51 protein-coding genes and 1 other annotated feature (2 of these 52 only partly in view) are annotated in these 57,671 nt (G+C 30.3%); of the genes, 7 read left to right on the top strand and 44 right to left on the bottom strand.

Translation table 11 applies throughout. The features are described from left to right. The 12 genes from ACSVC9_RS15505 to ACSVC9_RS15450 all read right to left on the bottom strand — a co-directional run. Window positions 1-472, bottom strand: the 5' portion of a protein-coding gene (locus ACSVC9_RS15505; protein ID WP_446898301.1) for a glycosyltransferase family 4 protein. It extends 557 nt beyond the left edge of the window; the window shows 472 of its 1,029 coding nt (coding positions 1-472); it begins with the start codon at window positions 470-472; its stop codon lies beyond the left edge, outside the window. Window positions 473-501: 29 nt separating this feature from the next. After that, window positions 502-915, bottom strand: coding sequence for a deoxycytidylate deaminase (locus ACSVC9_RS15500; RefSeq protein ID WP_446898300.1), 414 nt, complete (start codon window positions 913-915; stop codon window positions 502-504). 123 nt (window positions 916-1,038) lie between these two features. Then, entirely contained in the window at window positions 1,039-1,668 is a 630-nt protein-coding gene (gene upp / locus ACSVC9_RS15495) for a uracil phosphoribosyltransferase (RefSeq protein WP_446898299.1), read from the bottom strand. A gap of 65 nt (window positions 1,669-1,733) precedes the next feature. After that, window positions 1,734-2,183 carry a ribose 5-phosphate isomerase B gene (gene rpiB, locus ACSVC9_RS15490; RefSeq protein WP_446898298.1) on the bottom strand — a complete coding sequence of 150 codons (450 nt, stop codon included), beginning with the start codon at window positions 2,181-2,183 and terminating at the stop codon, window positions 1,734-1,736. A 94-nt stretch (window positions 2,184-2,277) separates the two neighbouring features. Next, complete coding sequence (locus ACSVC9_RS15485; RefSeq protein WP_446898297.1) at window positions 2,278-2,688, bottom strand: arsenate reductase/protein-tyrosine-phosphatase family protein; 411 nt, start codon at window positions 2,686-2,688, stop codon at window positions 2,278-2,280. A gap of 92 nt (window positions 2,689-2,780) precedes the next feature. Continuing rightward, entirely contained in the window at window positions 2,781-3,833 is a 1,053-nt protein-coding gene (locus tag ACSVC9_RS15480) for an L-threonylcarbamoyladenylate synthase (protein ID WP_446898296.1), read from the bottom strand. A gap of 38 nt (window positions 3,834-3,871) precedes the next feature. Continuing rightward, complete coding sequence (locus tag ACSVC9_RS15475) at window positions 3,872-4,606, bottom strand: ZIP family metal transporter (RefSeq protein ID WP_446898295.1); 735 nt, start codon at window positions 4,604-4,606, stop codon at window positions 3,872-3,874. Window positions 4,607-4,653: 47 nt separating this feature from the next. Then, a complete protein-coding gene (locus ACSVC9_RS15470; protein ID WP_446898294.1) occupies window positions 4,654-5,280 on the bottom strand; it encodes a hypothetical protein in 627 nt (208 codons plus the stop codon). Between the two features lie 39 nt (window positions 5,281-5,319). Then, entirely contained in the window at window positions 5,320-6,390 is a 1,071-nt protein-coding gene (gene prfA / locus ACSVC9_RS15465) for a peptide chain release factor 1 (RefSeq protein WP_446898293.1), read from the bottom strand. Window positions 6,391-6,478: 88 nt separating this feature from the next. After that, the gene (gene prmC / locus ACSVC9_RS15460) at window positions 6,479-7,342 is read right to left on the bottom strand and encodes a peptide chain release factor N(5)-glutamine methyltransferase (protein WP_446898292.1); all 864 of its coding nucleotides are present in this window, start codon (window positions 7,340-7,342) and stop codon (window positions 6,479-6,481) included. A 29-nt stretch (window positions 7,343-7,371) separates the two neighbouring features. After that, complete coding sequence (locus ACSVC9_RS15455; RefSeq protein ID WP_446898291.1) at window positions 7,372-8,292, bottom strand: DUF1385 domain-containing protein; 921 nt, start codon at window positions 8,290-8,292, stop codon at window positions 7,372-7,374. Next, window positions 8,292-8,888, bottom strand: a complete 597-nt coding sequence (locus ACSVC9_RS15450; RefSeq protein WP_446898290.1) for a thymidine kinase — start codon at window positions 8,886-8,888, stop codon at window positions 8,292-8,294. The genes ACSVC9_RS15455 and ACSVC9_RS15450 overlap by 1 nt, the downstream gene beginning before the upstream one ends. 182 nt (window positions 8,889-9,070) lie before the next feature. Here ACSVC9_RS15450 and rpmE point away from each other — a divergent pair, with 182 nt between their 5' ends. Continuing rightward, window positions 9,071-9,283 (top strand): 50S ribosomal protein L31, encoded by a 213-nt coding sequence (rpmE, locus tag ACSVC9_RS15445; RefSeq protein WP_446898289.1) that lies wholly within the window; start codon window positions 9,071-9,073, stop codon window positions 9,281-9,283. Between the two features lie 75 nt (window positions 9,284-9,358). On the opposite strand, the gene rho is transcribed toward rpmE, so the two are convergent. The 5 genes from rho to ypeB form a co-directional block, all read right to left on the bottom strand. Continuing rightward, window positions 9,359-10,825, bottom strand: a complete 1,467-nt coding sequence (gene rho / locus ACSVC9_RS15440) for a transcription termination factor Rho (RefSeq protein ID WP_446899881.1) — start codon at window positions 10,823-10,825, stop codon at window positions 9,359-9,361. A 375-nt stretch (window positions 10,826-11,200) separates the two neighbouring features. Then, the gene (locus ACSVC9_RS15435; protein WP_446898288.1) at window positions 11,201-12,808 is read right to left on the bottom strand and encodes a CTP synthase; all 1,608 of its coding nucleotides are present in this window, start codon (window positions 12,806-12,808) and stop codon (window positions 11,201-11,203) included. Window positions 12,809-13,010: 202 nt separating this feature from the next. Continuing rightward, window positions 13,011-13,319 carry a ribose-5-phosphate isomerase gene (locus tag ACSVC9_RS15430; RefSeq protein ID WP_446898287.1) on the bottom strand — a complete coding sequence of 103 codons (309 nt, stop codon included), beginning with the start codon at window positions 13,317-13,319 and terminating at the stop codon, window positions 13,011-13,013. A 143-nt stretch (window positions 13,320-13,462) separates the two neighbouring features. Then, entirely contained in the window at window positions 13,463-13,879 is a 417-nt protein-coding gene (locus tag ACSVC9_RS15425; protein ID WP_446898286.1) for a DUF1934 domain-containing protein, read from the bottom strand. A gap of 73 nt (window positions 13,880-13,952) precedes the next feature. After that, window positions 13,953-15,323: a germination protein YpeB gene (gene ypeB, locus ACSVC9_RS15420; RefSeq protein ID WP_446899880.1), complete on the bottom strand. Its 1,371-nt coding sequence runs from the start codon at window positions 15,321-15,323 to the stop codon at window positions 13,953-13,955. A 335-nt stretch (window positions 15,324-15,658) separates the two neighbouring features. Here ypeB and ACSVC9_RS15415 point away from each other — a divergent pair, with 335 nt between their 5' ends. Beyond that, window positions 15,659-16,912 (top strand): MGDG synthase family glycosyltransferase, encoded by a 1,254-nt coding sequence (locus ACSVC9_RS15415; RefSeq protein ID WP_446898285.1) that lies wholly within the window; start codon window positions 15,659-15,661, stop codon window positions 16,910-16,912. Window positions 16,913-16,945: 33 nt separating this feature from the next. Here the strand turns inward: ACSVC9_RS15415 and spoIIR are convergent, their stop codons facing one another. The 10 genes from spoIIR to ACSVC9_RS15365 form a co-directional block, all read right to left on the bottom strand. Further along, window positions 16,946-17,626 carry a stage II sporulation protein R gene (gene spoIIR / locus ACSVC9_RS15410; protein WP_446898284.1) on the bottom strand — a complete coding sequence of 227 codons (681 nt, stop codon included), beginning with the start codon at window positions 17,624-17,626 and terminating at the stop codon, window positions 16,946-16,948. Between the two features lie 96 nt (window positions 17,627-17,722). Further along, window positions 17,723-19,975 carry a Ger(x)C family spore germination protein gene (locus ACSVC9_RS15405; RefSeq protein WP_446898283.1) on the bottom strand — a complete coding sequence of 751 codons (2,253 nt, stop codon included), beginning with the start codon at window positions 19,973-19,975 and terminating at the stop codon, window positions 17,723-17,725. 21 nt (window positions 19,976-19,996) lie between these two features. Beyond that, a complete protein-coding gene (locus tag ACSVC9_RS15400) occupies window positions 19,997-21,454 on the bottom strand; it encodes a spore germination protein (protein ID WP_446898282.1) in 1,458 nt (485 codons plus the stop codon). 166 nt (window positions 21,455-21,620) lie between these two features. Further along, on the bottom strand, window positions 21,621-22,463 hold the full coding sequence (ispE, locus tag ACSVC9_RS15395; protein ID WP_446898281.1) for a 4-(cytidine 5'-diphospho)-2-C-methyl-D-erythritol kinase: 843 nt from the start codon (window positions 22,461-22,463) through the stop codon (window positions 21,621-21,623). A gap of 144 nt (window positions 22,464-22,607) precedes the next feature. Next, window positions 22,608-25,238: a cyanophycin synthetase gene (gene cphA, locus ACSVC9_RS15390; RefSeq protein WP_446898280.1), complete on the bottom strand. Its 2,631-nt coding sequence runs from the start codon at window positions 25,236-25,238 to the stop codon at window positions 22,608-22,610. Between the two features lie 15 nt (window positions 25,239-25,253). Further along, complete coding sequence (locus ACSVC9_RS15385) at window positions 25,254-26,102, bottom strand: cyanophycinase (protein WP_446898279.1); 849 nt, start codon at window positions 26,100-26,102, stop codon at window positions 25,254-25,256. 63 nt (window positions 26,103-26,165) lie between these two features. Beyond that, entirely contained in the window at window positions 26,166-27,719 is a 1,554-nt protein-coding gene (locus ACSVC9_RS15380; RefSeq protein WP_446898278.1) for a DUF3794 and LysM peptidoglycan-binding domain-containing protein, read from the bottom strand. Between the two features lie 252 nt (window positions 27,720-27,971). Beyond that, window positions 27,972-28,208 (bottom strand): Veg family protein, encoded by a 237-nt coding sequence (locus ACSVC9_RS15375; RefSeq protein ID WP_446898277.1) that lies wholly within the window; start codon window positions 28,206-28,208, stop codon window positions 27,972-27,974. Between the two features lie 202 nt (window positions 28,209-28,410). Continuing rightward, window positions 28,411-29,307 (bottom strand): sporulation peptidase YabG, encoded by an 897-nt coding sequence (yabG, locus tag ACSVC9_RS15370; protein WP_446898276.1) that lies wholly within the window; start codon window positions 29,305-29,307, stop codon window positions 28,411-28,413. A gap of 130 nt (window positions 29,308-29,437) precedes the next feature. Then, window positions 29,438-30,445 (bottom strand): CotS family spore coat protein, encoded by a 1,008-nt coding sequence (locus ACSVC9_RS15365; protein WP_446898275.1) that lies wholly within the window; start codon window positions 30,443-30,445, stop codon window positions 29,438-29,440. Window positions 30,446-30,559: 114 nt separating this feature from the next. On the opposite strand from ACSVC9_RS15365, the gene ACSVC9_RS15360 reads away from it, so the two are divergent. Continuing rightward, window positions 30,560-31,687: a glycosyltransferase family 4 protein gene (locus ACSVC9_RS15360; protein ID WP_446898274.1), complete on the top strand. Its 1,128-nt coding sequence runs from the start codon at window positions 30,560-30,562 to the stop codon at window positions 31,685-31,687. A 57-nt stretch (window positions 31,688-31,744) separates the two neighbouring features. Here the strand turns inward: ACSVC9_RS15360 and ACSVC9_RS15355 are convergent, their stop codons facing one another. The 4 genes from ACSVC9_RS15355 to ACSVC9_RS15340 are packed head-to-tail and all read right to left on the bottom strand — an operon-like array spanning window position 31,745 to window position 34,818. After that, window positions 31,745-32,773 (bottom strand): CotS family spore coat protein, encoded by a 1,029-nt coding sequence (locus ACSVC9_RS15355; protein WP_446898273.1) that lies wholly within the window; start codon window positions 32,771-32,773, stop codon window positions 31,745-31,747. Between the two features lie 33 nt (window positions 32,774-32,806). Further along, window positions 32,807-33,553 carry a spore coat protein gene (locus ACSVC9_RS15350; protein ID WP_446898272.1) on the bottom strand — a complete coding sequence of 249 codons (747 nt, stop codon included), beginning with the start codon at window positions 33,551-33,553 and terminating at the stop codon, window positions 32,807-32,809. 41 nt (window positions 33,554-33,594) lie between these two features. Next, window positions 33,595-33,786, bottom strand: coding sequence for a hypothetical protein (locus tag ACSVC9_RS15345; protein WP_446898271.1), 192 nt, complete (start codon window positions 33,784-33,786; stop codon window positions 33,595-33,597). Between the two features lie 24 nt (window positions 33,787-33,810). Continuing rightward, on the bottom strand, window positions 33,811-34,818 hold the full coding sequence (locus tag ACSVC9_RS15340) for a CotS family spore coat protein (protein ID WP_446898270.1): 1,008 nt from the start codon (window positions 34,816-34,818) through the stop codon (window positions 33,811-33,813). 167 nt (window positions 34,819-34,985) lie between these two features. Between ACSVC9_RS15340 and ACSVC9_RS15335 the strand changes: the two genes are divergently transcribed. Further along, window positions 34,986-36,104 carry a glycosyltransferase family 4 protein gene (locus tag ACSVC9_RS15335; protein WP_446898269.1) on the top strand — a complete coding sequence of 373 codons (1,119 nt, stop codon included), beginning with the start codon at window positions 34,986-34,988 and terminating at the stop codon, window positions 36,102-36,104. Window positions 36,105-36,221: 117 nt separating this feature from the next. On the opposite strand, the gene ACSVC9_RS15330 is transcribed toward ACSVC9_RS15335, so the two are convergent. The 4 genes from ACSVC9_RS15330 to larC all read right to left on the bottom strand — a co-directional run bounded on the left by ACSVC9_RS15330 (window position 36,222) and on the right by larC (window position 41,261). Further along, window positions 36,222-37,463 (bottom strand): ABC transporter substrate-binding protein, encoded by a 1,242-nt coding sequence (locus ACSVC9_RS15330; RefSeq protein WP_446898268.1) that lies wholly within the window; start codon window positions 37,461-37,463, stop codon window positions 36,222-36,224. 89 nt (window positions 37,464-37,552) lie between these two features. Continuing rightward, window positions 37,553-38,941 carry a radical SAM protein gene (locus tag ACSVC9_RS15325; RefSeq protein ID WP_446898267.1) on the bottom strand — a complete coding sequence of 463 codons (1,389 nt, stop codon included), beginning with the start codon at window positions 38,939-38,941 and terminating at the stop codon, window positions 37,553-37,555. Between the two features lie 354 nt (window positions 38,942-39,295). After that, window positions 39,296-40,045 carry a nickel pincer cofactor biosynthesis protein LarB gene (larB, locus tag ACSVC9_RS15320; RefSeq protein ID WP_446898266.1) on the bottom strand — a complete coding sequence of 250 codons (750 nt, stop codon included), beginning with the start codon at window positions 40,043-40,045 and terminating at the stop codon, window positions 39,296-39,298. A 13-nt stretch (window positions 40,046-40,058) separates the two neighbouring features. Further along, a complete protein-coding gene (gene larC, locus ACSVC9_RS15315) occupies window positions 40,059-41,261 on the bottom strand; it encodes a nickel pincer cofactor biosynthesis protein LarC (RefSeq protein WP_446899879.1) in 1,203 nt (400 codons plus the stop codon). A 149-nt stretch (window positions 41,262-41,410) separates the two neighbouring features. Here larC and ACSVC9_RS15310 point away from each other — a divergent pair, with 149 nt between their 5' ends. Continuing rightward, the gene (locus ACSVC9_RS15310; protein WP_446898265.1) at window positions 41,411-42,037 is read left to right on the top strand and encodes a DNA-3-methyladenine glycosylase; all 627 of its coding nucleotides are present in this window, start codon (window positions 41,411-41,413) and stop codon (window positions 42,035-42,037) included. Between the two features lie 8 nt (window positions 42,038-42,045). Then, window positions 42,046-42,285 (top strand): GIY-YIG nuclease family protein, encoded by a 240-nt coding sequence (locus ACSVC9_RS15305; RefSeq protein WP_446898264.1) that lies wholly within the window; start codon window positions 42,046-42,048, stop codon window positions 42,283-42,285. 49 nt (window positions 42,286-42,334) lie between these two features. Here the strand turns inward: ACSVC9_RS15305 and ACSVC9_RS15300 are convergent, their stop codons facing one another. The 6 genes from ACSVC9_RS15300 to ACSVC9_RS15275 form a co-directional block, all read right to left on the bottom strand. Further along, a complete protein-coding gene (locus tag ACSVC9_RS15300; RefSeq protein ID WP_446898263.1) occupies window positions 42,335-43,402 on the bottom strand; it encodes a mannose-1-phosphate guanylyltransferase in 1,068 nt (355 codons plus the stop codon). Between the two features lie 117 nt (window positions 43,403-43,519). Continuing rightward, complete coding sequence (locus tag ACSVC9_RS15295; protein WP_446898262.1) at window positions 43,520-47,608, bottom strand: AAA domain-containing protein; 4,089 nt, start codon at window positions 47,606-47,608, stop codon at window positions 43,520-43,522. Window positions 47,609-47,820: 212 nt separating this feature from the next. Next, entirely contained in the window at window positions 47,821-48,426 is a 606-nt protein-coding gene (locus tag ACSVC9_RS15290; RefSeq protein WP_446898261.1) for a DedA family protein, read from the bottom strand. Window positions 48,427-48,488: 62 nt separating this feature from the next. Beyond that, window positions 48,489-49,487 (bottom strand): LacI family DNA-binding transcriptional regulator, encoded by a 999-nt coding sequence (locus ACSVC9_RS15285; RefSeq protein WP_446898260.1) that lies wholly within the window; start codon window positions 49,485-49,487, stop codon window positions 48,489-48,491. A gap of 189 nt (window positions 49,488-49,676) precedes the next feature. After that, window positions 49,677-52,781, bottom strand: coding sequence for an isoleucine--tRNA ligase (ileS, locus tag ACSVC9_RS15280; protein ID WP_446898259.1), 3,105 nt, complete (start codon window positions 52,779-52,781; stop codon window positions 49,677-49,679). A gap of 58 nt (window positions 52,782-52,839) precedes the next feature. Further along, window positions 52,840-53,071 (bottom strand) — a binding site (T-box leader). A gap of 64 nt (window positions 53,072-53,135) precedes the next feature. Further along, complete coding sequence (locus tag ACSVC9_RS15275) at window positions 53,136-54,734, bottom strand: N-acetylmuramoyl-L-alanine amidase (RefSeq protein WP_446898258.1); 1,599 nt, start codon at window positions 54,732-54,734, stop codon at window positions 53,136-53,138. Window positions 54,735-54,884: 150 nt separating this feature from the next. Between ACSVC9_RS15275 and ACSVC9_RS15270 the strand changes: the two genes are divergently transcribed. Further along, window positions 54,885-55,520 carry an MBL fold metallo-hydrolase gene (locus ACSVC9_RS15270; protein WP_446898257.1) on the top strand — a complete coding sequence of 212 codons (636 nt, stop codon included), beginning with the start codon at window positions 54,885-54,887 and terminating at the stop codon, window positions 55,518-55,520. 33 nt (window positions 55,521-55,553) lie between these two features. Here the strand turns inward: ACSVC9_RS15270 and ACSVC9_RS15265 are convergent, their stop codons facing one another. The 3 genes in view from ACSVC9_RS15265 to nrdD are tightly spaced (at most 24 nt apart) and all read right to left on the bottom strand, a layout consistent with a single transcriptional unit that may run on beyond the window. Beyond that, window positions 55,554-55,919, bottom strand: a complete 366-nt coding sequence (locus ACSVC9_RS15265) for an ArsR/SmtB family transcription factor (protein WP_446898256.1) — start codon at window positions 55,917-55,919, stop codon at window positions 55,554-55,556. A gap of 24 nt (window positions 55,920-55,943) precedes the next feature. Then, on the bottom strand, window positions 55,944-56,453 hold the full coding sequence (gene nrdG, locus ACSVC9_RS15260; protein WP_446898255.1) for an anaerobic ribonucleoside-triphosphate reductase activating protein: 510 nt from the start codon (window positions 56,451-56,453) through the stop codon (window positions 55,944-55,946). A 17-nt stretch (window positions 56,454-56,470) separates the two neighbouring features. Continuing rightward, a protein-coding gene (nrdD, locus tag ACSVC9_RS15255; protein ID WP_446898254.1) for an anaerobic ribonucleoside-triphosphate reductase crosses the window boundary here: on the bottom strand, window positions 56,471-57,671 show its 3' portion. 905 nt of this gene lie beyond the right edge of the window; 1,201 of the gene's 2,106 nt are visible here — the last part of the coding sequence; the start codon falls outside the window, past its right edge; its stop codon occupies window positions 56,471-56,473.

Genomic DNA, 57,671 nt, shown 5'->3' with positions numbered 1-57,671 from the left:
CATCAATAAGATTCATGGCATTCGTTATACCTACTACCCATATTATAGTAAGAGGAATATACATGTAACCTACATTTATAAATTGATAAACATCACTCATAGGGTTTGTTATAATTGTTATTCTTACTCCAAAGTATATCAAAACAAGTGCAGATGATATTTGAAATAACAACTTGCACCATGGCTTTATGTTGTATTTGTCATCTATAAATCCACCTATTACTATTATTGTTGCACCTAATATCAAACCAATTTCGGAATTAGTCAAATTTTCTTTATTTAATATAAGTGTTATTACAAAAGAAAAATATATGGCCAATCCGCCTAAAAGTGGCATTGGCTTGTTATGTACTCGTCTATTATCCTTTGGTATATCAACAATATTAAACTTCACTGCGAATTTTTTTACAAATGGCGTAAGTAGCGCTGAAATTGCTGCCGAAATTATTGCCAATATGTATATATTATCCATTAATTAACCTTCCTCATCACATCTTATGTTTATTCCCTTACTACTTTTTCCAATTTAATATATGGTGCATATTTAAACCAATTTATTTCTGGAGAGTAGTCCTCACAAAATACGACTCTGCTTATTCCACAAGTTATTATAAGTTTTTGACATTCCGGACATGGCATATGAGTAACATAAAGGGTAGATTCTTCCCTATCATCAGGCGATACTTCTAAAAGACAATTAACTTCTGCATGAATAGTTCTTATACAGTGATTATTTTTCATAAAACATCCTACATCGTCACAATGATCTAATCCTCTGGGGCTTCCATTGTATCCAGTTCCTTTAATTCTCTTATTTTTCACGAGAACAGCCCCTACGTGCAATCTTGGACAGGTACTCCTTTCTGCAACTTCAAATGCAATGTCCATAAAATAATTATCCCAATCTTTTCTCATAAAAATTATCTCCTCAGTTTAAGCACATATTAATTATAAACTATAAAGCTATTTTTTTAAAGAAATCCTAAAATCTTTAAAATTTTAAGACTCTCGAAACCATCAAGAGTCTTAAAATTTCAATTACTTAGTACCATAAAGTCTGTCACCTGCATCTCCAAGTCCAGGTATTATATATCCATTTTCATTCAACTTTTCATCCAAAGCTCCTATATATACATCCACATCAGGATGATCTTTGGTAACTTTTTTTATTCCTTCTGGAGCAGCAATTAAACACATAAGTCTTATCTTTTTAGCTCCCTTTTTTTTCAAAAGAGATATTGCATCCGTAGATGAACCACCTGTGGCAAGCATGGGATCTGTTACAATTACATCTCTTTCTCCAATATCCTGAGGCAATTTACAAAAATATTCTACAGGTTTCAATGTCTTCTCATCCCTATAGAGTCCTATATGACCTACTTTGGCAGCTGGAATAAGTTGTAACATCCCGCCTACCATGCCAAGTCCTGCTCTAAGTATAGGTACTATGGCCACCTTTTTTCCTGATAGCATCTTACATGTAGTCTTGCATATAGGTGTTTCTATTTCAACATCTTCTGTCTGAAGATCTCTTGTAACTTCATATGCCATAAGCATAGCTACTTCCTCTACAAGTTCCCTAAAATCCTTTGAGCCCGTATTTTTGTCCCTTATAAGAGCCAACTTATGAAGTATAAGTGGATGTGTTATCTGCGTTACTTTACTCATTCTACAATTACTCTCCTTATCTATTGCACAGCTAAATGTACAATCTATAAATTTATAAACTAGAATTATCTAGTATATTTATTTTCTATTTCACTAATTTTATTAACTCTTCTTTCGTGTCTTCCTCCCTGGAATTCTGCATTTAAAAATGCATCTACTATATCCATTGCAAGTCCAGTACCTACAATTCTTTGTCCAAGTGCTAGGATATTTGCATTATTGTGTTCTCTACATGCATGTGCACTAAATGTATCTCCACAGACTGCAGCTCTTATTCCCGGGATTTTATTTGCAGCTATACTTATTCCTATACCTGTTCCACATACTAATATACCAAATTCATAGTTTTTAGATGCAACCTGTTCTCCAACCTTCTGTCCATAATCCGGGTAATCACAAGAATCCTCTGAAAAAGTTCCAAAATCTTTAAATTCTATATTCTTAGCTTTTAAGTGTTTCATTATTTCCTTTTTTAGAGGGAATCCGGCATGATCACTTCCTAAAGCAATTTTCATAAAAACACCTCCGAAATTTATATACTTAACAATAAAATATTAAAGAATAAAATGTTTCTTTTGTTAAACTCCGCAAAAAAAGAAGATAAAAACATTAAGTAATGCCTATACCTTCTTTTAACTTTTTTAACAATGCTAGAATACTTTCCTCAAGTTCTCTATAAGCAACCTCATAATCTCCTACATCACCGCCAAATGGATCTATTATATCTCCTTTTTGTAAAATGAATTCTTTCAATGTAAATATCTTATGATGGAAATCAGGGAAATTATTTATAAGCATACTCTTTATATGTTCTGTCATTGTAAAAATCAAATTCGAACTTTCTACAATATATCCAGTAAGCTGAACTGCTTTTCTATTAATTATATCCTCATTAATATACTTTTTAACAACATATGCTGCATTATGAGAAGTTTTACTTCCAGATACTACCGATATACCTGCTGAATACGCCATTATACTATCCGTATCACAGAACTTATTGAATATTGCCTCTGCCATACAGCTTCTGCAAGTATTTCCTGTACATACAAATAGAATTTTTTTCAACGCAATCACCACTTTTCCCATTAGATATTAGATAGTTATAGCAACTAAACTTCTGTAATATCAAATCCAGCAGATTTTTGAAGTCTATTCATTATAGCAACACCTATCCCTTTTTCACAAAATGCTTCTGAAATTATAATATCTACGTTATGGTCGTCAAATCGTCTTAGAGTTTCAAATAAGTTTCTAGATACCCTTATCATATCTTTTCTGCTTCCAAGAGATATTACAAGTGCATTTTTGTAATAAGTTTGAGTTTCATCTGTAGCAATTATACCTACCCTTTTATTTTCATCTATATAATTTTGCACCATTTCATTAATTTTTGCAATAGTTTTTTTCAAATCTCCCTTAACTATTTTCACTTTAGCTTTTGGAGCATAATGTCTATATTTCATACCCGGAGCTTTAGGTTTTATATTTTTATCAGGTTCTTTCATAATTGCAGGGTCAATATATATATCCTTTTCTATTTCCTGCAGCATTTCAAGAGTTATTCTTCCAGGTCTCAATATACAGCTGGGAGTTACAGTACAATCAATAACTGTAGATTCCACCCCAAATTCACACATATTTCCACCTAAAATATAATCAACTTTTCCGTTTAAATCCTCTATACATCTTTCTACATCAGTAGGACTTGGCCTCCCTGATATATTTGCAGATGGTGCTGCAATAGGCACGTTAGCCGACTTTATTAATGCACGGGCTACTTTATCAGATGGCATCCTTATTCCTATACTCGGAAGTCCAGCGCTTGTAATATCTGGAATTAATTCAGTTTTAGGGAATAATAAGGTCATAGGGCCAGGCCAGAATTTATCAATAAATTTCTTAGCTGTTTGCGGTATATTCCTTACTAGAGGCTTTATTTCCTTTATATCTGATATATGTATTATAAGAGGATTATCCTGTGGTCTTCCTTTAGCTTCAAATATTTTTTTTACAGCATTTTCATCTAAGGCATTAGCACCCAATCCATACACAGTTTCTGTAGGAAATACTACAAGACCACCCTCTCTTATAATCTTTCCAGCTTCTTCTATGATATTATCATCAATGTTCTCTTCATCCAATAACTTGACTTTTGTATCCATGACTATTACCACCTTTTTCATTTAAAGAAATTATACAATTAAAGTACATTTACAATTATGAGCCCCAGAATTATTCCAAACATAACTCCAAGAGTGCTAGTTACTCCATCCCACAGTTTTGAAGATTCCGGTATCATCTCTCCACATACTACATACAACATTATACCTGCCGCAGATGAAAGACAAATACCTAGTATATCATCAGATATTCCAGCAATAAATGCCCCAAAAAATGTTCCTACAGCTGTAGGAAATGCTGTAATAAAAGCATATAAAAGTATTTTAGCTTTTTTTATTCTAGATGACATAAGAGGTGCAGAAACAGCAAGTCCTTCTGGTATATCATGAATTGCAATTATAAGGCACATTTTTATTCCAAGGCTTCCTCCTGCTCTAAAACCACATCCCATTATTATACCTTCCGGAAAGTTGTGAATCATAAGACCCACAGCTGCCATAAAAGCTACCTTTATATGTTTATTTATATTATCTATTCTAACTCTGCTGTCAATTACAGCCATCACAACAGCCCCCAGCACAGCACATATTATAGTATTAGAAAAATCCCATGTTCTAATTGCTTCTGGTATTAAATCAAATACAACTATAGAAAGCATTAAGCCTGCTGCAAAACCAACTATCGTACCTATGAATCTATTAGAAGGTTTTTTCACTATTATACCGAGGGATGCCCCAAGCATTGTACCTACAAGTGATACAGCACTCCCTATAACTACAATATTGGTAATACTAATATCCAAGAAACCACCCATAATATTATTGATTATGTTTTATATGTATGCTAATTTATCTTTATTTATCATTCTCTATAGGTAAAATTATGTTTTTCGGAATTTTCTCTATAATATTTTATTTCATCTATAGCTTCTTCTGTAAAATGAGCATGGACACAGCTTTTATATATAACATCCAGCAGGGGATATTTCTTTATGCCCGCCCGTTTAATTATAGTGTAATAAAATTTTTGCTCCGGATATAATATTTTCAACTTATTATAGTTAAAAGCTATATATGTATGCCTTTTTAAAAACTCTAAATTTACAGGAAGCATTCTACCACTTCTAAATTGTGAAGTTGTCAAAACAATAATTTTAAAATCATTTAATTTTTTATTTTTAGATAGATATTTTTCTACATGCACTAACATAACTTTATCACAAACCATATTTATTTTACTTCTGTTTATTCCTACACTTATTTTTAATCTATATCCATTACAATCAAACTTTAAAGATTCATTGTTAATTTTTATTATAACCGCTAAAAATACAAGCACTTCTATGATCAGAAGATAAATTATATAAAATAAGCTAAATTTTTTGGACATAATAAAGATAGCCGGAAGTATAAAAAAAATAAAGCTCATAAATAGCAGAAATCTCTTATAAGACTTTTTTTGCTTGTTTATGGCTTTATCTATATTCATAATTGCCCGTTAATTGAGATAACGGTTTTCAACTCCTCTCTATTTACCTATAGATTCCATCTTTTTTGCCTGATCTGCAGTTATAAGCGCATCAATAACTTCATCAATATCTCCATCCAAAAATGAATCCAATTTGTACAATGTTAAACTTATTCTGTGATCCGTAATCCTGCCTTGCGGGAAATTATATGTCCTTATCCTCTCGCTTCTATCACCCGTTCCTACCTGACTTTTTCTATCTTCTGCTATACTTGCATTTCTTTCATTTTCCGCCATTTCATAAAGTCTGGATTTTAAAACCTTCATAGCTTTTTCCTTATTTTTAAGCTGCGACTTTTCATCTTGACAGGAAACTACGAGTCCTGTAGGTATATGTGTAATTCTCACCGCAGAATCTGTAGTGTTTACACACTGTCCACCATGGCCTGATGCTCTAAATACATCTATTCTTATATCATTAGGATTAATTACTATATCTACATCATCAACCTCCGGAAGTACAGCTACAGTAGCTGTGGAAGTATGAATCCTGCCACTTGACTCCGTATCTGGAACCCTCTGAACCCTGTGTGTACCGCTTTCATATTTTAGTCTGCTGTAGGCACCTTTTCCCTTTACCATAAATACTATTTCTTTAAAACCGCCAATATCCGTAGCATTCAAACTTATTGTCTCTACACTCCATCCTTTTCTCTCTGCATATCTGACATACATTCTTGTAAGATCTGCTGCAAACAGAGCAGCCTCTTCTCCTCCTGCACCACCTCTTATCTCCACAAATACGTTCTTATCATCATTAGGATCTTTTGGAAGAAGTAGTATTTTTAATTCATTTTTGCTCTCTTCTATTTTTTCTGTAAGAGATTTTATTTCTTCCTGCTCCATATCTTTCATTTCCTTGTCCGTTTCTTCCTTGAGCATTTCTTTATTGTCATCCAAATCCTGTTTTGCCTTCTTGTATTCTCTATATTTAGCGACTATTATTTCCATATCTGCATGTTCTTTGCACAATTTTTGCCATTCTTTTTGATCCTTCATAACAATAGGATCACTTATCTTTATAGATAATTCTTCATATTTGTTCTCTATAAAATCAAGCCTTTCCAACATATTTTATCACTCCGTATAAATATTTTCACAATTTATTATTATATCATATTATTTTTATCTATATCAACATTTACGCCACAATATTTTTCTAAAATCTGCCAAATACTACTCTGTCTCTTCCTGATAAATCCTTCCTGCACCCAATATCTGAAAATCCGTTATTTATCAATATCTCTTCTACCTCATATTTTTCATCATATCCTATTTCAAACATAATCATTCCATTCTTATTAAGGAGTTCTAAACTCTGTGACACTATTTTTCTGTAAAATTTAAGCCCGTCTATTCCACCGCATAGAGCTTCATAAGGTTCATAATCTCTAACATCCTTCATCAAGGTAGATATAACTTTCTCTTTAATATAAGGTGGATTGCAAACTATAAGATCAAATTTTTCATCCTCCAATATAAAACTCTGCAATAAATCGCTTCTCACAACCTGGACTCTATTTTCAAGGGAAAATCTCCTTACATTTTCTTTTGTAAGTTCACAGGCCTCTGGAAACTTATCACAGCAGGTTACACGAACATCCTCTACCAATTTAGCTATTGATATGCCAATTACTCCACTTCCACAGCACACGTCACATATATTTGTAAATTCATTTTGTTTTATCATTTCAATCGTCTTTTCAACAAGAGTTTCTGTATCTGATCTTGGAATTAAAACCCCTGGTTTTACAAAAAAATTTAACCCCATAAATTCACATTCACCTAATATGTATTTTACAGGCATTCTTTTCTCTCTTAAATTTAGAAGTTCGTAATACTTTTTTATATCCGTATCCCTTACCTCATAATCCCTATTTATGAGTAAAAAAAGTTTATCTTTTTTTAAAACTTTTCCAAGCAATAACTCTGCATCCAGTCTATAGCTATCAATATCCTGCTTTTTTAATTTTTCATATCCGTAAGTTAAAAGTTCACCTATTTTATTCCTTACCTTTTCCATTTTACTTCTCCATTTCAAACAAATTAAATTTATATATTCCCATCGTTTTTTATTCCTTCAGCACACTTCAATGCCATTATAGCAACTTCCAATTGCTTATAATCTGGCTCCCTGGTAGTTAATTTCTGAAGCATAAGCCCAGGATATGCCAGAATCTTTGACAATATACTATGACTCCTCCCCATCCATTTTATTAACTCGTAGGTTATCCCTGAAACTACAGGTAATAAAATTATTCTAAACAATATTCTCTCCCATATGTTACTCCATCCCGTCAATGAAAATAATATTATACTCACTATCATAACTAAAAATAAAAAGTTAGTGCCGCATCTAGGATGAAATCTTTCAAATTTTTTTGCATTTTTAGGTGTCAATTCAGCTTCATTTTCATAGCAGAATATGGTTTTATGTTCCGCGCCATGATATTGAAACAATCTATTTATATCTGGTATTTTCCCAATAAAATAAATATACATCAAAAATATAATTACTCTTATTATACCTTCTATTATATTCAATACAATACTACTTTCCACATTAAAAATTTTAAATATATTTGCAAGAAAAGTTGGAAATATAAAAAATAGTATAACAGCTATTCCAAGAGATATGAAAACGGTAATCCCAAGAAGTACATTATCGCTTTTATCTTTAAATACACTTTCAAACCAATTGTCAAATTTACTTGGCTGTTCTTCCTCTTCAAAAAATGAAGCCGAATAATTAAGAGTTATTATACCCAGTACAAGTGATTCTATCAATCCTACAAAACCTCTTATAATTGGAAGCGCCAGGAATCTATTTCTCTTATTATATGGTACACTATCTTTTCTATCAACCACAATTTCACCATCTGGTTTTCTAACTGCAGTAGCAACCCCATTAAGTCCTCTCATCATGACCCCTTCTATAACTGCTTGCCCACCAACCGACGTTATTCTTGACATTATATCACCTCGTCTTGAGATTTATACTTAAAATAGCACCTTCCACAAAGAGACTCATACTCCACATTGTCTTTCCTATCTATAGCCACCTGTTTTCCCTGGAATACAAATTTTCCATTTACCTTTCTGCCGTTAAATATAGCCTTTTTACCGCATTTACATATAGTTTTCAGTTCTTCCAAACTATGTGCAAGAAGTAAAAGTCTTTCACTACCCTCAAAACCATTCATTTGAAAATCCGTCCTAATCCCATAACATATCACAGGTATATCATCCAACACCGCTATTTTGAACAGTTCATCTATATGCTCTTTCTTTAAAAACTGCACTTCATCTACAAGTATACAATTTATGCTTTCACCTTTGTCATTCCACTTTTTTATACTATACCTAATATCATCATCTTTATCAACCAGTATATCAACTTTTTTTGAAAATCCAAGTCTTGATATAATTCTATCTCCACCTTTTGTATCCATCTTAGGCTTTACTATAATAACTTTCATGCCACGCTCTTCATAATTGTATGCTACCTGCAATAAATTTGTAGATTTTCCACAATTCATAGCTCCATATCTAAAATACAATTTACTCATAAAATTACCTCTTTTTAATTCCTATACTTAAACAAATATTATTTTAGCAAACTGAGCTGATTTATTAAAGCACTTATTTATAAAAAATAAATATACCAATTTGTTGACTTGATATAAAAGGCATGCTATACTTTAGTGGTTATTGTGATAATTGTTGTCTATTTTTGAAAGAGGTGAAAAACATGAAAGAAGGCATACATCCAGAATACTACCATGACGCTGTAGTTAAGTGTGCATGTGGAAACACTTTCACAACTGGTTCAACTAGAAAAGAACTGAAAGTGGAAATATGCTCTAAATGCCATCCATTCTTTACCGGTAAGCAGAAATTAGTTGATGCAGGTGGAAGAGTCGATAAATTCTTAAAGAAGTTCAACTTAAAAAACGAAGAATAAAATATTATTTGGGCTTATTAAAACCTGACCTTATTATATAAAAATTAGGGTCAGGTTTTATTAATTTTAGATAATTTATTTTTTATCTTTGTCAAATCGCTTTGTATTCATATCAATTTTACTGGCAAATTCCACAAATTCTTTATTATCCCTTGTTTTAGCCAAAAGATTTATAAGCTGTTCCGTAATATTCTGAGTACTATTTTCATCATACAAAAGTTTTCTTATATTGAAAGCACAATCCCTTTCTTCCTGAATTTTAAACAGGAGATCCTCTCGTCTAGTTCCTGACTTATATACATCAATAGCAGGAAATATTCTTCTTTCCTGAAGTCTCCTATCGAGATGCACTTCCATATTACCTGTACCCTTAAATTCCTCAAATATCATATCATCCATTCTACTTCCGGTTTCAATCAAAGCCGTTGCAAGAATAGTAAGACTTCCGCCTTCTTCTATATTTCTTGCAGCCCCGAAAAATTTTTTAGGCATTATAAGTGCCCCTGGATCTAGGCCTCCGGAAAGAGTTCTTCCTGTTGGAGTTATAGTTAAATTATATGCTCTCGAAAGTCTCGTAATACTGTCTAAAAGTATTACAACATCTTGGCCCTGTTCTACCATTCTCTTTGCTCTTTCAAGCACCATATAGGCTACTTTTGTATGATGCTCAGGTTCTTCATCAAATGTAGAATATATTACTTCTCCACGAATTGATCTCTGCATGTCTGTAACTTCTTCTGGTCTTTCATCTATAAGTACTACTATCAACTTTATTTTTGGATTATTTACAGATATGCTTTGTGCTATTTTTTTTAGAAGCGTAGTCTTCCCCGCTTTAGGAGGAGCTACTATAATTCCTCTCTGACCTTTTCCTATAGGAGATATTATATCCATAAGTCTTGTAGACAACTCAGATCTTCCAGTTTCTAATTTTATTCTTTCATTTGGATATATTGGAGTAAGAGTTTCAAATGGTTTTCTTCCAACCGCCCTTTCTGGATTCTCTCCATTTACTTTTTGAACATACAAAAGTGCTTTAAATTTTTCTCCTTCTTTTGGGGTTCTGACTTTTCCTACAACCTCATCACCTGTTTGTAAATTAAATCTTCTTATTTGAGACGGAGATACATATATATCATTTGGTCCTGTCAAATAATTTTTACCTCTTAAAAATCCATAATTATTATTTTCAATAATTTCAAGTACTCCCTTTGCACTATCCGATTCGTTTATCATTTCTTTTAATTTTTCTTTTTTGTGTCCATTATTTCCCTTTAGATCTTCTCCCTTTTCTTCTTTTTCCTGTTTTTCTTGTTTTACTTCTGGAGATTTTTCTCCATCTAACTTCACCTTTTCTACATTTCCATCTTGATGTATTCCTTCACTTTTAGGGCTTATCCTTTCTCTAAGTATAATTCCATCTCTTTCTATATATGCCGGGGATAATTTCTTTATCTCTTCAATTAATTCTGCTTTTTTATATTTATAGGCATCCTTAATTCCCTGCTCTTTTGCAAATTTTTTAAGCTCTACCAATTTCATGCTTCCTAACTCTTTATTTTTATTAATCAAAAAGTAACACCTCTCATTAATTAACCTTATATAATCTCTGGGAAAATTCTAAAAGAAATTAAAATATCTCTAAATTCTAATTTAAGACAATTTTATTTTTATATTGAAGGGAAAATATTATAATTATATTACAATTACAATTTTTTATAAAATTTAAATCCATACATCATAAAAACAAATCAGTATCATAGAATATGAGTACTGTGCTTATATTCTATGATATTATTATTATATATAATAATCAATACTATTAGATAAAATTTAGTAAAAATTCAGTAAAAATAATTAACAAGTTGAGATACCTAAATTCAGTTATCCCAACTTTTAATTTAATTTAGACAGAAATTACTTAGATATGTTATTTAGAGATGCTGCAATAAAATCTCTAAATAATGGATGTGGTCTATTAGGTCTTGATTTTAATTCCGGATGAAACTGCACAGCTACAAACCATGGATGATCCTTAATTTCAACAATTTCTACCAGTCTTGAATCAGGACTCATTCCTGAAAACAAAAGTCCAGCCTTAGAAAATTCTTCTTTATATTCATTGTTAAACTCATATCTATGTCTGTGCCTTTCACTTATTACCTCTTCACCATAGGCTTTAAAAGAATTACTTTCCCTTAATAATTTACATGGATATGATCCTAATCTCATAGTACCACCTTTTTGATTCATATTTTTCTGATCTGGCATTAAATCTATTACTGGATACTTGGTACTTGGATCTATTTCAGAACTATGTGCTCCTTTATAACCAAGCACATTTCTGGAAAATTCAATAACTGCACACTGCATTCCAAGGCATATTCCTAAAAATGGTATTTTATTTTCTCTAGCCCATCTTACAGATTCTATTTTACCTTCTATACCTCTGTCACCAAAACCTCCAGGAACTAAGATTCCATCTACATCTTTTAAATATTCACCTGCATTGTCCTTTGTGACATCTTCTGAGTTTATCCATTTAATATTTATATGTGCATTGTTAGCATATCCACCATGATTCAACGCTTCAACTACAGATATATATGCATCATGAAGTTCTACATATTTTCCTACAAGCCCTATAGTAACATTGTTGGATAAATTTTTTATTCTATCTACCATGTTGATCCATTCAGTATTGTCTATATCATTGCTTTTCAAACTCAACTTTTTGCAAACTAAACTATCTAAGCCTTCCTTATGGAGCATAAGTGGTACTTCATATAAATTTTGGGCATCTAAATTTTGTATGACGGAATCCTTGTCTACATCACAAAACAAAGCTATTTTTTCCTTTAGATCACAAGAAAGTTCCTTTTCTGATCTACACACTATTATATCAGGCTGAATTCCTATACTCCTAAGCTCCTTAACAGAATGCTGCGTTGGCTTGGTTTTTAATTCACCAGATTTACGTAAATATGGCACCAGCGTAACATGAATAAAGCATACATTTTCTATACCAACATCATATTTTATCTGTCTTATGGCTTCTAAAAATGGAAGAGATTCTATATCTCCTATAGTTCCACCTATTTCAGTTATTACAACATCTTCGTGCTTCTCTTCTGCTACCTTATAAACCCTTGATTTTATTTCATTTGTTATATGTGGTATTACTTGAACGGTACTTCCAAGATATTCCCCTTTTCTTTCCTTTAATATTACGGACCAGTATATCTTTCCTGTTGTTACATTATTATTTTTTCCTAAGCTCTCATCTATAAATCTTTCATAATGTCCCAAATCTAAATCCGTTTCTGCGCCGTCATCTGTTACAAAAACTTCTCCATGTTGATAAGGGCTCATAGTTCCTGGGTCTACATTTATGTATGGATCAAATTTTTGGATTGAAACTTTAAGCCCCCTATTTTTTAATAGTCTTCCCAAAGAAGCTGCGGTTATTCCTTTACCAAGTGAAGATACTACTCCTCCAGTTACAAATATATATTTTGTGCTCATAAAATTCCTGCTTTATGCAGCATTCACCCCCTGGTTTGTATTATTATTAGGTCTATATTAAAATTATTATTGACAAAATAATTCATTAGTATTATAATAAAAATTACTCGAATAATATAATGTTAATATAATGTCCTTTTTAACATACCTAATATAATAACATATTATATTAATATATGCTAGGGGTTTTTGTTATTTAAGTTTATTTAATTTTATCCATCAAATCTTCAGCTTCAAAATACATATTTCTTATCTTTTTATTAAATAGTAATTTTTCTTCTGCTTTTTTTATGTTATTTTGCAGTTTATTTTTATTTATAGAAGGCAAATCCCGCTTCAGTAATTTCAAATCAAAACATCTATATTTTTTAATCAAAAGGAAAAAGAGATACCTGCAATCTTTATCTTTTAATATCTGAAACACTTCATCTTTAGTTAACCCTTTGTATATACGTAATATCTCAACTATAGCAGCATAAGTATGTTCTTTATCATTAAAATATTTATTCATAATTAATCTTCCTCTATTAATCAATATTATTTATAAGATATTAATTTAAATAATCTTATATTTTTATTAATATCCAAGTATTTATAGTTCTAAACACATATTAAAATATAAATATAGAGGAAGATTACTAAAATATAAAATAATTAATCTTTAGTTTTTATATTTATTTTTAGCTTAGTATTTTGATATTTTTGACCAGATACACTTAAATTATAATCTATAAGTATATCTCCACCGTACTCATCCACATTTATTTTAAGTTTGTTAGTTTTTATCCTAAGTTCAATAGTTCCATAAGGCGTATCATAAATAGATAAACTGTCTTTTTTTCTATCAAAGTCCATATTGGCATTTGTACTTCCTATCCTTATAAGCGAAAAATTATCATTATTCATTTTAAATGTAGTATCCGTTCCTTCCATGCCCGATACTTCAGTTTCCTTATACTCTGCATAATAAAAAGAATTCTTCTTATAAAAATCGCCTAACGTTATAACCTCTATTTTGTCATCGTCATTTTCCCTGATGCTGGATACCGATATAATGGCTTTCTTCTTCATGGATAATCCTCCTGAAATACTGGAATTGTTATAATCATAGCTTCATTATATCAAAACAATTAAATTATGCAAACTACATTGTAAGTTCACCATTTGGTGTATTTATTATCTGAATTATTCGTTCTTCATACCCTGTGTGTGCATTTATATAAATCTTAAAATTATCTTTTTTATAATATCCCGAAAACTCATAACATAGTATTTCTTTATTATTTTCTGTTGGAATTACAACCATTCTTTGTCCCGTTACATTTAGTCTTTTACCTACCCTTGTTCTAGCTAAATTCAATCCTATCTTAGCATTCTCTATATTCCTTTTATCTTCATGTGCCACTAAATATTTTTCAGATTCTACTCCTACAATTTCTCCATTGTCCAATGCCACCTTCAATTTTATTTGATCTGGATATATAATTATATTGTCCTGTCTATAAACATAGCTTATAACTGCTTCATTTCCATATCTCAAAGTATATGTAGGTACCATATCTTTATATCCTAAATCTTCTAAATATTTTTTCCCTATGTTTATAGCTTTTTTTACATCAATAGTGGAATTATTTATAACCCTATCATTTATCAAATATAGTATTTTACCACCATTTTTGCTTATTTCACAAGTCAAATTCTCACTTTTATTATTATCGGATTTCAAAGGAGCTACAAATCTATATACTTTTATACTTCCTTTTTCAGTTACATTTTGGGCTTTTATATTATTAATTCCATTATTTTTCATTATTTTTTTTACAATAGATTTTGCTTGTTCTTGAGAAATTTCTTTTTGCAAATTTATTTTTGGACTTATGGAAAGAGTATTATCGGAAAATGGTCCATCATAAATTAAAGCTGGATATTGTACTACCTGTTTTTGTATACTTTGAAATTGCTGCAATACATCATTTGAATTATTTCTAGCAAATACTCCTGTAATCTTTTTTCTTATTTCTCCCCATTTAATCTGACCTTCATTTATATTATTCGATACATTATTTAATTGATTTTCTAGATTAAGTGATTCATCCTTTAGCCTTTCAATATTGGAATAATCTTTATCTGCAAGATTTTTCCCTCTGCTAGAAGCTTCTGCAAGACTATAACAAAAATCTCCTACCTGATTTAAAAACTTACTTGTATCAGCTATTACGGGCTGGGAAATTGGGAGGGAATTAAGCTTATCACTAGCTGTAGCAGAATGCCTAAATATTTCTTCAAATACAGTTATTCCCTGCTCCCGAGAACCTATTACCTCTGCCTTTGCTAAATTTACCCTTATATTCTGAACTGCATCTATGAGTTCAAACATATTTTTTCCATATTCACCTTGTAGATAGTTCCTGTAGTCGTTTCTCTCCAAAGTCATAAGAATAGCAAAAGTACTTGAAAATACAACAATTAAAGTTACTACAGCCGTATATATAATTCTTTTTTTAGATGTTCTCATAAGCAGCACGCTTTCCAATCATAAAATCAGTCAGCTTTTCCCTCCTTAGTGTTAAATATTTATAATAATACAGATATTATCTGTATTATTATAAATATTATTCATATGTGCCCATCAAATAGATTATAGAACTATGTATATGAACAATTTATCTGGTATAATATTTATATGTACTTCCCAACTTTCTAATATACTAATTCCTATTATTATTAATTTTTTCTTAAATGTTCATTAAATAAGTTTATTATCATAAGCATATTCTATATAATGATAATTATATAACAGTAAATAATATGTTTATAATATTCACACATGATTAATCAGAAGGTGATTAAATGAAAGTGTTGATTTTCTCAGTTTCCGCTGGCGGAGGTCATGTTCAGGCGGCAGAAGCTATAAAAGATTACATCAAACTTGAAGACATAAGTTCAGAAGTAAGCATAATAGATACTTTAAAATATATAAACCCAATAATAGATAAGGTTATAATAGGAAGTTATTTAAAAGCCTTAAAAGTTACACCTTCTCTTTATGGAAAGTTGTATTCTTATTCTGAAGGTACTGATCCTATTGCAATTACTTTAGCTTCAAAACTAATGGAGGCTCTAGCTTGTAAGCTGATTCCACTAATAGATGACTTTAATGCAGATATACTAATATCTACTCATTCTTTTACTACAGAGATGTTATCAGTATTAAAATCCAAATACAATCTTGATATACCCTGTATAACAATTATAACTGATTTTTATTCACATAGTACATGGTTGCATCCTTATATAAATGCCTATGTAGTATCAAATAAAGATATGATTGACAAAATGGTATCAGAAGGTATAAAAAAAGAAATCATATATGATTTTGGAGTACCTGTAAAGCCAAGTTTTAGTAAAAAGTATGAAAGGAGCACTACTCTAAGGGAGCTGAATTTATCAACTTCCAAATTCACTATACTCATTATGGGCGGAAGCCTAGGAATGGGAAAAATTAAAGATATATATGAGCAATTAGATGGATTAGATGAAGACATTCAAATAATTATAATAACTGGTAAAAATAAAAAATTGCATTCAGATCTTTTAAAGATTAAAAATTTTTCTTTAAAACAAACTTGTGTTGTCGGATTTACAGAAGAGGTAAACAAATATATGCAATGCAGCGATTTATTATTGACTAAGCCAGGTGGACTTACAATTACAGAGGCTTTAATATGTAATCTTCCTCTTGGAATTTTTTCTCCAATACCGGGCCAGGAAGAAAAAAATGCACAGTTTCTTTTCAGACATGAACTAGCTATTAACTTAATGGATATTTCAAAATGCGGTGAAAACATCGATCTACTTTTAAAGTCCCAAAATAAATTAAAAACCATGGCTAAAAACTGCAGCAATTTTTCGAAACCACATTCAGGTCATGATATTATGAAATTAATTCATTCCCTTATAGAAAAAAATAATATTAATTCTAGTATAAATCATAACATGATAAAAAGTAATAGACATTACGAAAAGGAGGCTATAAAGACCTTAATTAAATCAGCCGGCGAACACTTTTTAAAAACTGCTAATAAACTATTTGAAGGAAATTAGTTTTAATATGGCTTGGGAATTTCCTGAGTTATATTAAAATCCGATTTTCTTTATAAAATCTACTATTTTAAATCTTATTTTTATTTTTTTAGATGCTTCATGAGTATTTGAATGTTCGATTCCATTATCCACTGAATTATATTCCTTTTCATTCAATACACTCTTCATTTCCTTTTCCGTACTATCATAAGATATTTGTCCCTTTGAAATATCAACAAAACATAAAGGCGGAAACATAACACACCACCAATTCTGTCCTTTACCTTCTCCTATTATTATCCTGTAAGCTTCGTATCTACCTTGCGGTAAAGTAATATTTCCATATGTTTTTATAGGAAAATCAGCCTGTCCAAGTGTACTTGTCACTTTATAATTATATCCTTCTTCATATATAATTTTCCTTGCTACATTTAGAATATTTTTATCATTTTCCTTTAGAATCTTCCTAGATTCGTTTATATCCCTGGAATTTTTTAGCTTTGGTGAAATATATCCTAATACAGCATCTCTAACCTTCAATTTTAGAGCTTGGTCACTTTTTAAATCACTATTAGCTATAACATGAAATCTTATGATTTTTGATGCTATACTCTTTTGAATGCCTTCCTGACCATTGTTTAAATCCACATAATTATAATTCTTAGAATTCACAGTAAAATTTAAAGTAAATATAACTAAAATGCTCAATACACATATAATAAAAAATTTTCTCATATTATCTTGCTCCCTTTCAAACTTTACATACTATTTTTAATTCTAATAATGAGTATTGACAGATATTTTAGTTATATTCAATTTTTATAAAATAAATTATTGAACAACTCCGATTCTTCTTATTTGAGTATCAACATTTACATTTATGGATGAATTTTTATATTCCTCATCCCAATTATTTCTTACTCTATTCCATATATCCGGATAAAACTTTTCAAGATATTCTCCAAATCCTACAGGATCTATCTGAAGATCATTTTGGGTTATTTCCAAAGCATATTCACATTCTTTTTTTATAGATTTATTGAAATTTTCCTGAATATAATTCAATTTATCAACTGAAAACACTTTTTTATCCAAATAATAGTTTTTTATTTGAGCCTCTATATCTAAATCTATATTAAAGTTCAATTTTCCATTAACTTCACTTGCACTTATTTTTCTACTGGTATTGTTAATATCAATATCCATAGGATGTCTATCTAAATATATCATCTTTTTACTCCCTTTTAATTTACCTCTAAGCAGCTCTATATTTGCAGTCTCTACTGGATTCAAATCTCCTTTAGTTCTAAAACTTTTTATAGCTGTAGAACCTTCTATTTTTATATCATTATTATCTTCATCCATGCTAACTACAGGAAGAAGACTATTCCCATTCTCATTCATCTGTACTAAAAAGTCATTTAATGTAACTGGAATTATCTCACTATTATTATAGTCATTTTCTATTAATCCAAGAATATAAGATTCCATATTTTTTTCCATAGCAGTTTGTAATTTTATATATTGCTGGGCACTTCCTCTTGCCACAACTATATACATATTTCTATTTAGAGAAGGTTCCCTCTGAAGGTAATCCAGAATTTCTTTCAATACATCTGGATTTTTCATAAGATCCTCACTAAACACAAGAAGATTAGTATGACTGAATCTCATGGACCTGCTGCTTTTAAGCCTAGCTTTGCTGACAGCATCTTGAAAAGAATATCCATCTACATCTATATATTTATCCTGTGCCTGAGCTCCTTTATTAGGCCCAAGCTGACTCAAATCAGGAACTCCAAACGTAATATGAATTTTTTTTAGATCAACCGCTGTTAATGGATCATCTGGCTTTATACCTTTCAAATATTTTTGCTTATTTATATCTTTACCTGAATCCAATGCAATTACAGAAACAAGCTGTTTACTTTCTATTTCAGTTTTATCCCAGCATCCTGTAAATAAGAAACATATCAAAAGTAATGGCAATATTCGTTTTAAAGAGGTTTTCTTTAACTTAGACCATAATAATATAATTATAGGTAATATAATTATATTGAAAATAAAAAGTGGTATTATAATCTTATTGCCAAAATTATAAAGAACTGCTATATTTTGTGGATAAATAGCTATAAGATATATCGCAATCCCTAAAATTATTGATGGAACATCTACACTCTTCAACTTAAACATATCTTTTAATATATCCGAGGAAAAATAATATATATTTGAAAGAGTGGTGAAATAGAACATAACCCACATTGCCATAACTGCTCCTTCCCATCTTTCTATGAACATACCATTAATACTTATAGATTTTATCATTGTTATAGTAGGCCAAAGTAATATATTTGTCTGATTTTTTGAAAAAATAGCCAATGATAAAATAACTACACTAACATAAAACAATGTTATAAACAATATACTTTTTCCCGCTGTTTTAACTACAGAAGATTTACCTTTTATAAAAGGTACTATTATATATATTATTTCTATACCTGAGAAGCTATATATGGTGCTCTTGAGCGCTTCTAAATACTTATAGGGACTATTATTAAATACAGGTAATATATTGCTGAATTGAGCCTTATTTAAGGTAAACAGAAATATTATTATTATGGGAACAAACATTATCCAAAAAGATATCTCATTAAATTTTATCAGACTTTCAAGCCCACTTCTTACAAGATATATTGCCGTAAATATTGTAACAATAAGTATAAATTCCGTAGGAGTTTTTTCCAGCAAATACATCTTTATAACTTCTGTAAATATCCTCATGCCCAAAGATATGGCAAATATATTATATACAATAAAAACCAGTGCAAAAATACTGCCAAATAATCTTCCAAAATTGTTTTTCAGTATGAAATACAACTTATTATAGCCATTTAATCTTATAATTGAATATGCAATATACAATAGAAAATATATTATAATTCCTGCAAATATAGTTACAATCCAGCCATCAGTACCCACAATAGATACAATTTCCCGTGGGTAAGAAAATACACCAACTCCTATGATAGTAACAACAATGGTACTAAACAATCCAAAGCTTGTAATAAAATTTTTATACTGCATGCTTTATATCACCTCTATTTTTTATTTCTGCCTTACCTTATCCTGGGTTTTCATATATTTAGGTCTTCTTTTTAAAGACTTAATTGGAAACCTCAGATACATATCTTTAAAATCATTTAAGTTTTCATTTACCATAGGAGATAAATATGAAATTCCAAAACTTTTTAACCTTATAAGATGTATTAATGTCAATATAAGGCCTATCATTATGCCATAAAACCCAGCTATGGCAGAAGCGATTATAAGCAAAAATCTTATTAATCTAAATGCAGAATTAATTTCATAATTTGGCGTAGTAAAGCTTGTTATTGCTGTAACAGATACTATGATTATCATAATCGGGCTTACAATTCCAGCTTGAACTGCGGCTTGACCTATAATAAGTCCGCCCACTATACCTGTAGTTGCACCTATGGCTTTTGGCAATCTCGCTGTAGATTCAAGCAAAAGCGAGAAACTAACTTCCATTATCATAGCCTCTACAAATGCGGGAAATGGAACTCCTTCTCTTGATGCTGCAATAAAATACGCTAGTTTAGTTGGTATTATTCCAGTATGAAAAGATGTAACAGCTACATATAATGCCGGCATTATAAGAGATATAATTATAGATAAAAATCTTATAATTCTTATAGCAGAACTATATATCCATCTTTGATAATAGTCATCCGGTGATTGAAATAAATTTGCCATAATGGTTGGAACTATAATAGCTGATGGAGAATTATCCACAAGTATTGCAATTCTTCCTTCATATACGGCAGATGCTACTACATCTGGCCTTTCTGTACTCTGTATCTGTGGGAATAATGACCATTTGTTATCTTCTATAAGCTGTTCTATATAGCCACTATCTAGAATAGCATCAATTTTTATTTCATTAAGCCTTTCCTTAAGCTCTTCTAATACAGTTTTATTTACTATATCCTCTATATATACAATAGCCATATCGGTTTTTGACCTAACACCTATAGGATTTGAAATTATTTTGAGTCTACTATCCCTTATTCTCCTTCTCACAAGTGCAGTATTGAATCTAATTGTTTCCGTAAAACCGTCCCTTGATCCTCTTATAACAGTTTCTGAAGAAGGTTCTGATACTCCTCTTGCCGGCCAGAATCTAGTAGCTATCACATAAAGATTTCTCATTCCATCTATAAACATTATTGTATCTCCGGATAGCATAAGATTTATCCCTTTTTCCAGATCATCTAGTTCCTTTATATCTGATACAGACATAATCCTGTCTTTTATTTCGCTCTCAGCTTTTACATAATGAGCCCTTGTCATAATTCCTCTCATAAGATCATTGATCATTATTTTATCTACCATTCCATCTATATAAACTATTGAAGCTTTTATGTTATTTATATAAAATTCTCTAAAAACCATATCAGAGTTATCTTTAAACAAGTTTTGCACATACATCATATTTTCATCAATTTCAGGAGATACATAATTTTCTATTACTTCTTTCAAAATCGCCACTCCTTTTAAAATCAAATTTATATATTCTTCCAGAGTATTTTTTGCCTTTATCAGCTTAATTATTCACTGTATCAACTGTTATTCAAATCAAATAAAGGACACCGTAAAAATCATCTTAATCAATAAATAATTTTTACGGTGTCCTTCAAGTTCCATATTAAATTGTTCTTGTAATAAATACTTCCTTATACTTACATTTCATCTTATCATAGCACAATTGAGCCTTTTGCATGTCATCAAAGATAGCAAATATAGTTGATCCGCTCCCACTCATCAATGCTCCCAATGCTCCTAACATTACAGCTTCTTTTTTTATCTGTTTTAATATATAGTGCTTTTTCAATATAACATTCTCTAAAACATTCTTCATATTTTTACTTAACTTTACTACATCATTTTCTTTCACAGCTTTTAATAGCAATTTAGTATCAGGATGCTTATTCACTTTATTTAAATCAAGATTAACATATACATTCTTTGAAGATATTCCAAAAGGAGGTTTTATAAGTACCAGAACATGATTTTTAAATGGAGTAATTTTGGTTACCTTTTCGCCTATTCCTTCACAAAGAGCCGTTCCCCCTTCAATACAATACACTACATCCGTACCTACTTTTAAAGCTAACTTCTCCAGTTCTCTATTATTTAAATTGGGTTTATAAATATCCCTCATAGCTCTAAGTACTGCTGCGGCATCCGTACTTCCACCTGCAAGTCCAGCTGAAACTGGAATATATTTTTCTATATTTATCTTAATACCATCTTTTATATTATAAGTGTTCATAAACAATTCAGCAGCTCTATAAGCTAAATTTCTATTATCCAACGGTATATAATTTTTATTGCAAAATATGTGTATTCCGCTACTTATCCTATCTATTACTACAACATCATATAAATCTATAGTCTGCATTATCGTTCTTAAAAGATGATATCCATCCTCTCTTTTACCAATAACATCAAGTGATAGATTTATCTTGGCATAAGCTTTAACTAACATATTATCCTCCAAATTACAAATTTAAGTTATTGTTTTTGTATTTTGTCACATATAACGTTTTTCTACTATACTTGTTATATTCTACTACAAATATGCTTAAAACTCTACGTTTACATTTGTAATTTGAATTCAATATTTTTCTTCTCACACCATAGCCTTAGAATTTTCAATTTTATTTGTCTTCTCTTCAGCAATTTTTTTATTAATCAAATTCTGAAGAGGTTTTAGATTTTCAAAGAATATTATCAAAATATCCTCTCTTTTTAGACTTTCTAATGCCTCTTCAAATGCCATTTTCTCATCTAATACAGTTCTTACCTTCTTTACATTGAATCCTGTTTTAAGTACACCTCTTCTTAAAATCGCTGCTATATCCCCAAGCTTTCTTCCTCTTCTATCCTGATCTTCCTTAATGTATATATAATCAAAATTTTCTCCTGCTATTCTTCCTATTTCCTCAACACTCTTATCCTCTCTATCACCTGGAACTCCTATTATTCCAATAAGTCTTTTATGAGATATGTTTTTAAGTCCTCTAATTACCGATTTATATCCTTCAATATTATGTCCATAATCCAAAATAACTTTTGCACCATTTAACTTATACATGTTAAATCTCCCTGGATTAAAAACAGCATTCCCATAAAAGCTTTTAAGACCCCTGCTTATATCTACATAATCTATATTTAATGCTATGGCTGCTGCACACGCAGCCATGGCATTTTCCACATTGTACATGAGTTTTCCACCCATGGATATCTTTATATTACAAACTTTTATTATTGGAATTACACTATCTTCTCTTTCAAGATATATAACATCATCATATATATAAATTCCACAGCCACCTTTATTTATATTATTTCTGAGAATAGTATTGTATTTATCTTTTGAGAACATTATTATATTGCCTTTAATTCTATTCAATATGCTCATACTTACAAGATCATCTGCATTTAATACTACATATCCTCCATCTGTTACAGCCTCTCCTACAAGGGCCTTAACAAAAGCCAAATCCTCCATTGTTTCTACTCCATCTATACCAAGGTGATCTTCCGTTATATTTGTTATAACTCCAACATCTGCTTTGTCATAGGCAAGGCCTTTTTTTATTATTCCTCCCCTTGCAGTTTCCAGTACAGCTACTTCTACCTCCTTATTACTGAGTACAGTCTTAGCACTATAATATCCAGTAGTATCTCCCGTATATATGCATTTGCCATCTATATAAATTCCCCCTGTAGTAGTCATACCTACTTTATATCCAGCTATATTCAATATGTGAGCTACAAGTCTAGTAGTAGTAGTCTTACCATTGGTACCTGTGATTGATATGACAGGTATAGTACTTGGAGAATCCTTAAACAACTCATCTATTATGGCCTCTGATACATTCCTAGCCTCTCCTTTGCTCGGATAATGGTGCATTCTTATACCTGGTGCTGCATTTACTTCGAGTATTGCACCACCATTTAATGCGGATTTACTTATATCTTTGCAACATAAATCTATCCCACAAATATCCAGACCTATTGCTTCAGCTGCCCTTTCACAAATATCTATATTTTCGCTGCATATCATATCTGTACAATCAGCAGCTTTGCCTCCTGTAGACAAGTTTGCATTTTCCCTTAAAATCAATCTTTCACCTTTTTTAAGGATATCATTTAAATTATAGTTCTTCTTTGCTATATATGCTTTTAGCTCTTCATTAATTTTTATCTTTGTAAGAGGTTTTTCATGTCCGTAACCTCTCATAGTGTCCTTATTTATATTTTCTATAAGTTTTCTTATATTACTTATCCCATCACCAATAATATAGGGAGCTATTCTCTCAGAAGCTGCTACAACTTTACCATTTACAATACAAATTCTGTAATCCCTTCCCAATACATTTTTTTCTATAATTATGTCAGTGAAATCATTACATAATAATTTATATGCTGCTATAACTTCTTCTTTATTTTTTAAATTTGCAAATACACCTCTGCCTTGATTTCCTCTTCGAGGTTTTAAAACTACAGGATATCCTATTTCTTCTGCCTTTTTAATAAGATCATCCATGTTATTTACTGAATCTCCATCTGCTACGGGCAAACATTGGTTCCTTAATATTTCTTTAGTAAGCAATTTATCACATGCTATATCAACTGCTACAGCTTTCGTATTGGGTGATATGGTAGCTTCTATAATTTTACTATATTTCCCATATCCTAATCGGAATACACTATTGTCACCTATTCTGGTTACAGGTATCCCTCTTTTTTTTGCCTCCTGAATTATGGATGCCGTACTTGGTCCTATTTTTTCATTTCTCAATATATCTTTTAATACACAAACTGCTTTGTCAAAATCATATTCTATTTGATTTATAAAAGAATTTATGATATCTACTGCTATTCGTGCCGATTGAATCCCTGTATTTTTATAAACATATTGAAACACTATGTAGTATTTGTTCCCTTGTATTTCTCTTGATTTACCATAATAAGCATCAACGCCTATTATATTTTGAAGTGCAATTATAATATGCTCACATACGTGAGCAAGATATGTGCCCTCGTATAATCTTTTTGCAAATCCGTGATCTTCATCTATCCCACACCTATGCTCATTTAACTCAGGTATAACTTTAAGCAACCTATTATTAAAGTTTTTTATATCTTTAGTCGGGATTTCACTATATCCTTCTAAATCCACACATACTTTAATACATTTTTTATGAGAGTATATATTTCTCCCTTCAAAAACTTTAATATTATCTATTTTCATATCAGTTAAATCCTCCTAATCACTATATGGCAATTTACTTATTATATTGAATCTATTTCCATTCTTAAGAACATGCAATCTTACATCAAAAATTGATAGTACTTCTTCAGGATATTGTTCTGACACATTGCTACAACTTATACTAGATCCATCAATTATATATACCGCTCCAGATCCTATAACTTTAAATTCACCATTATCCTTAACAACAATAGCTGTATCCTCATCTATCCCTATTCCCAGGCTTTCTGGATTTTCAGCAATTCCAACAAGGAGCCTGCCTATTCTCCCTCTTTGTGCAAAATGTTGGTCTATTATAACTCCTTTTATGAAACCAAGTCCCGGTGCCATTTTGAGCGTACATTTTTTAGGTGCTTCATCATCAGGGCCTGTAACTACCATGGTATCACTCATAACAGAAGCCCCTGCGGATGTACCCACAAATATACAACCATTCATATATAACTCCTTTATCTTTGAGTATAAAGGTGTCCCTCCTATAAGGCTTGTTATTCTCAGCTGGTCCCCTCCAGTAAAAAAGATTAAGGAGGCATTTTCAATTTTACTTATGCTCCCTTCCTCATAAGCATTCATCCTTTTTTCTATATTCAATATTCTTATATTTTTTATTCCTAACTCTCTAAATATGGTATTATACTCATTTCCAAGTTCTTTTGGTATCTCAGAAGCTATAGTCGCAATAACCAATATATCCTTTTCTTTATCTAGCTTACTGCATACTTCCTTTAGTATATGTCTATCGCCCTGTTTATCTTCTGCCCCTCCTATTATTATCAAATTTCCCTCTAATTTTTCCTCCAAAATGACGCATCCTTTCCTATAGATATTTAGTATTTTTACCATTTTTTCAATAATTATGCGCGTAAAAAAACTTCAGTCATATAATTACTGAAGTTTAAGTTCATATTAGATTATAGCCCTGCCTGGTATAAGAAGTTTATCCCCTATCTTTATATTATCCGGATCTTCTATATCATTTAATTTAACCAAATCCTCTATAGTACTAGAGTACCTTTTAGATATCTTCCAAAGAGTATCACCATTTTGGACAACGTATATGGTAAGACTGGCCTTCTTTTCAGGTATCTCACCGTCAAGATTATCCACATTTACGAGAAATTCTTTATGGGTAATATAATTAACTCTAGCATAAATTTCTATTATGGCTTTAATGGCTATAGTATTTACTTCTATACTTGCATCTATGCTTTCAACTGAAGTCTTTACTATACATTGCATATCAATTTTACTCCCAGGTATATCCAAAGAACAAGTAAAAGGTATTTCTTCATCTGCCTTGCTTATTGTCCCTCCAGAAATTCCATAGAGCGCTTTTACGTTTAATACACCTTCTACAACTACTTTATCCTCAACTATTTTCTTATCTGTAATGCATACATCACCATGACACATAAATATATTCTGAAGTTTTTCATTATCATTTAATTCTATATTAGATTTAATCATATTCTGAACTGTATTTTGTCCATGGATAACATTTAATTCATAATCCTTCTTATCTATTTTCATAAGAGAATCAGGAGAATACACATCTTCTATTATATCCATATCTTCTTTATACATAACTTTTGTATTTGATTTCACCAGTGCTTCTATTTGAACTATTCTATCCTCTCCAAGATCATCTTCCCTTACTGTATACTCCAGTCCATCCAAAATAAAATCTGTAAAACTGTCCATTGATGGCGATGCCCCTTTTAATTCTACTTCTTTATTTACAAGCACATCATCCTCTAAAGTTATAACATCTTTAGTCTCTTTACCCCTGTAAAGTACTTTAGTCAATATATATGCTTCTATTTGAACCCTGTCTTCAAGTACCTTTACATTTTTTTTATGGATTACAGCATCAACTTTTAATATATCTTCTATCTGAGGTTTATCTGAAGCTATCTGAAGCTCTGTTTTAGCTATTAAATTACCTGAGACCGTTCCTACTATCTTATCTAGTGTAGCTGGATTTTTCAACATTTGTATATCTTCCTGTCCACCTATATCCTTTATAACTTCAAAATCATAATTTTTGTATACCTCTCCTTTTAATTTTACTATTCCTTCTATTTCAATCTTTCTTTCATTTACTATCATACAATTCATATGTTCAATATAACATTCAGCATCACAACTCATTGTATGTTCTGCCCCAGGAATTTCCACATAGTTTGAAAAATCACCTATATAATTCACACTATATATCCCCATTCCATTATCTTCCTGTGCAAGATACAATATATTATAATCAATTTTCCCTTCCAGGAATATCTTATCCTGCATAATCTCTTCATTTGTTATAACTGGTTTTGCATCTAATATTAAAATATCCGAAACATCTGGATGGGTATCAGGTATTACATATTCCGATTTTATTATAGTATCACAAAAATTTTCAGCAAGAAGTTGTTCACATTCTATATTTTCTTTAATCAAATCTATACTCATATAGTTTATCCCCCTATAAAATCTACTATTTATTTATATAACTAAAAAATTAGAAATATGCATAAAAAATAATTTATTTAAGTAGAATTTATCCAGAGATTGAGATATAATTATTATGGATATTTGTTTAAATATAAATTACTCCATCCAAAAGGGATGGAGTTTAAGTGAGTTCAATCTAAAATTGTATTTTGGTTGTGTATTAATTATTATACAGATATGAACTTTTAGTTAGATTGATAAAATTTATTTTTATGCTGAAAACACCAATTGAACTGTCTTAGTTAAAACATCTGAATAGCTATATGTCACTTTTCTCTGAGTTTCATTTTCTAATCTAATTACAAAGATACTAGGATAAGCTTTTTCTATTACTCCTTTATTTACAAAAACTTTTCTTCTACCACCGTTTGCTTTCAATGTAACTTTATCGCCTACGTGGTCTTCAATATTTTTCCTTATCGAAACCAAAACATTTGGTTTTGCCATATTAAACACCTTCTCTCCACTATTATAGTATATACCCATGCGGGTATGATGTCAAGTAAACTTTATATTTTACAGTTAACAAATTGTTTTGTCAATATTAATTTTTTGTGAACAGAAACAGAATAGTACGATTAAGGTGATTTTTTATCAAAATTTCTTGAAATCACTCATATATTCAATATTATTTACAATACTAATGATTTTATACATAAGGCGATTTAGGAAATCCTTCTCTGTATTTTCCTCGTGTTTGGAGACCCCCTATTCCATTTGTCCTAGTTATTGTATTTTCAAGTGCTTCTTGGATAGAAACAACTTTCTCTATATTAGTGTAGGCTATTTTTTCACATAAAAATACTGGATCAAGGCAGTGAATCAAAACTCTACTTGGAGAACTTGCAAAATTTGCACCAGAATCTAAAATCTTTTCATAGCATGATTGACATGCTCCAGCAAATATAACCAAATCATCATAGTTAGGCTCATAATTTCTAAGTTCTAGAACTGATTTTACAAAATATTTTGAGTTCTTGTAATTATTTATATTCGTATAGTCAGTACACTCCTTGGCAATGGAATCATGGCCTGTAATAACTACAATATCGGGTTTTATATTCCTTACAAGTTCTACAACTTTCTCTGGCTGTTCTTTTTCAGATATATTTTTTCCTACAACATCCAACATAAGTTGTTTGTAAACTTTAATACATACATCTAGATATTCTACATCTCCATCTATATGAAGTATTTTACCTGGTCTCCCAAAAGCTAGTTCATTTTTTGAGTTACCTTGAGAAAATTTTCTATACTTGTATTCCTGTAATGGATCTCCCCTAAAGCCTCCTCCTCTAAAGCCCCCTCTATTCATCAAAATGTTTTTAATAGAATTGTTAACTTTTTTTGTAAATATTTTCTCGGTATCAGTTGAAGAATTCTCTGAAACCACTTCCAAATCATCTTCTTCAGCATCAGCTATTATTCTAAGATTCATGCCTTTCAGTGTATAAACAAATACTCCATTTACTTTTTCAATTCCTATTATTTTAAAGGTTATATCTTTTCCATAAGATTTTCTTACAACCATATCTCCTATTTTCATGCTTTCATCTCCGCACAACTAGTCATAATATATATACTATGAAATCAATCTATTTAGGTGCACAAATTAAGAGCCCTATTTTGGTTAATAACCATAATAGAAGCCCCTGCAGTTTTAAACTATTATTTTTTTATACTTCCTTTAAGTTATATAGCTTTTTAAATTTATCAATGAACTCTACATATTTATCTTTTTCAGAAATCAACTGTTCTAGCTTATTATTAAACGTATTTACAGGCCAGTTGACTTCATTATAATAGTATCTGTTGGCAAGTCTCCACACCCTCTGTGGAAATAACAAGAATGCAAATAAAACTGTATATTCTTCCTTTCTAAGTTCACTAACTTCATTATAAGAGTCTATTATAAGTTTTGCATAATCAATATTCCAATTCACTCTCTTTAAAACTTTAATCATAAAAGTTGAAATATCATATACTCTTATTTCTCGCTTACAGTAATCGAAATCTATTACATTTACATTATTATCATCATCAATTATAATATTATGATATGTGAAATCATGATGACAAAAACTCATCTCTTCCTCGGTTAATTCGCATAATTCATTATACTTTGAATTTTTAAGCACCTTTATAGCTCTTTTTCCAAAGTCCTTATAGAATTCCACCTCCCTTATATAATTCATATCAAATTTGCCCTTATTATTTTTCTTTCTACTCATATCTCGCATCTTATCAAGGGATCTAACTCTTTTTTCCATAAGATGATGCCATCTTCCTAGGTCTGTTTTAAGTTTGCTATTTTCAGGAGGCTCATATCCTTTAGAAGATTCATGCAAATTTGCAAGACACTTTGATGCATTTTTGATATCAACATCATCCTTAAAGTCACATTCTCTTCCAGAAATCCATTCCGATAAAGTGTATATATCTTCATTAACAAGTGCATATGGATTCCCGTTTATGTTAACTGAATATTTATCCACCTTTGGAAATCCATTCTTAATAAGATGCTCCTTCGCACCATAAACAAACAAAAGTTTTTGAGTACCGTAATTTATCTTTTTTAGGCATTTTAAACCTTTATTGGTTTTTAAAAAATATACACCTCTATTAGGCTTTATAGTTTCAATTTTAATATCAAACTGCCTCTCTATTTCAAATTCTCGCATCATGTTTAATCACCTCTATATATCTATATGAGCAGATCCCTCAGTTTAGAAGAATATTAACATTTTTAACTGTACTCTAATATAATAAAATATACTAAGTTTATGGGGAATTTTATCATGAGAATAGGAATTGATGGACGTGCTGCCAAATGGTATAGGGGCACTGGTATAGGTACCTACACTTACCAGTTAATAAATTGTTTAAATAAAATAGATAGAATAAACAATTATACTCTTTTTATGCCAGAAGAGTGCAGATTTGAAATGACTTTAAGAAAAAATTTTCAACTTAATGATACCAAAGATAATAAAAAAGATAATTTCTGGGATGATATAAATACTCCAAATATTTTAAAAGACGAAAAAATACAACTTTATCATATTCCCCAAAATGGAGTTGGGCTTCCATATACAAAAAATTGCAAGTTTATCATAACTCTTCATGATGTTATTCCATATCGAATGCCAGAAACTGTAAGTGATAGATATTTAAGATTATTTTCAGAATATATACCTAAAATAATACCAAAATGTGATGGAATAATTACAGTATCTAATTTTTCAAAGTCCGATATAATGAAGGCTTTTGATTTTCCAGAAGATAAAATATATGTAACTCCCCTAGCAAGCGAAGATATATATAAACCTCTCGACAAACGCATAAGTAAATATATAGCTAAAAATTATTACTCTATAGAAGGTGATTTTATACTTTACGTAGGGGGATTTAGTCCAAGGAAAAATATAATAGGTGCTATTGAAAGTTTTAAAAAATTTCTTTCTTTATACAAAAAGCCTATAACCCTTGTTATCGCTGGGAACAAAGGGAAATCATATAGTATATATAGAAAGTGTACCGAAAAATTGAATATACAGGATAAAGTTATATTTCCAGGATTTATATCTATTAACCATCTTCCTTATATATACAATGCATCAAAATTATTTTTATATCCTTCTTTCTATGAAGGTTTTGGTCTACCTACCATAGAAGCTATGGCTTGCGGTACTCCAGTAATAACTTCAAATAGAACATCTATGCCCGAGGTAGTCGGTAAAAGTGCTCTATTAATAGATCCTGAAAATCATGAGGATTTATGCAATGCAATGTTAAATATACTATCCGATAGTAAACTTTATGTCAATTTAGTGAAATCCGGATTGCATAGATCTTCCCAATTTAGCTGGAAAAAAACAGCAGAACACACTTTAAATATTTACAATAAAATAATAAATGAAAAATGATTTAAATATAAAAAAGTTTGTGCTAATTCAATACACAAACTTTTTATATTAAGTGAATCATTCAATACTAGATATTTCCTTTTGAAAATTTTCTAAAAATTCTTTTCTATCTTCTTTATAGGATGCTTTTTTTCTTATTCTTTCCAAAAATACACTTTCATCCCACTCTTTACGTCTAGCATAATAGTCCCTTGAAATAGTATAAAAATCATATGGAAAATTCAGCATAGCATCCAAAACTTTAATCTCTCTACTACTTAGGCTGTTAGTTTTGCAATAATTTTTAATTATTAATTTAGCTTTATTTATATCAAAAGCAAAATTTTTAATTACCTTATTTATAAAATTACATAAATCATGTACCTTAATATCGATTAAAGCATAATCAAAATCTATGAAATATGCTTCTCCACCTTTTATTAGTACATTATGGTAGGCTAAATCATTATGACATACAACTATCTTGTCATCTTCACTGCATAATTTATAATAGCCTGCATCCTCCAACATATTTATGCTTTTTTTTATTTCATCTATATAATAATCTGCATCTTTTATAAATATTTCATCAAATGCATTTTTCTTTTCATGTATATTTACTATATTTTTGAAAAACTCCATTTCTTCAATTCTTCTTTTGAAAGTGTCAATTGTCTTTCCAATATTATATTTACTGCGCAAGTTTGTCTTAAATCCCTCAGAGGCTCTATGAAGTTCTCCCAGTGATTTTGATACAATAGTCAAATCTATTGGATTATTAAAGTTACATTCAATACCATCAACTACATCCATTATACAGTACATATCACCATTCCAAATAGTATAAATATCTCCTTGCTTGTTTTTTACAAAATTTACAACTCTATTAAATTTAGCTCTTATATAATTTAGAACGTCATATATAAAGCTTAATTCCTCCTGCGTATATTCAATCTTCTTTAAAATCTTTTCGCCTTTATCCGTAGATATCATATAAACATTTCTAACTGGTACTACATCATATACTTTTAAATCAAAACTTTTAAAGAGTTCTATACATAAATCATATTCTGTAAGAAATTTCTTATCAGTATATTTCTCTGCCAACAATAAATACCTCCTTCAAATATTAATAAAAATTTACATAGATATCACTTTCTTTAGTTCATCAACATATACTTTTTCTGGTAGAGATTTTATTCTGTATCTATATTTATTGCAGCATTTCATAAATTCATAAGGATAACTGAGTACAGATATCATAAATTCTAAACTGTCTTTATCTAAATGCGATATATTACAAAATCTAGATATAATACTATAAGTATCAATATCTATTGATTTTCTTTTTAATTTTTTCAAAAAATTTATTCCATCCATTTCAACCATATTATAACAGCAACCATTTAAATTAACTACTTCTATAGTATCTTGCACTTTTCTCAGATTGTTAAAATATATATTTTTAAGACAAACTTCATTTCTACCCACGCTTCTTTTTAAGAGACATAAATAATTGCTTTCATATATATTGTCTATGCATTTTTTAGCTTTTTCCAAATAATTTTTTCCGACATCACCAATTATTTTCCTAAATTCACTATTATCATATCCAACTTCTATTTCCTTTAAGTCCCTTTTAAGCCATTTTATATACATTTTGTACTGCTCTATAGTTCTCCCAAGGTTGTTATTTAATCTTTTATTCATGTATCCTGTATAGCCCAAAGTTCTATTATGAAATTCATTTATGATCTCCAGCTGATTATCTATTTTTAAAGCATCTATATCCTTACTTTTAATCTGATAGTTAAAATTATCAACTTTAATTATTTTTTTGGCTTCCAGATACTTATAAAAACATGAATCAAGATCAAAATAGTACACTTATAAATCACCTCATTCTATAACAATAAAATACAGTAAGCTCAATGATGCTTCCTCATTTTTCTTAGTATTCTTCTCTTTTTCTTTTCAAGTTCTGCTTCCTGCTTTTTTCTTCTTTTTATTTTTTCCAATTGTTTTACTGTCTTCTTTAAACTATTTACTTTATTTTCATAATATCCCAAATCCTTATTTTCTATTTGTTCCTTATTTTCAGACCTTTTTTTATGAGACATTTGAGTCTTCCCCTTTCACTATTTTTAATTATATTTTTTAGTTCTGAACTCCTCTATAAATTCCTGTCTTTCTTCTTCATCCTCAAATATTTTTTTCAGTTTTTTAATAAATACTTCTTCACTCCATCTTTGCTTTTCCCAATAATACTGTATACCAATCTGCCAATATTCCTGTGGGAATTCCATAAAGGCTGCCATAATAGGTATATCCTCCTGAGCCACTTTATTTATTGAATTATAGGAATCCAGTACAAACAGTGCATTTTTTATTTTCCATTTCCCATGTTTCATTTTCCTTATTAACAAACTTGCTAAATCATGAAGGTGTGTGTCTAATATACAGTAATCAAAATCTATAATATTCATATCACCATCAGGACTTATAAGTACATTATGATCTGCATAGTCATGATGACAAAAACCACCTTTTATTACTTCAGTTTTCATTTTTTCTAAGTAGCTGCTTTCCGATAGATTGCCTATAGAATACCTACATTTTTCAATCTCATCATCGATTTTATTAAAGTAAAGATCATCAAATTCTGATTTATTTTCCTTATTTAAAATTCTTCTTTCGAAATCAAGTATTTCATTTTGCCTCGTATTAAATGTCTCCATCCACTTAAACCAGTAAATTCTTGGATTCATATTTCTTGTCAGCTTAAATCCTAAACTTTTCTTATGAAGCTCTGCAAGCTTAAAGGCAGCCCTTGATACATCAGTATCATTATCATAATCTGCTGTTCTGGAATCAATCCATGGCGTCAAATAGGCAAAACTATTTTCAATTTTTATATATTTTTGTCCAGATTTCGTATTCATTATTTTGGGTGTATTCTTAAATCCATACTTCTGCAAATGTCTTATAGCTAAAATGATGAATAGAAAATGCCCAAAGTCATAATTTATTACCTTTAAACAAGAATATTTATAACCATTGCCAATTTTATAGACATTTTTTATCTTTTCAATATATTCAATATGGATATTATAATTATTCTCAACACATTCACGTATACCTAAAATATCCACTCTTTTCCCTCCAAAATCACTATATTTGTAGTATATGAATGTTTATTTATGTATGTGATAAATCTTAAAATTCACCTTTTTATATGCACAGCAATAATATATACTATAATGTTTTAACAAAAGATTTAATCACTGTTTAATTTGCTTTATTATGGAGGTTATAATTAATGAAAATTGCCATTGATGCGAGAGGAATTAACTGGTATAAAGGTACCGGCATAGGCACTTATACAGATAGAATACTAACATATATGGTAAAAAAGCATCCTGAAAATTTCTATCATATATATTGGTCTGGAAATAAATATAATAATTTTAATAGAGAAAATACTAAAATAATAATGGCATCTAAAAGACAGCATAGATTTTTTGAGCAGTACTATTTCCCCCAGAATCTAAAAAAAGAAGCTATTGACCTATACCACATACCTCAAAATGGTATAGGTATTTCAGAAAATATAGATTGCAAAAAGGTTATAACTATTCATGATTTGATACCATATATACTACCTGAAACTGTAGGAAGGGGTTACCTTTCCAAATTTCTAAAGGAAATGCCTAAAATTATAAATATAGCTGATGCAATTATAACTGTATCTGAATGCTCGAAAAAAGATATACTAAAATTCTTTCCGATAGATAAAAATAAAATATTTGTAATACCACTGGCTGCAGATAAAAAATATAGGCCTCTAGATAAGGAAATGTGTAAAGATAAGATAAAATCGGAATACAATATTGATAAGCCTTTCATATTATATATAGGAGGTTTTAGCTCCAGAAAAAATGTTTCTTCTTTAATAAAAGCCTTTTCTAAGGTTCACAAAAATTTAGATAATGATTATAATTTGGTTATTGTTGGTTCGAATAAAGATGAATTGGGAAAACTAAAATATCTGTGTTCAAATTTAAGCATAGCTAAAAATATAAAATTCACAGGCTTTGTAAGAGATTCCATGATGCCAATTTTTTATAATGCTTCTGATCTGTTTGTATATCCATCTTTATATGAGGGCTTTGGTCTTCCACCTCTTGAGGCTATGAGTTGTGGTACTCCGGTAGTTACATCAGATGTATCTTCAATACCTGAAGTAACTAAAGATAGCGCCATATTAGTTAACCCAAATGATATAGAAAGCTTAACGTACTCAATTGAAGCAATTTTAAACGAGAAGAGCATACAAAATGAATTGAGTTTAAAAGGTTTAAACCGTTCAAAATCCTTCTCATGGGAAAAGACTTCTGAAGAAACTTTAAAAATATACGACAAGATATTAAATTCATAAAAATAAAATCTTCTAACTAGCTTTCCGCTCCTAGTTAAAAGATTTTATCTTAAAAAAATCCCTATGATTAATCCCCATATAAGTATTATACAATATATTTATCTTTCTGTAAACGTTTTATGGGTTTTTTTCTAAAATTTTTCCTATATAAGAAATTATAGTTTTTGTATCTTTCTGTTTTATATTATTGGGCCTTAAAATGCTATTTAATTTATTCTTTACTTCTGGAAAATACTTAGTATATTCTATATTTGAAGCTCCTTGTTGGGAAATTATAAATAATTTCCATATACTATCATCAAAATATTCTATAGATTTATTTATATCTTTAAAAGAATATGAATCTTTATATACAGGTATTCTACCATATTTATCTAATAGTTCTATCTGAAGTTTATCATCTGTAATCGCAAATTTTATAAATGCATTTGCGAGTTTGATGTTTTTGGAATTCTTATTAACAATTAAATTTATTCCACCTAATGATGCACTTGTATTCCCTCCCTGTTCAAACGCTGGCAGATTCATAACTCCCCACATTTTCTTACTTTCGGGCATTGCATTCATTAAGTTATGTGCAGAATATGAAGTTGCAATAAAGGCTAAAATACTTCCTCTACTGGCAGCATCTATAACTTCTTTCTCAGAATCAAAATTTATGATTGTATTTTGAGAATACATCTGCTTCTCTAGCTCAAATATTCTAGACCATTTTTCAGATTCAAAATCCAATTTTTCATTATTATTGAAATAGCTACTCCCAAGTTGGTTTGCCAGAATTAGATTTAAATCATTAGTACTTAAATCATTTCCCATAAAATATTTTCCGGTTTCCCTATTTAACTTTTTACCTATATCTATATAATCCTGCCATGTCTTAATATCCATAACATTTATTCCTTTATTCTTAAATATATCTCTTCTATATATTACAAGTCTAGGAATTGATTCCCATGGCACAGCATACACTTTATCTTTATAAATATCATTATGAAGCTTATTGTATATAATATTATTTCTATAGCTTGATATCAAATTTGTTAAATCCAGAATATTGTTTTTATCTTTGTCAATTATATATTTTATATCTTCATCATCGATACTCATAATATCATACTGATTTTTTATATTTTTTAAATTATCATCAACTCTTATATTTATACTAACATATTTCTGATTTTTCTCAAATTCCTTTGCTGCAAACTGAATCTGACTCTTGTGAATACTATCAGTTGCAATAGTTATATTTCCCCTATATAGTTCATCCGAGCTATAAGAATCCTTTTTCTGACATGATACTGTCATGATCAAATTTACAATCAGTATAAAAACTAAACTTAATTTCATATATCTCTTCATAAACATTCTCCTATATAAATTTATCTAAATTGTATATATAGAATTATAATACCATAAAAAGAGCTGAAGAAACTATTCTTCAGCTCTTTTTAGCCTTTTGCCATTTTATAATTTCCTTTTGAATCAAATTCCTCTTTCCATGCTTTTTCTGCATAAGGTTTAAAGTCACTTGATAATTTATCAAGTTTTGCTTGGAATTCTGGATCTTCAAGCATCATCTTCGCACCTTCGTCAGTAGGTTTTGCCCCCGTTTTTTTAGCAATATCCCTAATCTGTTTTGTGTTGTCGATCATCATACATGGCAAAAGCAAATTACGATTATATGGCTGTCTATTTCTCAATTCTTTAAAGAAATCTGATTTAAATGCATCAACAAGTTTTTTGCCACCTTTTAAACTATCTACAGCAAAATGTGCAAATATACATGGTTCTACCTGTTCTTCTGAGTTTATATGACAGTAGAACTTCCCTGCTATACAACCTCCTACATAGGGAGCATCATTGAAGAAATCAATGGTAAAGTACGGCTTTTCAGTCCTTATATGTCTTATTCTCTCTCCAAGTTTTAATCTTTGTTCAGGGGTAAGCATCAAACTCATATCCGGTTCTTTTCCAACAGGCATAAATAGAAAATACCAACTCATCTTGGCACCTTTTTCTATCAACATATCTATAAATTTATCCGAAGTTACTGTATCTATATTATGTCTTCCTGTTGCAGATGATACACCAAATAAAATGCCACGCTCCTTTAAAAGATCCATTGCATGCATGACTTTTTTGAATATTCCTTTACCTCTTCTGGCATCTGTTTCTTCTTCAAATCCTTCAAGAGAAAACATTGGAATGACATTACCAAGCTTTTGGATTCTATCAGCTACTTTTTCAGTAAATAAGGTCCCATTAGAGAACGGGGTAAACATACAGTCATTATATTTTTCATATAAATCGAGCATATATTCATTTATAAAAGGTTCCCCTCCAAGAATTATAAAATAATAAATTCCAAGATCTCTCGCTTCTCCAATAATCCTATCTAATTCTTCAAATGGTATATCATCTTCTTTACTATAACTTGAGGCATAGCATCCAGTACAACGTAAATTACACCTCATAGATGGACTTATAAGTATTGTAAAAGGCGTTTTTATCCCCGTTTCTTTTAAAAATTTCTCTCTTTTCGGTACTCCATACCAAGCTGCATTTGCAAAGAAATTTGTAAAAAACTTATCCATACAGTTTCTATTTGTATCCCTGACTATACTAGTAACAAGTTCATGAATTGCTGGATTTGTATTATATAATTCCTCTACTCTTAAAACTTTTCCTAAGCTTTCTTCATTTTTGCCTACTGTTTTCTTAACCAGTGCAAACAGCTTATCAAGACTTTTTTCTGGATTCTTACTATTTAACAATTGTACGCCAGCCTTTACCAGTGTGTCTTTAGCTGTTTTTTCTAACACTCCTGTTAACTTCATTTTGCCATTCCTCCCGATAAATATTAATTGATAAGAAATGATATTCCTACATATTATGAATAATTCCCATAATTACAATTTCTATAGCTACACTTCCATTATAACTTTCAAAATTTTAATGTTCAATTCACCAGTATCATAGATATTAGTTGATATTCATAGTCATTTAAAGATTCAAAGAGTGTTTCCATAAATTCTAGTATAAATCATCTAAAACAGTTATATTTAAAATATTTTGCAATTAAGGAATATTACACTATAACAATGCTGGAAATGATAACGATATAATTATTATGTCAATACAGATTATTTAATTTAGTATGAAAATTTATTGACTTTTAATAATTTTTTCTTTCAATGGATTCTATTTATCATGCTTGCTAAATAACCTGCACCAAATCCATTATCTATATTTACCACACTTACTCCACTTGCGCAACTATTTAACATGGCCAGGAGAGCCGAAAGTCCACCAAAATTAGCACCATAACCCACACTAGTTGGAACAGCAATAACTGGTTTATCAACCAATCCTCCAATAACACTTGCCAAAGCTCCCTCCATACCTGCTACAACAATTATTACCTTTGCTTCCCGTATTACATCTAATCTATTAAATAATCTATGTATACCTGCTACCCCTACATCATATATTCTTTCAACTCTTTCTCCAAACATTTCAGCAGTTATTGCAGCTTCTTCTGAAACTGGAATATCAGAAGTACCTGCAGTTATAACAGCTATATAAGTATCTGAAGATTTGATATATTTATTCTTTATAGTAATAATTTTTGATTCTTTGTTATATTTAGCCTTTGGGCATATCTCTTTTACTGCCTTATACTGTTCTTCGCTTGCCCTCGTCCCAAGTATATTGTCATTTTTTGTTAACATGAATTGAACTATACCTTTCACCTGTGAAACAGTTTTGCCAGCACAATATATTACTTCTGGATAGCCTACTCTAAATTCTCTATTATTATCAATCTTTGCATAACCTAAATCTTTGAATGACAAATCTTTAAGTTGTTCAGCAGCAACATCTATATTTAAAAACCCATTTTTTACATTCTCTAATAATTCTTTTATATATTTCAAGTCCAATTTATCACCCTATTTATCCTAGTTTAATTATTTCCCTCTGTATCTCAGATATGCTGATATTGTTTTTAATTGCAAGTTTTCTACAATCATCATATTCAGGCTTGGAACCTACTTTTCTACCTTTGTAATAAGAATTTTTTACTGTTATTTCTCCATATTTCGTCATTACCTTTTGGCTTTCTCTCTGGAGCTTATCCCTCTCAACCACATATTTTCTTACTCCTAAAGTCGTAGTATTTAAAAACACAATATCCATTATATCATCTTCATATTGCTCTTTATACAAAACAGTCAATTTCTCTGCTGGTCTCTGCTTTTTCATTATTATTGGAGTTAAGTATACATCTAATGCACCTTTTTCTAATAACTTATGTATTACATATTCATAGTTTTCTGGATTCATATCGTCTATATTACATTCCATAACTTTTATATGATCTTTAGAGTATCCTCCGTCACAGTTACCTGACTCATTGCTTTCCCCTATAAAAACTCTAATAACATTTGGTATGGAATCATTATCCTTTGTACCTATACCATACCCTATCTTATTTATCTTAAAATTCTTAGAATCTGTAAATTCAGATGTAAAATATGTCAAAATTGCAGCGCCAGTGGGTGTTGCAGCTTCAAATGGTACCTGTGATTTTATAGGAACACCTTTTAATATTTCAGCAGTAGCAGGTGCAGGTACTGGCAAAGTGCCATGTGCACATTTTACAAAACCATATCCCACTTCAACTTTAGAAGATACAACTTTATCTATATTCAAATAGTCGAAACATATAGCCGCACCTACAATATCTACAATAGAATCAACTGCTCCAACTTCGTGAAAATGTACTTCATATATAGAACTATTATGAACTTTTGCCTCAGCTTCAGCAACCTTCTTAAAAATTTCAAGGCTTATTTTTTTTACTTTAGAATTTAGTTTACTTGAATTTATAATATTTTCAATATCATGTAAATTTCTATGATGGGAATGGTGTTCATCACCATGAGAATTGCTACCATATAATAGGATAACGTCTACTTTTGTTCCTGCAATACCATTTTTAGTATTTTTTTTTATAACTATATTATATTCATTAATATTTAATTTTGCAAGTTCTGATACAAGATAATTTCCATCCACGCCAATATCAACCATGGCACCTAAATTCATATCTCCACTTATTCCTGAAAAACAATCATAATAAAGTATTTTCATAATATTGCACTACCCCTTCCCGAGATGTAAATTCTTAATAAAACATTTATTATTAATTATTGTAACATAACTGTCTATATTTAATAAACATAAAATTATTTGACATGCTCTAATAGTTTTATATAATTAATTATTATAGGGATGTGAATACTATGAAAAAACTAACTAGATCTTTTTACAGCAGAGATACTATTGAAGTGGCAAAAGAACTTTTAGGAAATATATTAGTTCATAATATAAATGGGAAACTGCTTTTTGGTAAAATAGTTGAAGTAGAAGCTTATAAGGGTATTGAAGACAAGGCCGCCCATTCTTACGGCGGAAGAAGGACAAAGAGAACAGAAGTAATGTACGAAATACCCGGAATTTCCTACATATTTATGATATATGGTATGTATAATTGCTTTAACATTACAACGGAAAAGAAGGGAATACCAAATGCAGTTCTAGTAAGAGCTTTGGAACCTTTAGATGATCTAGACACTCTTGCTTTTAATAGATTTAAAAAACATTATAACCAACTTTCAAAATATGAAATCAGGAATTTAACAAATGGTCCTGGAAAACTCTGCAAAGCTCTTTCAATAGACAGAAGTCAGAATAAAGAGGATCTATGTAAAGATAATTTATACATACTGGATGGCGGTACAAAAAATTTTGAAGTAAAATCATCAAAGAGAATAGGAATAGATTATGCAGAAGAAGCTGTTAATTATCCATGGAGATTTTATATAAAAGATAATATCTACGTGTCAAAAAATAAACTCCCAAGAAAGTAGTTAAATTAATGAATTATATTTATATATTAGAATGTTCTGACGGTACATTTTATACCGGATATACAAACAATATAAAGAAAAGAATACAGACCCACAATAATGGCAAAGGAGCAAAATATACACGTGGAAGACTTCCTGTGAAATTGGTTTACTTTGAAGAATATATTACAAAACAAGATGCTCTGAAACGCGAACACGAAATAAAGACTCTATCCAGAAATGAAAAAATTAAATTGATCCAATCATAATAGACCATACAGCTTGTTATTAACTACATGGTCTATTATTTATTATTTTTCACAGATACCTTTTTAAATTCATTTCATTTTTTAGAATATCTACCAGATACTTAACTTCCTGATCTTTATTTTTATCCATAACCAGTAAAACATCTTCAGAATCTATAATTATAAGATCCTTGACTCCAAAAGCTATTATAAACCTCCCATCTCCAAAAATAGTACAGTTTTCACTTGATTCCAAAAATGTATTTCCTTTTATTTTATTACCTTTGTAGTTATTTAAAAACCTTGCTAGAGCAGTAAATGTTCCCATATCATCCCATAAAAACTCACACTTAATTACGTAAGCCTTTCTGGTTTTCTGCATTATACCAAAATCTACAGAAATACCATCAATTATATCATATTGTTTTTTTATAACCTTCGTCTCTTCTTTTGTATTCAAGCTTTCATAAATCGAAATCATACTTTTATACATTTTAGGGAGATACTTCTGCATTTCTCTTAAAAATACATCTGCCCTCCACACAAACATTCCGCTGTTCCAAAGATAAGTTCCTTTCATTATAAGATCTTTTGCAACTTCCAAATTTGGTTTTTCTAAAAATCTCTCAACTTTAAAGCTAGTCATAGCAGCATTTATTCTCTGCCCCATTTCTATATAACCATAACCTGTTTCTGGTCTAGTTGGTTTAACCCCTATAGTTACAAGCCCTCTTTTTTTTTCTGCAATTTCTACTGCCTGATTAATAGTATCTATAAATAATTTTTGATCTCCTATATAATGATCTGACGGTAGAATTATCATAGATGCACTTGCATCTTTTTTGAGCAGTTTTACTGCTGAAAATCCAATGCATGTAGCTGTCTCCTTATTTTTAGGCTCTGCAAATATATTATCTTTACTTATATCAGGGAGTTCTTCCTGTACCTTAGCTATATATTCCTCATTGGTAATAATATATATATTTCTTCTATTTACCAAAGGAATAATCCTATCTACAGTATTTCTTAAAAAACTTTTATTGTTTACAACTCTTAAAAACTGCTTTGGATTTTTAGCCCTCGACAGAGGATAGAGTCTCGTACCCTTTCCACCAGCCAGGATTAATGCATATAACAAGTAATTTCCCCCTAATTATTACTTTAAAATAACTTTCAATAAATAGTTACTTATAAAACACTATAGTATATGTCCATTTAATAATAGTTGTGAACTTATGCAGGAAATTTAAACTAATTATACAACTTTAAGATTATTTAATCTATTATCCTGCTGGTTTTCCTCTTTGAGTCTATGTGTTTTTATTCCCAAATTTTTTAATTTTTTAAATACTCTATTCATAACAAGTTCAGGTTGCAAATAGAATTCGCTGCCTCTTATTTTCAAAAAAGTCCATCCGACCCTTTCAAGATCCAGCTGCCTTTCTATATTTTCTTTGAAACTATACTTTTCTTTCAAACCATCTCCCTCACATATAATAGCAATTCTACTTCTCTCACTTTCTATCATGAAATCTATATTATATCTGCCAATTTTTACTTGTGGAATTACCTTATATCCTCTATTTTTTATAATATTATACACATCTCTTTGGAAATCAGATTGAAACATCTGATCCACTTTCTTTCTATTTATGTTAAAACTATTGTAATTCATACAATAATTTAATAGAGAGTATCTCACACATTCTTTACTCAAATCCTCCAAATCTACAGAATGAAAAAGCCACATTTGATTTCTAGCCCTGCTGGAAGCTACATTGAACCTTCTTATATCTGCATCTCTAGAGAGAGAAGCAAATTTTACATCTTTAGAAATTACCATGGATAAAAACATTATATCTCTTTCATCCCCCTGAAATGAATAGGCATCTCCACATATAATTCTTCTCTTTATCATCTCCTCTGCTCCTAATTTTTTCCTAAGTATATTTTCTATTAAATTTCCCTGTGCTTCTCCCAAGAGAGATATTACCCCCATAGTCATTCCTTCATATCTTTTATCCATGCAACAGTCTATGACTTTATTTGCCAATGCTTCCGCTTCTATATTATTTATAGGTTTAGAAATATCCCTTTTTCCATCCACCCTAACGGTTTTTATAGGTGGATAAAAAGTTTGCTTTAATGTAGGATATCTAAGTGGTTTTATATTACCTGAATATGCCAATTCATTACTAAATCCTATTATTTCTGGAACACATCTAAAATGTTCTCTAAGCATCAATCTATTCGGAAACATTCTAAGTGCAGTATCATAAAGGCTTGTCTGAAGATCAAACCATTGATTATCAGGTATATCCTTTAGATATTTGTTTATTAGATTTGAAACAACTTTACTATCCACTCCTACTACTTCCGGACTTATTTGTTTATCATCTCCTACGATAACAGCTCTCTTGGCTCTCATAAGAGCACATAGAGAAAATATATCACTCTGACTACTTTCATCAAATATAATAACATCAAATAGATTTTTAGATAGCTTTATATTTTCAATAACTCTATTCAAAGGCATAATCCATACCGGTATAGCCTCCTTACATTTTTCCATCTCCTCTTGTGCAATCTTCCTGTACTTGGCCACCATCTTTCCTCTCCCCTTGCCAATTCTCTTTACAGCCTGCATCCAGGAAAACAAACTTCTTTTTTGGAGATCCGTTGTGTGAAGTATTTGATTATACCACGTACTTTTAGCTACTAGCTCTTTTATTATAAGCTTTTCTTTAATCTTTTCCCGTTCCAAGTCTTCTTCAATTTTTTCTGGATTTAGTCTATTAAGTTTTTGCAACAGGTTATTCCATTGAGACCATCTCCATGCTTTGCTAAAATCAACACACATATATTTTGATTTATCCCAATCTCTCACTATATTTTCCACTGTATCAGGGCATACTCTTCCTAGTTTATCCATTATTTCATTTATCTTGTATATTTTTTTCTTGATTACATTTATACTTTTCATCTCACTTACAATACAATTTATACCATCTAAAGATAAATTCTCTAGTTCATACTGTTTCCCTATATCTCCTTTCACAATCATCATAAATTTACTCAAATTGTCCAAATATGTTTTTGTCTCATTATATTCATTTATATTTTTTAAGCTCTCAATACAATCAATCAAATAATAATAGGTATCTATATTATACCAGTCTATAGATTTTGGAAGTGCTATTTTTCCTAATTTATCCAGAATATTTGGCTTGTAATCTGACTCCCATGTTACAATAAGCTTCAACTTTCTCAAATTTTCTTCTATTTCAAGTATATTCATTCCATCGGCAACATCATCTTCTTTATAATCTTTAATTATGTTATTCCACATGGTTTTCAATTCTCTCAAAATAGACTTTTTCTGGAGAAATAGTTTCACAATAATAGCTTGATCCATATTAGAGATCTGTCTTCCATCTACACTGCACCTAAAAAATATATAATTGCATTCTGGATGGATTATTCTAAACAATTTTCCTATCTTTTTCTTATCTTCTAAGGTTTTATATATTGTATTAAAATTTTTAAGGAATTTATCCATATTTTCTTCCGGAAGCTGGATTTCATGACTTCTAAGTTCATTTGATATTTTAGCAATCATAAGCATACAATTTGATGATTTGTAGTATAAATCCTTAAAGTTCTGCTTTACAACTTCATTTTTATTATAATTTTTGAATATGTTTTCCCACATTGTTCCCTTAAGCTGAATAGCATTATCTTTACAATTCACAGCCGCTTTTAAAAGTTCCTCATAGTTACATCTATCATTATGAGGTACATACCAATCCTTTACATTATTTTTATACTTCTCATAAGCTGGTTTTAATTTTTTATATTCTTCTATTTTAGAATAAATTTTTTGTTCTTCCGGTAATTTTTCTATTATACTTTTTATACTATCAAATTTACATTTTTCTTCTTTACTAATCTCACCCAATAAGTTTTTTAGTAAATCAAATTCTTCATCTGAAATTGGCATATTATTTTTTATACTTATAGTATCATGTATCCATGAATATTTATCCGAATTTTTCTTAACCCATTTTGCTATATCCAGCAAACTATATTTTTGACCTGAATAATTTATAGTCTCACTTTCTATATATTGAACTTCTTTTAATTTTTTATAAAGTGATTTTTGGTTATCTGTGCAAGAATTTAATTGATGTTTTAATATTTCTATATCCTTATATATATTTCTAGTATCTAAAGACAAGTTATTTGTTATTTTTCTCACCGTTTCATTTAATTCCTTAAAGGATTCCGAATCATTTCCTAGTAAGCTTACACAAAGTGGCTTTATTTCCTCTGGCATCTTCTGTGTAAGCACTCTTAATGCTCTATCCGTCTGACTTGTTACCAGTATTCTTTTACCATATGCAAGTAGGTGACATATCAAATTGACTATAGTATGGCTCTTTCCTGTACCTGGAGGTCCTTGCATTACTACCCCATAATTTTCCGATATTCTCTTTATTATCTCTCTTTGTTCAGAATTTGCAGGTAGTGGAAATAATACTCGTTTGGATATCTTTTCCCAATCTTTTCTATCCTCAAGACTATCCTTTTCATTTACACTGTTTTCGCCAACCAAAGCCTTAACAGTTTCAGGTATAGGATAACCATTTTTTATATTTTTCAATATATCATTAATTTCAGATTGCCATAACTTCATATTATTGTTTCTTACAAATACAACAAAAGTATTATATAATACAGGAAATTCACAAAATTTAATTCTATCTTTGGAAAAATATCCATCCTCAATTTTACCTGAATTGCCAAGACTGGAAATTATATCAGAAAATACTTCCTTAGTCTCATCTTTAACCCTTGGGTCCAGATTCATATTATTAACTCTATCTTCAAGTTTGAATATATCTTCCAAATTATCTTGTTCCAAATCCTCAAATATAGTTGATTGGAATTTGGTCTTTCCTGAAGGGACTAGGCTAAAAGCTCTTTTCAATGCATTAAATTCTATTTTCATCCTTGTTTCAAGTACTGGATGAATAATTTTCTCATTATTTAATTTCCACGATAGCAATCCATATCCACATATTATTTCAAAATTTTCTCCTCGTTTTTCATTTTCCTGATATAATTTAAAAAAATCATCATATAGTTTACCGCATTTTTTATTTATATCTATCCATAAGTCATTTGTAGGATTTTTATTTATAACACATCCTTGCAAATTTGAAAATTCCTCTTCCCAGTATAATTTATCATAATCGTATACACTTCTTATAGTTTTTTCATTTATATTTTTTAGACTCAATAGATATAAAAATATTTTTTCTACCTTTTCTCTATAACTCATATTCTCCTCCTATTCAAATAAATGAAATAGCTTTAACCTAATTAATATACTCCCTTTTATGTTAAATTATACCATCAATCTGTAAATCATACAAAAAAATCGTTAAACAAATTTCAGATTAAATCTACAAAAAACATTAAAAAAAGAGAATCACTACAAGAATAACTAAATTTCTGTAACATGAATCCTCTTTTATTTCAATTAAAATGTACCTATGCTTTTATTCTTCTAAATCTTACAAGCAACTTATATACTATTAGTAAGATTACTATAATTACCAAAACTATATCTGCAAAATGAAACCATTGACGTATTAATGTCCAACTTTCACCCATTTTATACCCTGCAAATGACAATATAACACTCCATATAGATGATCCTATAAGCGTATATACCGTAAATTTTTTAAAATTCATTTTACTAATCCCTGCCGGGAGTGAAATAAATGTTCTTATTATAGGCAATAATCTTGAAAAAAATACTATACTTTCTCCATACTTATTAAAGTAATAATCACTTTTTTCAATATGAGCTTTAGATAGTCTAAGCTTATCCGCATACTTTTCCACCAGTGGTCTTCCTCCAACCTTACCTATATAGTAAGCTATACATGATCCAAAAGTTCCACCTAAAGTTCCAAATACTATAACAGCACACAGATTTAGTCTCCCAGAGAAACTTAAATATCCTCCAAAAGGTAATATAGCCTCACTAGGTATAGGTATACATGCACTTTCCAATGCCATTGCAATAAAAATTCCTATGTACCCTGTTTTATCCAGTGCAACAATAACTAGGCCTATTAATGTTTCTACCATAAATTTTTCCTTCCCAATAGTTCCCATTTCATTACATTTGACCAACTAAAATAATAATTGAATTATTTTTTACAAGAATCCCTTTCAATTATATCATGTCCTAACACATATTTTTTGGTAACAACATCTTTTTTATTTATTATCTTTATAAGCATTCTCATTCCTACAGACCCCATATCATACAATGGCTGTGCTACTGTAGTTATTTTAGGATAGAATATTTCTGAAGAATATATATTTCCAAATCCTACTACGTCTACATCATCAGGCACCTTTATATTTCTATCTCTAAGTGCATTTATAGCCCCCATAGCAACTTCATCACTACAACAGAAAACAGAATCTATATTTTCCTTATCCAGTATCTCGTTTATACCATCATATCCGTCCTTTGCTTTTAATGAAGCAAAATAAGTAATATTACTATTAACTTTCAGGTTATTATCTTCAAGTGCCTGTTTATACCCAATATACCTTACGGCATTAGCATTTGCTTCATCTTTATGAGTACCTATATATGCTATTTTTTTATCTCCCTTTTGAATCAGATAATTCACTCCATCATAAGCTGCCTTTTTATTATCGATAGTAACGCTAGGAATATCTTCCTCATCACTTGCAGTTTCTACCAATACCATTGGAAGCTGAAGTTGTTTTATAAGTTCCAAAATAGCTGGCTCCAAGGAAGCACTCATATATAAAATGCCATCCACCATCTTTTCCTTCATAACTCTTAAATATTCCATTTCCTTTTCAAAATCAAGATCAGTATTGCAAAGCATTATATTATAATCATATATATTAGCTACATCCTCTGCCCCTCTTACAATTTCAGGATAAAACTGATTTGATATATCCGGTATTATTATACCTATTGTTTTTGTTTTCTGAGTTTTAAGACTTCTTGCTATTATATTAGGTCTATAACCTAATTTTGATATAGCCTCTAATACCTTTTTTTTAGTATCTTCATTCACAACGTCTACATCATTTAACACCCTAGAAACTGTAGCTATAGAAACACCCGCTTCCTTAGCTACATCTTTAATTGATGCTGCCATTCCACTCACCTACCAATTCGGTTTCTTTTTATAATTATACTTATAAAATCAAACTATTACAAGTTAGTTTATACTATTTTTAATAATTTAGTATAATATATATAATAAAATTATATCTTTACATGTAAAGCAAGTTACAATTATAGAAAATAAAATTATAACTTGCTCAACCAAAATGTAAAAATTCAATCATTTAATTACTTCTACTGCAATTTTGAAACTTTCCCCATTTATCTTATAACTATTATATTTTTTATCCTCACCATACACTACTTTCAAGGATAATGTCTCCTTCTTTATTTGACTTTCAAATTTTTTAACTATACCTTCAAGATAGCTGTTTCCAGCAACATACAATTTTATATTGTCAGCTACTTCAAAGCCACTTTCTTTTCTCAGATTCTGAATTTTACTCAATATCTCCCTCAAGTTTCCCTCTTCTTTAAGTTCTTCTGTTATTGTAGTTTCAAGAACTATTCCTACTGTACCTTCTCCTGCAAATGCGAAACCTTCCAATCCCTGCATTGTAACAAGTACATTTTCAGAATTTAAATTTATTCTTTGTTCCCTTACTTCAATTTCAACGGATTTTCCACTTTTTATATCTTGAGCAAGTTCCATCTGATTCATGGAAGATATTTTTTTCCTTATATCAGGTATAAGCTTTCCATACTTTCTTCCCAATACGGGTAAATTAGGCTTGATATCAAAATTTACATATTTAGATAAATCTGCACCAAATTCTATATTCTTAATGTTAAGTTCTTCCTTAATTATATTTCCATAATAGTTAGGAAGTGTTTCCAAACTTACCAGCATCTCTGAAAGAGGCTGCCTATTTTTTATATTGGCTGTATTTCTAGCACTTCTTCCAAGCTTAACTATATTATAAGCTTCTGCCATATCATTTTCCAGCTTTTCGTCTATTATACCATTGTTATATTGAGGCCATCTGCATAAATGTACACTTTCAGGAGCATTTTTATCCAAATTTACTACTAAGTTTTGATAAATTTCTTCTGATACGAAGGGAATAAATGGTGCTGTAATTTTAGTGAGTACAGTAAGCACATTATATAAAGTAATATACGCTCCTATTTTATCATTCGTCAACTCGGAACTCCAAAATCTGGATCTATTTATTCTTACATACCAATTCGAAAGACTGTCAACAAATTCTCCTATGTTTACTGCTGCCTGAGTAACTTCATAATGGTCCAAATGATATTCAGTTTCCTTTATAAGAGAATTTAGTCTTGACATAATCCATTGATCCATCACATTTTCAGATGTAAAATCTTTATAATCAAGTGGATTAAAGCTATCAAGATTAGCATATAATACATAGAATGAATATACATTCCAAAGTGTACCTAGGAACTTTCTCTGACTGTCCTGTACTGCCTCTTCATAGAATCTTGAAGGAAGCCATGGTGCACTGGAAGTATAAAAGTACCATCTTGTAGCATCTGCACCCTCATTATTTAGAACTACAGTTGGACTTAGCACATTACCTTTGTGCTTTGACATTTTAAGTCCATGCTTATCCAATACATGGCCCAATACCATACAATTTTGAAATGGACTCTTGTCAAATAACACTGTAGATATAGCCATAAGAGTATAGAACCATCCTCTTGTTTGGTCCACTGCCTCAGTTATATATTGTGCCGGAAAATTTTTTTCAAATAAATCCTTATTTTCAAACGGATAATGATGCTGTGCAAATGGCATAGAACCAGAATCAAACCAACAGTCTATAACTTCAGTTACTCTTTTCATCTCTTTACCACAGTGAGGACATTTCAATTTAACCTTATCTATATATGGTTTGTGCAGTTCTATATTTTCCGGAACATTAATCCCCTTTTCCTTGAGCTCTTCTATGCTTCCAATACATTCTTTGTGTCCGCATTCACATTCCCATATTGGAAGTGGTGTACCCCAATATCTTTCTCTACTTAAGTTCCAGTCTATTACACCTTCAACAAATTTACCGAATCTTCCCGTTCTTATATTATCAGGATACCAATTGGTGTTATTAGTATTTTCTACTAGACTTTCTCTCATGGAGGACATCTTTATAAACCATGTCTTTCTTGGATAATATAAAAGTGGAGTATCACATCTCCAACAGAATGGATAGGAGTGAGTAAATTTCTCAGATTTATAAAGAATATTCTTTTCTTTTAGATATTCTATTATTTTAGGATCTGCATCTTTAACAAACAATCCCTTCCATGGAATAACTTCATCCTTATATTTTCCCTGAGTATCTACAGAATTTACAACAGGTATATTGTATTTTTTACATACATTGCTGTCATCTTCACCAAAGGCTGGAGCCGTATGTACTACACCTGTTCCATCTGTAAGCGTTACATAATCTCCGTGTACAACATAGTGAGCTTTTCCTTTAAACTTAGCAAAGTTGAACATTGGTTCATATTCCAGGCCCAAAAGTTCTTCACCTTTGAACTTTTTTACTACTTCATATTCCTCCTCCAATTTTCCAAGAAGAGCTTCTGCAAGTATCAGGTGTTCATCCTTGTTTACTACCTCTACATAATCATAGCTCTTATTTACTGCAAGAGCCATATTATTAGGAAGTGTCCACGGCGTAGTAGTCCATGCAAGCATATATCTGTCAGAGTTTTTAAGCTTAAATTTAACGTATACCGATGTCTCTTTTACATCCTTGTAACCCTGGGAAACCTCATGGGATGAAAGTGCAGTTCCACATCTCGGACAATAGGGAACTACTTTATATCCTTTGTATAATAATCCTTTATCCCACATCCTTTTTAATGCCCACCATTCTGATTCTATATAATCATTATGATAAGTTACATATGGATTATCCATGTCTACCCAGAAACCTATTCTGTCAGACATTTCTCTCCATTCACTTATATATGTAAATACACTATCTTTACATTTTTTTATGAATTTTTCCACTCCATATTGTTCTATCTGAGGCTTACCAGATATGCCCAGTTTCTTCTCAACTTCAAGTTCAACTGGAAGCCCATGGGTATCCCATCCTGCCTTCCTCAATACATTATAGCCCTTCATAATTTTATATCTTATTATAAAATCCTTCATGACTCTTGTTAAAACATGCCCTATATGGGGATCACCATTTGCAGTTGGCGGACCATCATAAAAAGTAAAATACTCTCCATCTTTATTTAATTCGAAATTCTTTTCAATAATTTTATTTTTTTTCCAAAAATCTACTACATCTTTTTCTCTGTCAATAAAATTCCTGGAATTATCAATCTTATTATACATAGTTTAACTCTCCTTTCTACATATATAGTTATTTGTGAAATAAAAAACTTCATCCCTAAAATAGGACGAAGTTGAATTCGCTGTACCACCTATGACATAAAACTTTAAAACATAAATATATTATACTCCTTAACGCAGAAATACGAAAAAACCTAATAAACATGATTCTAGTTGTTCAGATTTTTAACTCTCAGGTGATATTCCCCAAGTCTTCCGGCAAATTTCCACCATTACCATTTGCTCTCTTTTAGCGATAAAACTAGAGTACTTTTCCTGGTCAAAGCTTTCAATAAACTATCAATATTGTATAATTTCCTTACTATTATATTATACACACTTTTTATTGTCAACTTTTTATAACATTCCCAATGCCTTTAATATGCCATTGGCTACCCCCTGGGCAGCTTTCTGTCTGCCCGCATCAGTCCCTAAAATAGATGCATCTTTAGAATTTGTTAGAAATCCTAATTCTGTAAGCACAGTAGTCATTTTCGTATTTTTTGTTATATAAAGCCACCTGCCGTCTTTCAAGCCTCTATTGTAAGTTCCAATAGCATTCACAAGATTCTGCTGTATAAGTAAAGCCAATCTTTGACCTTCACTATTTCCTAAATAATACAGGGTTTCAGTACCTTCCGCTGCATTACTGGTAACGGCATTTGTATGAATAGACACCATATATTTGGCCCCTGAATTATTTGCAGTATCACATCTTCTCTGAAGACTTTGAATAACAGTAAGAGAACTTGTATTTCTCTCATCTTTGCTCCTCGTATAAATTACATTTACTCCATTTTTCTCCAATATTTCACCAATTTTTAATGCTACACTTAATGTAACATCGTCTTCCTGATATCCATTTCCACTAGAACCTACATCATCACCTACTCCATGACCTGGATCCAGTACAATTACAGGTTTATTTGAATTTGAAGATTTATTTGGAGTCTGCGGTTTATTCTGATTCTCAGCAGGATCTCGAATTATAAGCTTTAAAGAAGCTAAAATTCCATTTGCAATAGCTTTAGCACTTTTATCTTGAAAATCTGAAGTAGCCATCAGACTGCTTTCTGACTGATTTGTCATAAAGCCTAAATATACCATAGCAGAAGGTATTTTCGATTCATTTAACAAATCTTGATTTGATTGGCCCTCTTTTATACCTCTATCTATGGAACCTGTAGAACTTATAAGTTGTTTCTGAATACTTTCAGCTATATCCTTAGATTGAGCAGATGTTGAATAGTATGTTTCTATTCCTTTTACATCCTTATTATACGAATAAGCATTTGTATGTATACTAACAAACTCATTGGAATTGGCCTTATTTGCAATATCTACACGAGATTGTGTATCCTTTTGCGTATCACCAGTTCTTGTATAAACTACATTCACTCCATTTTTCTTCAATATTTCTCCTGTTTTTAAAGCAACTGATAGGTTTATATCCTTCTCCTTTATTCCTGAATCAGATATTCCCCCACTGTCATCTCCACCATGCGAGGCATCGATTGTAACAGTATATTTATTATTTAAATTATCTTTATTAGATGAATCATCTTTTTTTGTATAAAACTTTAAATTTACGTCTTTCTCTAGTATATTCCCAGTTGCAGTTTTAACTCCACTTTTAACAGTTACGTCATATGCTTGTCCATATTGGTAATTCCCAACTGGCGCAATATCTACAATACATCTATTATTTTCAACAGTCAAATTAGTTTGAACAATATTACCACCTGAATCTTTAACCACTATAGTCGAACTATTTACGCTGCTTTCATCTAATTCCTTATTAAAAGTTATCTTCCATACCTTGTTAATTTCCACATTATTTCCTATAGTTGCTCCATTATAATTACTTGCTGCATACACACTGCATTTGAAAGAAACCAGGAAAAGAAATATAAAAGTTAGAATAACAAAAATATTATAGAAATTACTTTTTCTCAAACAATCACCTCTTTCACAACATAATTAGCTTAATACAACTTTTATTATAGTATAAAATCTACTAGAATTATACTCTAAAAGGTTATTTTTCTAATTACAAATTTGAAATATGTTATAATACTTGTAAAACTAAAGTAGGAGGTAATCTTTATGAAAATAACATATCTTGCCCATTCCAGCTTTATACTTGAAAGTTCAAATGGTACAAAAATTTTAACAGATCCTTTTGATACTACGATAGGTTACAAAATATTTGAAGGAGATGTCGATATTGTAACCATAAGCCATCATCACTTTGATCATGATTATGTTGAAAAAATAAAATGTAAAAATATTATAGACAAAACAGGACATTTTAATTTTGAGAACATTTCTATAACAGGTATACCATCCTATCATGATAAGATAAAAGGTGCTAAAAGAGGTAAAAATACAATTTTTATAATAGAAATAGATAACTACAGAGTCTGCCATCTTGGAGATCTAGGATACGTATTATCAGAAGATGAAGTTTCAGCACTAGGAAGCATAGATGTACTTTTTATTCCCGTAGGCGGTAATTTTACTATAGATGGTAAAGAAGCTGCGAAAGTATCTTCTGCAATAAATCCCCACATAGTAATACCTATGCATTATAAAACTCCTCTTTTATCTTTTGAATTGGATGGTCTTGAAACCTTCTTGAAACATATGAAAAATGTTGAGAATGTAAGTTCTAACTTCTTAAACCTAAAGGAAAAACTAACATGCTCAAATAAAGTTCAAATATTAGAATATAAAAAGTAAAAATACCTGTGTAAAATTTACACAGGTATTTTTCTAGCTATGTTCTACATGCTCCAAACCCGCATTGAACAATTGATTTATATGTTGATCATCCAAAGAGTAATATACTTGTTTTCCTTCTTTCCTAAACTTTACAAGATGTGATGACTTTAATATACTTAGCTGGTGTGATATAGCAGATTGACTCATATTAAGCACAGCTGCTATATCACACACACATAATTCCTTTTTAAACAAAGCATATATTATCTTTATCCTAGTATGATCTCCTAAAACTTTAAACAGAGAAGATAATTTTAAAAAAATCTCCTCGGGAAGCATACTATTCTTAACAATATCTATGCATTCCTCATGAATTTCATTACAAGAACAGACTTCTATTTCTGAATTACTTTCCATAATATCACTTCCTTATATGAAGTATCAAAATTGCATTAATATTATGCTTTGAGAATTTAAACTTGCTTGCACATCTATAATCCTCTGGTTACTGGATCCTCTAAATCTAAGTGAGGCACCCATTTTATCTTTATCAAATTTTCCATCTACAAGTACATCTACATTTTTAAGGAGATTCATACCGGATCCTTGAGACATATTATCAAGTATATACTCAAATTTATACCCTGTATAACACCATATATTTAATTTTAGTTCTTTAATCTTTTCAGCCATATAGCCAAAAGCCTCTATTTGATAAAAAGGATCTCCACCTGAAAAAGTAACTCCTTTTATCATAGGATTCTCAGAAATATCTTGAACTAGGTCATTTATATTTTTTAATTCGCCACCTTTAAAATCATGAGTGGATTGGTTAAAACAACCTTTGCAATTATGTCCACATCCTTGAGCAAAAAATACTCTCCTAAGTCCAGGTCCATTTACCAGACTTTCGTAAGCAATTCCCGCCAATCTAACAAATTTATCTTTCATAATATTTTCTCCTACTTTTAAAAATAAATTCTTTTCCCTGTAGACTGTGATATTCTATCTTTTCTCTCCGCCACTTTTCCTTCTCCAAACCTCTCATCTAATGAAAGATAACCTGTAACTCTCGATATACCCTGAAAATTACTATTTCCACACTTAGGACAAATATTTTCATCATGTACATAAGTTCCACAGTCCTTGCAGTATCTTATGTGAAAATTTATACCTATATAGCTTATGTTGGTTCTAGTATAAGCATAATTTATTATATCATAAACTACATCCTCCGATGGATAGTCATCAAGTTCTATATAACTTATATGTCCTCCGTTGCATAATTTATGATAAGGTGCTTCAATATCAATTTTATTTTTTATGGATATAGGAAAATTTACAGGTACGTGATAAGAATTGGTATAATAATCTTTATCTGTAACCCCTTTAATTTCCCCAAATACTTTTTTATCTTTAGCTATGAATTTGCCACTCAGACCTTCTGCAGGAGTAGCATAACAACTCCAGTTGAGATGGGTCTCTCCTGTTAGTTTATCAGTATAATCCCTAATATAATTTACAATTTTCAGTCCAAGTTTTCTTGCTTTTTCACTTTCTCCATGATGCTTTCCCGTGAGTGCTTTAAGTGCCTCAGCAAGTCCAATAAATCCTATTGCCCATGTTCCCTGTTTTAATATTGGTTCTATAGAATCCTCTTCTCCTAAATCTTCAGCTCCTTTCATAAGTTTCTGTCCTGCAACAAAAGGCAGATCTTTCACTTTTAATTTCTTTAATGTATTATATCTATGAATTAAAGATTCTTTTGATAAATTCAACCTATCATTTAAAAGTTTGAAAAATTTATCTAAATTTCCCTTAGATATAATTGCTATTCTCGGAAGATTAATAGTTGTCGGAGCTATATTTCCCCTTCCTTTTGGACCAGCCTCACCATTTACATTAGAACATACATATGTTCTACATCCCATAGTTGATGGAATTATACCTTGGTCATAATAAAACTTATTGAAATTAGCATCCATATTCATAAAAGTAGGATTCATTCTCTTTGCTGCTACTCTACAGGCAATTCTAAACAGATAGTAATATGGATCTCCCTCTTTTTTGTTGACACCATCCTTTACTCTAAATATTATGTTTGGAAATATAGGCTGTTCACCTTGTCCAAGTCCTTTTTCATATTCAGTCAAAAATACTTCACATATA

It is taken from the genome of Clostridium sp. LBM24168 (assembly GCF_052953915.1).
This window is presented reverse-complemented; position numbering and strand designations above follow the sequence as displayed.

Bases quoted from the DNA above. Each gene is read 5' to 3' on its own strand.
- ACSVC9_RS15500 (WP_446898300.1), bottom strand. From the start codon at position 915: ATGAGAAAAGATTGGGATAATTATTTTATGGACATTGCATTTGAAGTT.
- upp (WP_446898299.1), bottom strand. From the start codon at position 1,668: ATGAGTAAAGTAACGCAGATAACACATCCACTTATACTTCATAAGTTG.
- rpiB (WP_446898298.1), bottom strand. From the start codon at position 2,183: ATGAAAATTGCTTTAGGAAGTGATCATGCCGGATTCCCTCTAAAAAAG.
- ACSVC9_RS15485 (WP_446898297.1), bottom strand. From the start codon at position 2,688: ATGGCAGAGGCAATATTCAATAAGTTCTGTGATACGGATAGTATAATG.
- ACSVC9_RS15480 (WP_446898296.1), bottom strand. From the start codon at position 3,833: ATGGATACAAAAGTCAAGTTATTGGATGAAGAGAACATTGATGATAAT.
- ACSVC9_RS15475 (WP_446898295.1), bottom strand. From the start codon at position 4,606: ATGGGTGGTTTCTTGGATATTAGTATTACCAATATTGTAGTTATAGGG.
- ACSVC9_RS15470 (WP_446898294.1), bottom strand. From the start codon at position 5,280: ATGAATATAGATAAAGCCATAAACAAGCAAAAAAAGTCTTATAAGAGA.
- prfA (WP_446898293.1), bottom strand. From the start codon at position 6,390: ATGTTGGAAAGGCTTGATTTTATAGAGAACAAATATGAAGAATTATCT.
- prmC (WP_446898292.1), bottom strand. From the start codon at position 7,342: ATGGAAAAGGTAAGGAATAAAATAGGTGAACTTTTAACTTACGGATAT.
- ACSVC9_RS15455 (WP_446898291.1), bottom strand. From the start codon at position 8,292: ATGTCAAGAATAACGTCGGTTGGTGGGCAAGCAGTTATAGAAGGGGTC.
- ACSVC9_RS15450 (WP_446898290.1), bottom strand. From the start codon at position 8,888: ATGAGTAAATTGTATTTTAGATATGGAGCTATGAATTGTGGAAAATCT.
- rpmE (WP_446898289.1), top strand. From the start codon at position 9,071: ATGAAAGAAGGCATACATCCAGAATACTACCATGACGCTGTAGTTAAG.
- rho (WP_446899881.1), bottom strand. From the start codon at position 10,825: ATGAAATTGGTAGAGCTTAAAAAATTTGCAAAAGAGCAGGGAATTAAG.
- ACSVC9_RS15435 (WP_446898288.1), bottom strand. From the start codon at position 12,808: ATGAGCACAAAATATATATTTGTAACTGGAGGAGTAGTATCTTCACTT.
- ACSVC9_RS15430 (WP_446898287.1), bottom strand. From the start codon at position 13,319: ATGAATAAATATTTTAATGATAAAGAACATACTTATGCTGCTATAGTT.
- ACSVC9_RS15425 (WP_446898286.1), bottom strand. From the start codon at position 13,879: ATGAAGAAGAAAGCCATTATATCGGTATCCAGCATCAGGGAAAATGAC.
- ypeB (WP_446899880.1), bottom strand. From the start codon at position 15,323: ATGAGAACATCTAAAAAAAGAATTATATATACGGCTGTAGTAACTTTA.
- ACSVC9_RS15415 (WP_446898285.1), top strand. From the start codon at position 15,659: ATGAAAGTGTTGATTTTCTCAGTTTCCGCTGGCGGAGGTCATGTTCAG.
- spoIIR (WP_446898284.1), bottom strand. From the start codon at position 17,626: ATGAGAAAATTTTTTATTATATGTGTATTGAGCATTTTAGTTATATTT.
- ACSVC9_RS15405 (WP_446898283.1), bottom strand. From the start codon at position 19,975: ATGCAGTATAAAAATTTTATTACAAGCTTTGGATTGTTTAGTACCATT.
- ispE (WP_446898281.1), bottom strand. From the start codon at position 22,463: ATGTTAGTTAAAGCTTATGCCAAGATAAATCTATCACTTGATGTTATT.
- cphA (WP_446898280.1), bottom strand. From the start codon at position 25,238: ATGAAAATAGATAATATTAAAGTTTTTGAAGGGAGAAATATATACTCT.
- ACSVC9_RS15385 (WP_446898279.1), bottom strand. From the start codon at position 26,102: ATGGTAAAAATACTAAATATCTATAGGAAAGGATGCGTCATTTTGGAG.
- ACSVC9_RS15380 (WP_446898278.1), bottom strand. From the start codon at position 27,719: ATGAGTATAGATTTGATTAAAGAAAATATAGAATGTGAACAACTTCTT.
- ACSVC9_RS15375 (WP_446898277.1), bottom strand. From the start codon at position 28,208: ATGGCAAAACCAAATGTTTTGGTTTCGATAAGGAAAAATATTGAAGAC.
- yabG (WP_446898276.1), bottom strand. From the start codon at position 29,307: ATGAAAATAGGAGATATGGTTGTAAGAAAATCTTATGGAAAAGATATA.
- ACSVC9_RS15365 (WP_446898275.1), bottom strand. From the start codon at position 30,445: ATGATGCGAGAATTTGAAATAGAGAGGCAGTTTGATATTAAAATTGAA.
- ACSVC9_RS15360 (WP_446898274.1), top strand. From the start codon at position 30,560: ATGAGAATAGGAATTGATGGACGTGCTGCCAAATGGTATAGGGGCACT.
- ACSVC9_RS15345 (WP_446898271.1), bottom strand. From the start codon at position 33,786: ATGTCTCATAAAAAAAGGTCTGAAAATAAGGAACAAATAGAAAATAAG.
- ACSVC9_RS15335 (WP_446898269.1), top strand. From the start codon at position 34,986: ATGAAAATTGCCATTGATGCGAGAGGAATTAACTGGTATAAAGGTACC.
- ACSVC9_RS15330 (WP_446898268.1), bottom strand. From the start codon at position 37,463: ATGAAGAGATATATGAAATTAAGTTTAGTTTTTATACTGATTGTAAAT.
- ACSVC9_RS15325 (WP_446898267.1), bottom strand. From the start codon at position 38,941: ATGAAGTTAACAGGAGTGTTAGAAAAAACAGCTAAAGACACACTGGTA.
- ACSVC9_RS15310 (WP_446898265.1), top strand. From the start codon at position 41,411: ATGAAAAAACTAACTAGATCTTTTTACAGCAGAGATACTATTGAAGTG.
- ACSVC9_RS15305 (WP_446898264.1), top strand. From the start codon at position 42,046: ATGAATTATATTTATATATTAGAATGTTCTGACGGTACATTTTATACC.
- ACSVC9_RS15295 (WP_446898262.1), bottom strand. From the start codon at position 47,608: ATGAGTTATAGAGAAAAGGTAGAAAAAATATTTTTATATCTATTGAGT.
- ACSVC9_RS15290 (WP_446898261.1), bottom strand. From the start codon at position 48,426: ATGGTAGAAACATTAATAGGCCTAGTTATTGTTGCACTGGATAAAACA.
- ACSVC9_RS15285 (WP_446898260.1), bottom strand. From the start codon at position 49,487: ATGGCAGCATCAATTAAAGATGTAGCTAAGGAAGCGGGTGTTTCTATA.
- ileS (WP_446898259.1), bottom strand. From the start codon at position 52,781: ATGTATAATAAGATTGATAATTCCAGGAATTTTATTGACAGAGAAAAA.
- ACSVC9_RS15270 (WP_446898257.1), top strand. From the start codon at position 54,885: ATGAAAATAACATATCTTGCCCATTCCAGCTTTATACTTGAAAGTTCA.
- ACSVC9_RS15265 (WP_446898256.1), bottom strand. From the start codon at position 55,919: ATGGAAAGTAATTCAGAAATAGAAGTCTGTTCTTGTAATGAAATTCAT.
- nrdG (WP_446898255.1), bottom strand. From the start codon at position 56,453: ATGAAAGATAAATTTGTTAGATTGGCGGGAATTGCTTACGAAAGTCTG.